We start from the raw sequence: 57,671 nt of genomic DNA on the forward strand, positions 1-57,671 counted from the left end.
TGACCGCAGTTCTCAATCAGCAGTCGGAGCGTCCCGGAGGACCGGGCGGCCATTCCTTCCGAGCCACAAGCGGCAGACCACCATCAGCCACACCCGGTCCTCCCGGACCGCCTCACATTCTTAGGGAACACCATGACCCGAGGTGGAGCGGGAAACATGCTGGGCGTCGGCGGTACGCGGCGGAACCTCGGCCGCACGGCCCTGCGGGGCGGCGGCCGGGCGGCAGGGTCGGCGGGGGCACGGACCCCACGGCCCAGAAGCGGGAGCTGCTGCGCAGGCTTCAGGAGCGGCGCGAGGCGGAGGAGGCGGGGGGACAGGGCTGACTGTCGCCGGTCAAGCCGGCCACGCCGGTCACTCCGGGGGCCAGGCGTCCCCCCAGTCGGCGTCACGGGCCGCCTTGTAGAGGGGCCCGTGGCGCTTGGTGACGGTGGTCCGGCGCAGGGCGGGCCCGGTCTCCGCCCCGGGGCCGGTCCCGGTCTCCTTCTCGCACAGGTCGAGCAGGACCTGGCCCTTGCGGATCTGCGGCTTGCGGACGACGCGGAAGGAGGCCGGGGCGGCGGGCGGGAAGCGGGTGGCGGCGACGTAGGCGAACTTCTCGTCCTCGTAGGCGAGGGAGCCGCCCTTGACCTGGCGGTGCAGGGAGGAGCGGCTGACCCGGGCCGCGAAGTGGCACCAGTCGGTGCCGGGGACGATGGGGCAGGCGGCGCTGTGCGGGCAGGGCGCGGCGATGTGGAAACCGGCGCCGACGAGGCGGTCACGGGCCTCGATCAGGCGGGTGTAGCCGTCGGGGGTGCCCGGTTCGACGATGACGACGGCCCGCGCCGCCGTGGCCGCGGCGTCGACCAGGGCGGCGCGGTCGGGGGCGGTCAGTTCGTTGAGTACGTAGGAGACGGTGACGAGATCAGTGCTCTCGACGGTGAGCGCCGCTCCGATCCGAGAGCGCTGCCATCGGACGTCCCGTAGCTCCGGGTGGGCGGCGGCGATCTCCCGGCCGAGGGCGAGCGCGGGCTCGGCCCAGTCGAGCACCGTCACCGGCCGCGTCCCCGGCCAGACGGCACCGGCAGCCCAGACCGCGGCGCCGGTCCCGCCGCCGACGTCCACATGAGCGCCCGGTACCCACTCGGGCACGGCCGCGGCGAACTCCTCCAGCGCCGACCGCACCGCCGCGAAGGTCGCGGGCATCCGGTACGCCGCGTACGCCACGGCGTCCGCGCGGTCCCGCAGGATCGGCGCGTCGGTCGGGGTCCGCCCCCGGTAACTGGCGATCAGCCGCTCCACGGCCGCCCGGCCCAGCGGCGCCCAGCCCCGCCCCCCTCAGCCTCCGGCACGGCAGGCCCCACTCACTCAAGCCCCGGTGCCCGGACCCGCCTCACTCGCGCCCCAGCCCCGCCCGCACCAGCCCGCGGCCCCGTCTCACCGCGGTCGCCGAAAGGCGGCAACAGCCCCCGGTCAAACCCCCCGCACCTCCCCCGCCGCCCGCACCGCCCGTGCCACCCTCGTGCCCGCCGCGGCCCTGGGCCCGCTGTTCGGGGGGCGGCGGCGGGGGTGGACGGTGTTGGCGAGGAGGATGAGGTAGGTGTCCGTCGCCGGGTCGAGGACCAGGGACGTGCCGGTGAAGCCGGTGTGGCCCGCGGCGCCCCGGCCCGCCAGTTCGCCCATGAACCAGGGCTGGTCGAGGGAGAAGCCGAGGCCCGGCGGGGTGAGCAGCAGTTCGACGAAGTCGGGGCCGAGGATGCGCGCGGGCCCGTACCCGCCGCCCGCCAGCAGGGCCCGGCAGAAGACGGCGAGGTCCCGCCCCGTGGAGAACAGCCCCGCGTGCCCGGCGACACCGCCGAGCGCCCAGGCGTTCTCGTCGTGGACGACACCCCGCAGCATCCCCCGGTCCGCCTTGGCCCAGGGGCGCCGCTGGTCCTCGGTGGCGGCGGCGCCGGGGCAGGGGCCGAAGGCGGTGGCCGTCATGCCGAGGGGGCGGGTGATGCCGTCGTGGAACAGGACGTCCAGGGACCGGCCGGTGACGCGTTCGAGGACGTACTGGAGGAGGAGCAGGTTCAGGTCGGAGTAGCACCGGTACGCGCCGGGCTCGGTGACCGGCGCCTCGGCGCGCAGCAGGGCGAGCCGCGCGGCCTGGTCGGGGCAGTCGTACAGGGGCAGTTCGGGGCGCAGCCCGGAGGTGTGGGTGAGGAGCTGCCGTACGGTGACGCCGTGCCGGGCGGCGGCGCCGAACTCGGGCAGGTAGGCGCCGACGCGCGCGTCGATGCCGAGCGTGCCCCGTTCGATCTGCTGCACCGCGGCGACGGCCGTGAACAGCTTGGTGAGGGAGGCGAGGTCGAAGGGGGTGTCGACGGTCATCGGCACCCGCTCCCCCGGCGGCAGTTCGACGCCCCGGTCGGTCACCGGGTCGTGGGCGGCGTAGCGCACGGCGTAGCCCGCGGCCTCCTGGAGGGCGAGTACGGGGCCGCGTCCGGCGACCACCACGGCGCCCGCGGCCCAGGGGTCGTCGCCGGTGGTGAGGTCCTGGACCTCGCGGGTCAGCTCGCGCAGTTCGGCGGGGTCGAGTCCGGCCCGCTCCGGAGTGCCGGTGCGCAGTCTCGGCGCGCTCAGCTGTCCCCTCCCTCCAGGCTCGGCCGGGCCTGCCGCGGACGGCACATGCCGACGAAGCAGACCACTGCCACCAGTGTGGCGGTCAACTGGACGACGGCCATGGGTACGGCGGTGTGTTCCCCGGCGATCCCGACGAGCGGGGAGGCGACGGCGCCGATGAGGAACCCGGACGTGCCGAGCAGCGCGGACGCCGATCCGGCGGCGTGCCGCACCCGCAGCAGGGCGAGGGTCTGGGCGTTGGGCAGGGTGATGCCCATCGCGGACATCAGCACGAACAGCGCCGCGGCGACCGGCACCAGACCGGCCTCGCCGAAGACGCCGAGGGTCATCAGCAGCAGCGCGGTGGCGGCGAGGACGATGATGCCGAGGCCGGTGGCGAGCACCCGGTCCAGGCTGACCCGGCCGACCAGTACCCGCCCGTTGAGCTGCCCGGCGGCGACGAGGCCGATGGAGTTGAGGCCGAACAGCAGGCTGAAGGTCTGCGGGGAGGCGCCGTAGATCTCCTGGACGACGAAGGGGGAGGCGGAGACGTAGGCGAAGAGGGCGGCGAAGGTGAAGCCGCCGCAGAGCATGTAGCCGGTGAAGGGCAGGTCGGCGAGGAGTCCGCGGACGGCGCGCACGGTCGCGCCGAAGCCCCCGGCGTGGCGTTCGGCGGGCGGCAGGGTCTCCGGCAGCCGGAACCAGACGACGGCGCCCAGCAGCGCCCCGACGACGGTGAGGACGACGAAGACGCCCCGCCAGTCGGTCACCCGCAGCACCTGTCCGCCGATGAGCGGGGCGATGATCGGTGCGACCCCGGAGATCAGCATGAGGGTGGAGAAGAAGCGGGCCATGGCCAGCCCGTCGTAGAGGTCGCGGGCTACGGCGCGGGCGATGACGATCCCGGCGGCGCCCGCGAGGCCCTGCACCAGCCGGAAGGCGACGAGGGTCTCGACGGTGGGGGCGAAGGCGCACAGGGCGGTGGCGACGACGTACCCGGCGAGGCCGGCGAGCAGCGGGCGGCGGCGCCCCCACCGGTCGCTCAGCGGGCCGACGACGAGCTGGCCGAGCGCCATTCCGGCGAGGCAGGCGGTGAGGGTGAGCTGGACGGTGGCGGCGGGGGCGTGCAGGGAGCTGGTGACCTCCGGCAGGGCCGGGAGGTACATGTCCATCGCGAGCGGGGGAGTGGCGGTGAGTCCGCCGAGGACGAGGGTGACCAGCAGGGAGGTGCGGCGGGTGGCGCGGGCGGCCGGTTCCGGTCCGGTGCCGCCGCGCGGTGCCTTCGCCGGTGTGGCCGCCGGTGCGCTTGTTCCGGCCCCCTGTGATGTTACTGACACGTCCGGTATCGATGCCCCTGGCTCGGGCATGTGCCCCTCCCTCTGCGGTTGATCCGCGACCTATGCTCTCAGCTCGTACAGGTGCTCGGAGCCGGGTCGACGGTGCGAACAGGGTCGGCGGCCGGACGGACAGGAACGGACAGGTGCGGTCGGTGACGACGGACACGGTGGGCAAGGTGCGGTGGGGAGTTCTGGCGACGGGCGGGATCGCGGCCACGTTCACGGCGGATCTGGTGGATCTGCCGGACGCCGAGGTGGTGGCGGTGGCGTCGCGGTCGCAGGCGTCGGCGGAGGCGTTCGCGGAGCGGTTCGGGATCGCCCGGGCGTACGGCGACTGGGCGGCGCTGGCGGCCGACGCGGAGGTGGACGTGGTGTACGTCGCCACTCCGCACTCGGCGCACCGGGCGGCGGCCGGGATGCTGCTGGAGGCCGGGCGCGGGGTGCTGTGCGAGAAGCCGTTCACGCTGAACGTGCGGGAGGCGGAGGAACTGGTCGCGCTGGCGCGGGGGCGCGGGGTCTTCCTGATGGAGGCCATGTGGATGTACTGCAATCCGCACGTGCGGCGACTGAAGGCGCTGGTGGACGACGGGGCGATCGGTGAGGTGCGCACGGTGCAGGCGGACTTCGGGCTGGCGGGCCCGTTCCCGCCCGCGCACCGGCTGCGCGACCCCGCGCAGGGCGGGGGCGCGCTGCTGGACCTGGGCGTGTACCCGGTGTCGTTCGCGCAGTTGCTGCTGGGTGAGCCGTCGGACATCGCGGCGCGAGCAGTGCTCTCGGACGAGGGCGTCGATCTCCAGACGGGTGCCCTGCTCTCGTGGGAGAGCGGTGCTCTCGCTTCGGTGCACTGCTCCATCGTGGGCGGTACGGCCACGGTCGCCTCGGTCACCGGTTCACACGGCCGGATCGACATCCCCGACGGCTTCTTCCACCCCGAGCGTTTCGTCCTGCACCGGGACGGCCGCGACCCGGAGGTCTTCACGGCCGACCCGGCGGACGGGCCCCGCACCAGCTACAAGCACCAGGCACGCGAGGTGATGCGGGCCCTGCGCGCGGGCCGGACGGAGTCCGAACTGGTCCCCCTGGACGGCACCCTGGCGGTGATGCGCACACTGGACGCGATCCGGGACCGGGTGGGCGTCCGCTACCCCGGCGAGGGCGCCGGGGGCGGCGAGCCCGTACCGGTCGCCACCCCGGTCTGAGTCATCAGGCGGGCTTGAGCCCCTGGTCGCCGACCTCGGTGACGAAGGAGGCGGCGGTGGTCAGCGGCGCGTCCGGCGTGGTGACGTACGGCACCGTCCTGAAGTCGGCACGCGCCGCCTGACCGCCGAGGGTGACCGTGACGTACCCGCGCTGCCCGTTGTAGAAGCGCAGGTGCGGGTTGGCGGCCAGGTAGGTGGCCCAGTTGGCGGGCTGGGCCGAGCCGTTGCCGCCGCTGCTGATCGAGCTGGTGACGATCTCCGTGCCCAGCGTCTTCGAACCCTGGTCGGCGAAGTCCCGCTTGACGTCGAACCCGTAGTGCACGTGGACGTCGCCGGTGAGGACCATCAGGTTCTCGATTCCGGCGGCCTCCGCCCCGGCCAGCACCCGCTCGCGGGAGGCCGGGTAGCCGTCCCAGGAGTCCATGGAGACCTTGGAGGGCAGAGTGGTGGAGTTGTACCGCTGGGAGAAGGTGACCTGCTGCGGTACGACGTTCCACAACGCCCGCGACCGCCGCCAGCCGTCGAGCAGCCACCGCTCCTGGGTGGCGCCGGTGAGGGTGCGCGAGGGGTCCTCGGACTCGGGGCCGGGGAACTGCCAGCCGTCGCCGTAGGCCTGGTCGGAGCGGTACTGGCGGGTGTCGAGGACGTCGAACTGGGCGAGCCGTCCCCAGTGCAGGCGCCGGTAGAGCTGCAGGTCGGGGCCGTCGGGGAGCTGGGGGCGGCGCAGCGGCATGTTCTCCCAGTAGGCCCGGTAGGCGGCGGCGCGGCGGAGCAGGAACTCCTCCGGCGGGACGCTGTTCTCGGGGGTGCCGTCGGCGTAGTTGTTCTCGGTTTCGTGGTCGTCCCAGGTGACGACGAACGGGTGCGCGGCGTGCGCGGCGGCGAGGTCGGCGTCCGTCTTGTAGAGGGCGTACCGCAGCCGGTAGTCCTCCAGCGTCACGGTCTCGTGGCCGAAGTGGCCGGGCAGCGTGCCGGTGGCGTAATTACGGGCACCGGCCGATGAGTTGACGGCGTACTCGTACAGGTAGTCGCCGAGGTGGAAGACGACGTCCACGTCCTCCTGGGCGAGGTGCCGGTACGCCGTCCAGTACCCCTGGTCGTAGCGCTGGCAGGAGACCACGCCGAAGGTGAGGGCGGAGACCTCGGCGCCGGTGCCGGGTGCGGTGCGGGTGCGTCCGGCCGGGCTGATCCAGCGGCCGGTGCGGAAGCGGTAGTGGTAGGCGCGGTTCTCGGCGAGGCCGTCGACCTGGACGTGGACGGTGTGGTGGTACTCGGGGTGCGCGGTGGTGGTGCCGCGTCTGACGACCCGGCGGAAGCCCTCGTCGAGGGCCACCTCCCAGGCCACCGGGACCCGCCGGGCGGGCAGTCCGCCGTCGGGCTGGAAGGGGGCGGGGGCGAGCCGGGTCCACAGCAGGACCGATCCGGGCCGCGGGTCGCCGGAGGCGACGCCGAGGGTGAACGGGTCGTCGGCGATCCGCGCGGGGTCCAGTTCGGCGGCGGCCGCGGTGCCCGCGGTGGGCAGGTTCACGGCGAAGGCCAGCGCCGCGGCGGCGCCGGTGAGGGTGAGGAAGCGGCGGCGGCCCAGGTGGCGGGCGGCGGCGCGGAGTTCGGGGGCGTGCTGGGCCGGTGTCTGGCGGGGCGTCATGGGGTCCTCCCTGCGAACATGGGTGCAGGGGGCATTCGAGTGGCCGGGAACGACCTCCACTTGCCACGGACATGACCATCCCGTTGCGGCTCGATGATGAGTTCCGCGGCGCTGCTCCACGCCCCCGTACGCTGCGGCCCCATGAACCCCATGCCAAGCACCCCCAGCGCACCGCGTGTCGCCGTCGTCACCGGCGCCGGATCCGGCATCGGCCGAGCGGTCGCCGTCGAACTGCTGCGCACCGGCTGGGCGGTGGCCCTCGCCGGGCGCCGCCCGGACACCCTCGACGAGACGGCCGCGCTGGTCCCCGGCGGCGACTCGCTCTCCGTACGCTGCGACGTCTCGAGCCCGCCGGACGTCGACGCGCTCTTCACTGCCGTACGCGAGCGCTACGGCCGTCTCGACCTGCTCTTCAACAACGCGGGCACGTTCGGTCCCGGCGGGGTGCCCGTCGAGGACCTCCCCTACGAGGCCTGGCGGCACGTGGTGGACACCAACCTGAACGGGGCGTTCCTGTGCGCCCGGTCGGCCTACCGGCAGATGAAGGAGCAGGACCCCCAGGGCGGCCGGATCATCAACAACGGCTCCATCTCCGCCCACGCCCCACGCCCGCACTCGGTGGCCTACACGGCGACCAAGCACGCCCTGACCGGGCTGACCAAGTCGCTGTCGCTGGACGGGCGGCCGTACCGGATCGCCGTCGGCCAGATCGACATCGGCAACGCGGCGACCGACATGACGGCGAGCATGCGGACGGGGGCGCTCCAGGCCAACGGGGAGGTCACCCCGGAACCGGTGATGGACGTGACCGACGTGGCGCGCACGGTGCGGCACATGGCGGAGCTGCCGCTGGAGGCCAACGTGCAGTTCGCGACGGTGCTGGCGACGGCGATGCCGTACGTCGGGCGGGGCTGAGCCCGGCGCGGACCGTCACATTTTCAACCTGCACAAACGGAAATTGACCGTCCGCTCCATTGCGGCCGGTCATGACCTTATGCTCAACTCTCCTACACAGGAAATTCACACTTGGGGCAAGCCGCCTCCACAGCCACACCGAGGGGGGAGGCGGCAGCCGTTCCACGGCACCGGGTGGGGGTGGACCTCGCGCGGGACCGCGGGGTACGCACCGGCACCGCGGAACGGCTGCCGCACCATCCGCGGCGTCGAAGGCCCTAGGCCTGGCCGGTCTCGAAGCGGGAGATACGGCCGTCGTCCGCGACGGTGAAGCTCCACCGGGTGCGCATCTCACCCCAGGTGTCGTTGCTGTAGCGGGCGATGAGGGCACGGCCGCCGTTCGACTCGTTGTCGACCTCCATATGGCCGTGCGAGGAGAAGATCTCCCGGTCGACCCAGTCCTCCAGGTCACGGTCGGTGCCGTCGTCGGCCATCGTCGCGTCGGGCGTCAGCAGCGCGCGGAAGCCGTCGAGGTCGTGGGAGTTGACGGCGGCGACGAAGGCACGGACGGCCGGGTCGCTGAGCTTCGCGGTCTGAATCGTCATGCGGGCAGCGTCACACCGGGGGCGACGGCTCGCCACCGGAGGCAGCGGCCGGGCGGGACCGGGTGCCCTGACGCACATGCACCCGAACGGCCCCCTCCGAGGCGCCCGGCGGATGTCGGGACGTACGGCCGGTGCGACGGTGGAGACGCGGCACGTCCATCCCCCTCCCGCCGACACCTGGAGTGACTGACCATGATCTCTTGCACCCGCGTCGACCTGGGCCTGCTGCTGCTCCGGCTCGGCACCGGCGGCGTCCTGGCCGCGCACGGCGCGCAGAAGCTGTTCGGCTGGTTCGGCGGCCACGGTATCGAGGGCACGGGCCAGTTCATGGAGTCCGTCGGCTACCGGCCCGGCAAGGCGAGCGCCACCGCGTCGGGCCTGGCCGAGGCGGGCGGCGGCACCCTGCTGGCGCTGGGCCTGGCGACCCCCGCGGCGGGCGCGGCGGCGGCCGGTGCCATGTCGGGGGCGGCCGCGGTGCACACCCCGAACGGTTTCTTCAACGCGAGCGGCGGCTACGAGTACGCCGCGTCCCTCGCCCTGGCCGCCACCGGCATCGCGATCGCGGGCCCCGGCCGCCTCTCCCTCGACCACGCGCTCGGCCACGCCGTCAACCGCGGCTGGATGCTCCCGATCACCTTCGGAGTGACGGCGGCGGTCACGGCGGCGGTGATCGGGGCGCGGGTCAGGCAGCTCCAGAAGGACGCGGAGAGCGAGCAGGAGCCACTGTTCGAGGAGTGAGGGGGCGGGCCGCTGCCCGAACGGGGGCGGCGCGGGCCACCGTCCGGCGGGGGCGCGGGCCACCGCTCCGAGGGGCACGGGCCACTGCCCGACGGGGCGGCGCGAGCCACCGCCCGAAGAGGGACGTCACGGGCCGCTACCCGACGAAGACGCCACGGGCCACCGCCCGAAGAGAGGAAGGCGCGGCTCTAGCGCCGCATGGCAGGCTGCGGGGCATGACCAACCAGGACGCGGCCCCCGCCCCCGCCACCACCTCCTCCGCCTCCCCCTCCGACCTGTGGACGGACATCGACGCCCTGTGGGCGTGGGTGGAGGCCAACCGGCCGTGCGACAGCCGTGAGAGCCTGCTGCTGCGCATGCTCAAACTCCAGGAGGAGGTCGGCGAGGTCGCCCAGGCCGTGATCGGCGCGACCGGCCAGAACCCGCGCAAGGGCACCTCGCACACCTGGGACGACGTACGGGGCGAACTGTGCGACGTGGTGATCACGGCGCTGATCGCGCTGCGGACGCTGACACCGGAGCCGCGGGAGCTGTTCGACCGGCACCGGGCGAAGGTCATGACGCGGTCGCTGGGCGGGCCGGTGGAGCCTGCCTAGGCCGTCGCCCGCTTAAGCGACCCTTAAACACCGGTTAAGCGCCACCGAGAGCCGTCGGACTCTTCACAACTCCGCCCGCAATGGCGGTATTCGGCGTCCCGCGGGAACGGTTGGCCCCTCCAGGCACCCTGCGTAGCATCGGGCTCCGGCTGAGAGCGCTCTCACCCGCGCTCTCAGCACCTCATGTCCCGACCGGCGACTCCCAGCAAGCGATCCCTGGAGCCCCCCACATGACTCCCCGTCACCAGCGCCCCCTCGCCCGCCGCAAGCTGCTCTTCGCCCTCGGCGGAGCGGCGGTGGCGATCCCGGCCGCGGCCACCCTCGCCCCGTACGCCCTGGCGGACGACCCGGACACCGGCGCCACCGCCGCCCCCCTCCCCCTCACGGTCGTCAACGACACCGGCACCTTCGGCAACGCCGAGATCCACCTCTACATCGTCGGCAACCAGGACGGCCGCCAGGTCAGGGTCACCCCCGACGGCACCCTGGCCCCCATCGCCCTCTCGGACAACGGCGCCGACGGCTTCACCGACTACGCCATCAGCCTGGCCGCGGGCGGCGAGACCCGGCTGGACCTCCCCCACATGTCCGGCCGGATCTACGTGGCGCTCGGCGGGAAACTGAAGTTCAAGGCGGTCACGGACGGCGCCGGGAACGCCGCGCTCCAGTACCCGGCGGGCTGGGTGAAGTCCGACCCCAACTACGGGGTGCTGCACGACTGCGCCGAGTTCACGTACAACTCCGCCGGGATGTTCTGCAACACCACCATGGTCGACATGTTCAGCGTGCCGCTGGCCATCCGGCTGACCGGCGCCCAGGACCAGACGACGGGCACGGTACGCCCCGGCGGCCGGGCGGCGGTGTTCGACGCGATCCGCGGGGTCGAGGAGTTCGCCCCGCTGATCGTCGACGACACCCGCGTGATCGCCCCCGGCCACGGCCTGGACGCGGGCCTCTTCCCCGAGGACTACCTGGCCCCGTACATCGACGAGGTCTGGAGCACGTACACCGGCAAGGACCTCACGGTCACCACCAACGCCGGAACCTTCACGGGCCGCGTCCGCGGCGAGCGCCTCGTCTTCGACGGCCCCGCCCAGGTCTCCTTCGCCAAGCCGTCCACCCGGGACGTGCTGTTCTGCGACGGCAACCTGGCCGCCCCGAACGACGGTACGACGGGCCCGGTGGCGGCGATCCTCGGCGCGGCCCTCAACCGCTCGACCGCCCTCTCCTCCCCCACCCAGCCGACGACGGACCCGGCGACCTTCTACACCACCCCCCTCACCAACCACTACGCGAAGGCGGTCCACGCGGCCACGGAGGACGGCCGGGCGTACGGCTTCGCCTTCGACGACGTGGCCGACTTCGCCTCGTACATCCAGGACACGGCACCGACGGGCATCCGCCTGACGCTCACGTCGTTCTGACACCAGTCCGGTCAATCACCCACAGGGGCGGTCATGGCCGTCCCCGGCCCACGAACCCCCGCCACCGTGCCAGCGTGGTGAGCGGAAGATCAACGGGGGCGCGCGATGGGCTGTGATGGTGAGGGCGACACGATTCCGGCGGGTACGCCTGCTGCGCCGGGCCGGTCTCGCGGTGGCGTGCGGCGCGCTGGTGGCACTGGCCGTCGTACTCGTACGCGACGGCGGTGCCGCCGGTGACACGGACACCGTCTCGATGTGGGTGTCGGTGGTGTCCGCCGTACTGTCGGTGTGCGCCTTCGCCGTGGACCTGCTGCGCGGCCAGAACCCCGGCGAGGCGGCTGCGGCCGACGGACGGCAGCAGGCCGCCGACGCCCTCGCCGGGGCGGTCCGGGCGCAGTGGTCCGCGGAGGCCCGCAGACGCCGCCTGCACGACCCCGAACCACTGGACGTCCAGTGGACCCGGGAGGGCCCGCCCCTGGCCGACCACGCCCCGGTGCCACCCCCACGGCAGGCGGACGACGCTTCCCCCGGCCTCGTCGGGCTGTTCACGACGCTCCCCTCCCGACGGCTGGTGGTGCTGGGCGAGGCGGGCGCGGGAAAGTCGGTCCTGGCGGTGCGTTTCGTGCTCGGCACGCTGGAGCGGCGGGAGCCGGGCGAGCCGGTGCCGGTGCTGTTCCCGCTGGCGGCCTGGAACCCGCTCACGACCCCGCTGCGGGACTGGCTGGCCGACCGCCTGGCGACGGACTACGACTCCCTCTCCACCCTCGTGGACGACGGCCGCACCCTCGCGACCGCCCTGCTCGACGACGGCCTGGTCCTGCCCGTGCTGGACGGCTTCGACGAGATCCCGCGGGCCGCGCACGAAGCGGCCCTCCGCCACCTGAACACCGACCTCGACGACCGCCTGCCCGCCCTGCTCACCAGCCGCACCGGTGCCTGGGCGGACGCGGTGCGGAGCGGCGGACCGCTGACGGCCGCGGAGGTGGTGGGCCTACGCCCCCTGGACGTCACCGCGGCCCGGAGCTACCTCACCCGCACGGCCCGCCCGGCCACGACGGTGGCCTGGACACGAGTCCTGACGAACCCTCCACCACCCCTCGTGGAGGCGCTGCGCTCCCCCCTGATGGTGACCCTGGCCCGCACGGTCTACGAGAACCCGGCGAACGACCCGGCCGAACTGACCGACCCGGAACGCTTCCCCACCCGGCGCCACATCGAGGAACGTCTGCTGGACGCCTTCGTCCCCACGGCCTTCGCTGCACAGCGGACCTGGCCCCCGGAAGCGGCCCACCGCTGGCTGACCCACCTGGCCCGCACCCACGGCCCGGACTCCCCCGGCTCCCCCCGGGCCCTGGCCTGGTGGGACCTCCAGGCCACGCTCCCCCGCCCCCTGCGCACCCTGGGCCCGGCCCTCCTGGCCCTCCTGGCCACGGCCGCCCTCCTCGTCCCGATCGCACGGTACGGCGGCGGAGTGATCGCCGACTGGGACAGCTGGGAGTCGAGGGTCCTGAACCTCGCGGGCATCGGCACGGGCCTGGCCTTCGGCCTGGCGTACCTCCTCCCCGCGACCCAGGACACCCCCCAGGGCCCACGCTGGCTGATCCGCACGGCCCTGCGCACGACAGCCGCGGCTTCCGCGGTGGCCCTGCTGCTCGGGTGGCTGGTCCCCCCGCTGGTCAGCTCCCGCCTCGGCGCGGTCCTCACCCCCCGCCCCACCTGGTACCTCAACGGCTGCTGCTTCGGCCTGATCCTGTCCATGATGTTCGCCGTCGCGGGCCTGCCCCGCCGCCCGGCTCCCCTGAGCCTCCCCTGGGCGGGCAGCCCGAGCGGCCCGCAGGCAGCCCGCGTCCTGGGCGCGCTCCTCGCCTTCACGGGCCTGGCGCTCTACGGCTACACCGGCACGGAACTCCCGGCGGCGACCTGCGTCGTGACGGGCCTGGTCCTCCTCCTGGCGGGCACCCGCCGCACGGACCGCGCCCCCGGAACCTACGTCGCCCCCGCCACCGCCCTGCGCGCCTTCGCCCGCGGCCTGCTGCGCGGCTTCGCCGCCTGCACCCTCATCGGCGTCTGCGCGGGAGCGGTGGTCGGCACGGTCAGCGGCACGTTCGCCGCGGTGAAGATCCACCGGGCCACCGACTGGAGCCCCGGCACGGAGATCGAGGGCTGGCGCCTGGGGTACGGCCCGAACGGCAGCCGCACGGCCCGCTCCACGACCCCGCAGCAGACGGTCCTGGTCGAACGGGCCGCCCTCAGCTCCCCCTTCGCCGTGGCCAGGGGCGCCCGAATCCACCGCGACACGGAACTGGCCATGTACACGGGCCCCCTGACGCTACGCCACTCCCCGTCCACGGGCTCCTGGGTAACGAACTGGCCGGGCAGGCACCCCGAGGCCTGGCGGGGCAGACAGGTGGACGCCCACAACATCGTCCTGGCACTGCCGCCCGAGGTCAGGCTCTGGCTGGTCCGCCGGGACGCGGCATCGGTCATCCGGGACGCGGTCGCCCCCCTGCTGGCCTTCGGCGTCCTGGTCGGCACCATCGGCGGCTGCGCGTCGGGCGTCTACCGGGCCCTGAACACCCCCTCGGACACCATCCGCGCCACCAGCCCCCGCACCACCCTGCGCACCGACCGCACCGCCACCCTCATCCGCAGCGCCGTCGCCGCCCTCCTCGCGGGCGCGGTCTGCCTCCTCCTGATCGCCGCGACCGGTCGCGACAGCACCCTGGGCACGATGCACACGGAACTCTGGGTCCCGGTCGGCACCTCGGCCCTCGCCCTGAGCGCCTGGGGCCGCACCGCCACGGCCCGCGTGTGGCTGGCCCTGACGGGCCGGGCCCCCTGGCGCCTGATGACCTTCCTCGACGACGCCCACCGGCACGGCGTGCTCCGCCAGTCGGGCGCGCACTACGAGTTCCGCCACGAACACCTGCGCCACCGCCTGGCGGCGACCTCACCCGAATCGCCCCCGACCGGGCCCCGAGCGGCCCTGAGGCAGAATGCATGACGACAACAGCACCGGTGGGGGGCATGGCTTTGTCGGGCATCACTGTGCCGTTACGGCGGCTGAGATTACGGCGCGGCGCATCGGGAGTGGGATCGGGGCTGGAACGGGCCCGGTCCTTCATGATCCTCGCGACACTGCTCTACCGGATGAGTCATCTCCTCGTCGGCGTCCTGGCCGTCGCCCAGGTCAGGCGCGGCCACCCCGTGCAGTACGCCGGGGTCGCCCTGGCCGTGGGGCTGAGCGCCCTCACCTTCGGCGCCGCGCTGCGACGCGGCTGGTTCGACCGGTGGCACATCGGGGCCGACGTCCTGCTCGCCGGATGTGTGCTGCCGTTCGTCCTGTGGGGGTGGGGCGGTTCACACAGCCCCGACTCGCTCGGCTGGTCGATGCTGCTCGCCACCTCGGGGATGGCCGTGGCGGCGATCGCCCTGGACCGGCTCCAGGCCGTGGCCGCCCTCGTGGTCCTCGCGCTGACCCACCTCATCGTCTACCTCCTGGTCGACGCACGGGCCGGAGTGGTGGTCGGTCACCTCAGCTCGCTGGTGTCGTCCGCCGCGATGGCCGGGATCTTCTGGTGGTACCTGAGGCGTCAGGGGCACCTCCTCGACGAGGCCAACGCCCGTGCGGTGGAAGCGGAGGTGCACCGGGCGCGCTACGCCGAGCGGCTGGCGCACCACCGGGCGCTGCACGACACCGTGCTCGCCACGCTGACCGCCCTCGCGGCCGGCGGGATCGACGGCAACAGTCCGCGGGTGCGGGAGCGGTGCGCGCGTGAGGCCGCCTATCTGCGCAGGCTGATCCAGCGCACCTCCGACGAGTTGCCCCACCACACGGTGGGCGCCGCTCTCGAGGAGGCCGTCGGTTCGGTGGAGAGCCTGGGCCTGCGGGTCACCGCCCAGTACCACGCGCTGCCCGAGGTGCCGCCGGGGGTGGCCGCCGCCCTCGCCGACGCCACCCGCGAGGCGCTCAACAACGTGCGGCGGCACGCGGGCACCGGGCACGCCTTCCTCACCGCGGCCGGGAGCGACGACGGCGGCATCGTCGTCACCGTCGTCGACCGGGGCGCCGGTTTCGACCTGGGGAACCACGTACCGGGCCTCGGGCTGCGCGGCTCGGTGCACGCCCGGATGACGGAGGCCGGTGGCCGGGCCTCGGTGGACTCCGCGCCCGGCGAGGGCGTACGGGTGGAGCTGAGATGGCCGGCGTGACCACGGTCGGCCTCATCGACGACGACCGGATGCTCGTCGACGGCATGCGTTCCTGGCTGCGCGGGGCACCGGAGCTGTGCCTTGAGACATGTGCGGCCACGGTGGCCGAGTACCTCGCCGCGCGCCCGGCGGGAGAGGCCCCCGTCGACGTCGTCCTGCTCGACCTCGTACTGCGCGACGGGTCCGCTCCCGCCGACAACATCCGCCGGCTGCGGGAGACGGGCAGCCGCGTGCTGGTGATCAGCACGGTCCCGGACCGGGCCCGGATCATCGACTCGCTCAGGGCCGGGGCGGACGGCTACCTCACCAAGGACAACGACCTGCGCACCCTGTCCGCCGCCGTCCTGGACATCGCCGCGGGCCACTGCGCGCACTCCCCCGAACTCGCCTTCGCCTGGGCGTACGACAGTGACCCGGGCCGGCCCCGGCTCTCGCCCCGGGAGCGTCAGATCCTGCTCGACTACGCGTCCGGGATGACGCTCAAGTCGGCCGCGCGGCGCGCGGGCATCACCGTCCACACCGCCAAGGACTACCTGGACCGGGTCAAGGCCAAGTACCGGGAGGCGGGCCGCCCGGCCTACACGAAGATCGACCTGGCGCGACGGGTGAGCGAGGACGGCCTCGGCCCGGTCTGACGTCCGGCCCGCCGTGCCGACGGGCGACCCGGCCGCCAGGGCGCCCCCTCCCGATCCGCCCGCCGCAAGCCCCCCAAACTGGCGGCTACGTGGCCCGTCACGGCGTTCGTATTCTCCTGCCCGCGTAGCCCGCCAGGGTGCACCACGGAACTCCACGCAATCCATACCGGCAGACCCCCCATTGGACGCGTCAGGAGACAGGGATGACACAGCGGCACACCGGCCCCTCCTCGGGACGGCTCATCGGCAGGGACACGGAGTTGGCGGAGATCCGGGCAGCGCTGAGCGCCGCGCGCGCGGGCCGGGGCGCGGCCGTGTTCGTCACCGGTGAACCCGGCGTCGGCCGGACCCGGCTGGCCGCCGAGGCCGTCGCGGACGCCCGCGCGGCCGACATGGTCACCGTGCAGGGCCGGGTCGGTACGGCGGGCGCGGGGCTGCCGTACCGGCCGCTGGTCGAGGTGGTCCTCTCGCTGGCCCGCGCGGGACTCGTACCGGACGCCGCGGGGAACGAACCGGTCCTCGCCCGGCTCCTCTCCGATCCGACGGGCCCGGGGGGCGGTGGTCCGCCGCACCTCGCCGTCGCGGAGGCGGTGCTGCGCCTCATCGCCGCGGCGGGCCGCTCCCACGGCTGTCTGGTCGTCCTGGAGGATCTGCACGACGCGGACGCCGGGACCACGACGGCCGTCGAATACCTGCTGGACAACATCGGGCAGCAGCCCGCCACGCTCCTGCTCACGGCCGCGCAGGTCCCCTGCCTCGCGACCGACCTGGCCGCGCGGGCCCGCCAGAACGGATCGGCCGTCACCATCGGTCTGGGCGCCCTGGACCGGACCGGCGTCCGTCACCTCCTGGCGGCCGAGCTGGCCGGCGACCCGGCCGACATCGACCCCGGGCTGGTGGAGCGGGTGCTGGCCGACAGCGCCGGGATCCCGTTCGTCATCAAGGAGTGCCTGGCACAGCGCCGTGACGCGGCCGGTCAGGCCCCCGTCCCACCGGCCATAGCCCGCAGCGTGCGCCGTCGGGCCACCGCCCTCGGCCCCGTCGGAGTGGCCTTCCTGAGCACGGCCGCCCTGCTGGGGGAGCGTCTGGCCCCTGACGTGGCGCGGCGCGCCGTCGGGTGTGACGGCGCGGAGTCCTCCCGGATCCTGCGGGCGGCGACCGCGTCGTACCTCATCGTTCCGGACGGGGACGGTCACGTCTTCCGGCACCGGTTGGTGGGCCGCGCCCTGTGCGCCGAGCTGGACGCGGGGGTGCGCGCCGAGTACGCGCGCCGGGCGGCGCTCGCGGTGGCCGAGCTGTACCCGGGGCTGCCCGGGGAGTGGTGCTTACGCCTCGCCGAGTTGCACGCGCTCGTGGGCGATACGGAGGAGGCGGCGCGCCTGTACGGTCTGGCGGCGGAACGGGCCGCGGGCCCCGAATCGGCACGGCGGGCGGTCGCCCTGCTGGAGCGCGCCAGGGAACTCCTCGCGGCGGGCGGCGGGCCGGAGTCGGAGTTACGGATCGACATCCTGGAACGTCTGCTGGACGCCGTGGTCCCTGCGGCCCGCCTCGATCTGCTCCCCGGGCTGGCCGCCGCCGTAGCCGCCCTCGGGGAGTCGGGTCTCCCCCCGGTGCGGCGGGCCGGGCTGCACGCACGGCTGGCCCTCGCGTTCGGCCTCGCCGGCCGGCCGACGGCGGCTCTGGAGCACCTCGACCTCTCCCGGACGTTGTGCGACACCGGCCAGGACCATCCCGACGGGGCCCTCGTGGACCTGGCCGCGGCCCATGTCGAACCGCTCCGGCTGGCGCCCGGACGGCTGCGCACCGCCACCGAGTCGGCCCGTCGCGCACTGGACGCGGCACAGCGCCGCGAGCAGCCCGCTCTGGCCTGCCGGGCCATGCTGGCGCTCAGCCGCCTCACCGCGGACGGGGACGAGCCGGCCGCGGTGAGCCATCTCCATGACGTCCGCTCGACGGCGCACGCGCACCAGTGGCCCGTCCTGCGGGTCTCCGCCGACGTCGCGCTGGCCGCGCTCGCCGCGCGTCGTGACGGCCGGACCGAGCATCTGGAGATCGCCCGCCGGGAGGCGTCGCGCCTCGGGGTGCGGCCGCTCGCGCACGAGGCCGGGTTCCTGCTCGCCGTGGAGGAGATCAGGCGGGGCGAGTTCACCGCGGCCGGGGCCCGCATCCACACGGCCATCGCCGACGCGACCCGGCACGGGCTCGGCCGGGACCTGGCCCGGCTGTGGCTCGCCGAGGCGATCCGGCACGCCCACCGCGGTCGGCGCGCGCGGATGCGCGAGGCGCTGGAGCGGCTCGCACCCCTGACCGGCGGGGCACCGGAGACCCGGGCCGCGGCCCATGGACTGGCGCGCGCGTTCTGCTCCCTGCTGGAGGAACAGCCGGAGGACGCCGAGCGGGAGTTGGCGCGGGCGCTCGCCCATGACGCTGAGAACCCGGCGACCGGTGACTTCGGACGCCACGGCCTCGGCCTGCTGCTGGGCACCCTGGCGGGCCGCGCCGGGCGTGGGCACCACACGGACGCGATGGCCGCGAGTGTGGCGGGCACCCGCTGGAACCGGGTGTTCGTCGCCCTGGCCGACGCCGTGCTCCTCGGCCGTGAAGGGCACCCGGCCGAGGCGATCGCCGCCACGCACGCGGCGCTCCAGGCCGCCCGGCCCTATCCCGTGGCGCGTCACCTCGGGCTGCGTCTGGTCGCGCGCGAGGCCTACGACGAGGGCTGGGGCGCGCCGGTGGACTGGCTGCGCGGGGCGGAGGCGTACTTCCACGACGCCGACGTTCCGGCCGTCGCCGCTGCCTGCCGCGCGCTGCTGCGCCGCATGGGGGTGTCGGTCCGGCAGCGGCGCCAGGGGTTCGAGCGGGTACCGCACGACCTGCGCCGGCACGGCGTGACCGTACGCGAGTTCGAGGTCGCGCGGTTGCTGGCCGAGCGCATCAGCAACAAGGAGATCGCGGCCCGGCTGCACATCTCGCCGCGCACCGTCGAGAAGCACGTGTCGAGCCTCCTCCAGAAGACGGGCCACCCCAATCGCGCGGTGTTCGCCAGGGCCACCGATCTGGCGAACACCGTTCTCTAGGGCCTGTCGTCATGCCTTCAGGACGGCAGCGCCGCGGGCGCCAGGTCCACCACCCGGTCGAAGCCCCGGTCCAGGTCCTCGTCCCCGTGGTGCACGACCAGCAGCGCGCGTCCGTCGGCGCGGGACCGCAGCGCCCGCAGCACCAGGGCCCGGCCCCGGTCGTCGAGGTTCGCGAACGGCTCGTCGGCCAGGTAGACGTCCGCGTCCTGCGACAGCAGCGCGGCGACGCCGACCCGCTGGCGCTGCCCGGAGGACAGTTCCGAGGGCAGTTGGTCGGCCAGGTCGTCCAGCCCGAACGACGTACGCAGCCCGGCGTCGGCGACCAGTTCGCGCACCGGCAGCGGAGGCAGTTGCACGGGGGCGGTCAGGCTCGCCACCCGGGGCGGCAGGGTGACGGTGCCGGCGTCGGGCGCGAGGGTTCCGGAGAGGATGTGCAGGAGCGTGGTCTTCCCGCAGCCGTTGGGGCCGCGCAGGATGACGTGCTCGCCAGGACGCAGTTCGAAGTCGTCGAACACGATGTCCCTGCCCTCCTCCCTGCCCTCGTCCCCGCCTCCGCCGCCGTACCGGACGCGGACGTCGTGTACGCGGACCAGGGGGCCCTCCTGGTGGTACGGCGCCCGCTCGACGGCCCGCAGGGACTCGATGCGCTTGAGGACGGCCCTGTTCCGGCGGACCTGCGGGATCATGTTGACCAGTTCGAAGATGCCGGTGATGGCCCGCCACAGCGAGTTCACGAAGGCGAGGAAGCTGCCGAACGACATCCTCCCGGTGAACACGAAGAACGCGCCGATCACCATCGACGCGGTGTCGGAGAGGTTCATCACCAGGTCGCTCAGCGTGTGCTGCTTCTGCGTCAGCCGGTAGTTGTCGAACTTGATGCCGAGGAACCCGTCGAGTGCCCGCCGGTTCGCCGCCCGGGTGCCGGGCAGCAGCATCGGCAGACCGCGCAGCGCCTGGAACGACTCCAGCGTCCGGGTCAACCGGCCTATGTAGCGTGCCTCGGCCTCCCGCTCGGGCTCCGTGTTCCTCTCGATGCGCCCCGCCAGCCGGTTGCTCACCAGGACCAGCGGCGGCACGATCACCAGCAGGACCAGGCTCGCCTGCCACGACAGCCACAGCAGCACGCCGAGGAACACCACCGAGGAGACGGTCTGCCGGGCGACCCGGATGCAGACGTCGACGGCAGGCAGCACGCCCTCGGAGACGTCGTTGTGGATGCGGCTGACGTAGGAGGTGTTGCCGGCCTCCGACATCTGCCGGCCGTCCAGCCCGAGCGTGTTGTCGAGCAGTTCCATCTCCAGCACCAGCGTGAACCGGTTCTCGTACCGCTTGCGCCACCAGGCGATCCAGTAGCCCCCCAGGTTGAGTCCCAGCCCGAGCACCAGATAGCCGGTGCCCAGCACCAGGAAACGGCTGAAGTCGGTGGTGAGGATCGCCTGGTCGAACAGGGCCTTGAGGAGCAGCGGGTGCAGCAGTGCCTCGGTCCCGCCCTTCACCGCCTCGGCGAGGGCGATGACGACGAACCCGGTCCGGTGGCCGCGCAGGGTGAGCCACAACTGCCTCATCGCGCGGCCTCGTCCAGCAGGAAGTCGGGCGTACCACCGTGGTTGACCCGGTGCAGCACCCTGAGCACCCCCGCGGACCCGGTGAGGTAGTCGGTGGAGCAGCGCAGCAGTCCCTCACCTGGAAGGGCGAGCGGCACCACGCCGTCCTGGCGTGCGATGCCGAAGCGCTGAGCGGGCTCGAAGAGGAACGCCCGGCGTACGAAGTCCAGTTGCCGCAACGCCAGGTCCCGGTAGGAGCGCTCGCCGGTGAACTCGGCGGCGTCCAGGAGCGCGTCGGCGATCCCGGCCATGCCGAAGCCGTACCCCGGGAGGATGGAGTGCCGGACGTCGAGGCCCTCCAGTACCGTGCGTGCGTTCTCCAGGTCGCCGTAGCGCAGCAGCACCTGCGCCACACCGGCGGAGCCCACTTCGACGTACGGCTCCAGGGTTCCCTCGTGCTCGAACATGACCGGCCCGCCGTCGTCGACCGGTCTGGCGTGGTCCATCTCCCAGGCGAGCGCGCCCCACCCGAGCCGTAAATAGGACTCCTCCCCCGTGACCTGGTACATCCGCAGCAGGAACAGGGCCACGCCCGCCTGCCCGAACCCCAGCCCGGTCAGCGGCCCGTTCTTCGAGAAGTCGTTCAGCCAGTACACGTGTCGGCCGTCGCGCCGCGCACGCTCGCCCAGCGCCCGTGCGCACGCCTCGGCGGCCGTGAGGTCCCGTGGATCACCACCGCGCAGGTAGAAGCGCAGATCGGTCATGCCGAGGCCCGCGAGACCGTAGTAGAAGGTGTGGTCCCCGTGGTCGAAGGCCCGTTGGTTGGCCCGGGTCAGCAGCTTCCGGGCGGCCGACGGCAGTCCGAGTGAGTCGGCCGCCCAGGCGAGTCCCGCCAGACCGCACATCAGACCGTCCGGGTACTCGTCCACGTCGATGTCGTCGAGGCGTGCGCGCAGCCAGTCCAGCCAGGCCGGTCGCAGCGGCACACCGGAGGCGTGGAGCGCCCACAGGACTCCGCTCGCGCCGAAGCCGAGGCTGAGCGAGTTGGTGACATGGGCGAACGGGTCGACGGGGAAGAGCGTTTCCCGTTCCGGGTCGGCGACGGCCCGGACGAACGCGGCCACACCCGCCTCCGTGACCGCCAGGCCGGGCTTCTCCTCCACCACCGGCACGGGCGGAGCCGTCACACCGCCGAGGAGTTCCTCCTCGTTCTCCAGGAGGTCCAGCACCTCGCCCAGCCCGATCCTCGCGTGTGCCAGGTCCGTGACGAGGCCGTGGACCCGCTCCGGCCATCCGAGGCCGTCGAAGAAGATCCGGAAGGTGTCGAAGATGTCCTCACGCAGATGGGACATCGCCGCGATCGGGAAGACGAAGTAGGCCATGGTGGTGGCCAACCCGTAGAGGTCGCCCTCCGTCCCGCGCGCCTCGAAACCGTTCCGGGAGAGGCTGAACCCCGGGGTGAACAGCTCGACCGGCCTCTCCAGCGACGTCTCACCGTCCTCGCCGTCGCCGTCGCCGTCGGCACCGGCCAGCCGGCAGGCCTCCAGGTCGATGACGGTCACCTCATGGGTGCCGGGATCGATGAGCAGGTTGGCGGCGGTCAGGTCACCGAGGATCACCCCACGCTCGTGGGCGGTGCGCACGGCACGGACGAGGCTGCGGAAGACGGCGAGGTAGATCCGCAGGAAGTCCCGCGAGCGTTCCACGTCGAAGCCGGGGCGGGCCAGCGGATTGCGTTCCAGGAGCACGCCGCGGATGTCGGAGCCCTCGATGAACTCCTCGGCGATGTAGTGGTGCTCCCAGTGCCGGAACTCGGCGATCGGCTCGGGGAAGCGGCCGGTCCCGGCGAGCCGGTTGAGGAAGCGCCACTCCCGGCGCAGGACGTCCACGGCGTCGTACCCCTGGCGCGGGTTGACGTTGGTGTGCGGGCGTGCCTCCTTGAGCACCACCTTGCGGTCACCGTCCGCGGTGTCCTGTGCCGTGTACACCCCACCGCCGTTGGAGAACTGGATCGCCCCGGTCACCCGGAACCGGCCGCCCAGCAGTGTGCCGTCCTGTTCGGGCTCCTCGGCCGGCTTCCAGTCCTCGAACGGCCACGGCACCCACCAGGGCTGCGCGTAGCCGAGGGCACGGTTGTCGGGTACGGGCCCGTCCGGGCCGTTGATCTGCGGCCGCCGCCGTCCGAGGACATCGACGACATGGGTGTCGAGGAACTGGCCGTAGCGGAAGTACAGCGCCTTGCTGTCCCGGTACCTCAGGTCGGACAGCACATAGGCGCCCTCGGCACCCTCCAGGAGGCGGGCCAGATCCGCCAGGCACGCCCGGAACTCCGCGTCGTCGCGCGGATACACGGTGACCAGCTTGCCGCTGTTGCCGCGGGACATGGCCTTCGAGTTGAGCATCTCGAACACGTTGAGGTCCAGGGCGATCTTGAAGTCGGCGCCGCGCCCGGTGAGGTACCCGACGACGGTCGCGGCGACCTCGTGCACGCGGTCCAGCCCCGCCGACACATGGATCTTCCATCCCTGGGCCGGGAGGTCGGGGTTGTGCCGGTGGCTCCACCAGATGCCGCTGCGCACGAACCGCTCACGGGTCCGCTCGTCGAGCCCGGCGATGAAGTGGTCGGCCCGCGGCTCGTAGTAGTCGGCGAGCGGGTCGAAGAACAGCGTGTCGTTCCAGGCGAAGAGGAAACGATGGACCCAGCGTTCGTTGCGCATGCCTGCCTCTGTGTTCTCGGCCTCTGTTGCTTCGTCTGCCTTGGTCGCTCGTCCGCGCCCGCGTTCCGTCCGAGGGGCCGCCGACGGCGAAGGCGACAGCGACGGCCGCGAACGTGAGGGACCCGGGCGGGAGCGACGGCACGCTCCCACCCGGATCACGCGGTGCCTAGTCGTCAGCCTTCTTGCAGCAGTGCATCGCGCTGGAGGTCAGGCTGCTGACGCGGACACCGGCGGTGACGGCCACGGGCTCCATGAGCTGGAGCTTCAGCACGCTCACGCCGAGCGGCCTCAGTTCGGCTGCTTCTTGCAGCAGTCGCTGCTGCTGGAGGTCAGGCTGACGGCGGCCGCGTTGGTGGCCGAGATCTCCGGCTCAAGGGTCTGGAGCTTCAGGACGCTCATGGAAAACCTCCACGGTGGTCGGGTCCGTGACACGCACGGAACGTTGATCGCTCGCCGACGGATCGGCAGCCGTAAGTCAACGTGAGCGCCCCGGCGCGCACATGGGGGTCCGGCCCCCGCATTCTTCGCCGTACCACCCAGGAAGACGGGGGGGTTCCCGCCGCGAAATGGTGGTGCGTGGTGCCGCCGGGCCCGGGCCCCCGGCTCATCGGGTACGAGGCCCGGAGCCGGGGGCCGTCAGGTGCCCTGTCGGGATCAGCAGCATCGGCTCGGGGACTCGCACTCGCGCCGCTGGGTGCGCAGCCGCTGGTACTCCCGGCGCGTGGGCGGCGGGGCGTCGGGGTGGTGGCTGCGGTGGCGTGCGCAGTAGCGCTCGTACTCCGTCTCGCCGGTCACTTCCCGCGCGTACCAGAGCACGGTGGCCAGCGCCTTCCGTACGACGCTCATGAGCCCGTCCCCACCAGGGACTCGCTGCCGCGCTGCTCCGGCACGTCGATGCGGGACTCGACGTACGGCACCTCGGTCGTCGGCAGGGGCTCCGGGGACCGGACGGCGCGGACGCACACCACCGCGCAGTTGGCCAGGACGATGAGGACCAGCAGCAGGAAGACCGCCATGATCACGCCGTCCACGGTGTTGTTGAGGACGATGGTGTGCATGTCGTCCATGTCCGTGGCGCCCGGCAGCAGCTTGCCCGCGTCGATGGCGTCCGCGTAGACGTCACGCTGGGCGAAGAAGCCGATCTTGGGGTCGTCGGAGAAGATCTTCTGCCAGCCCGCGGTGTAGGTGACGACCACGTCCCAGGCCAGCGGGATGCCCGTGACCCACGCCCAGCGCAGCTTGCCCGCCTTGATGAGCATGGTCGTGGTGACGGCCAGGGCGACCGCGGCCAGCAGCTGGTTGGCGATGCCGAACAGCGGGAACAGCTGCTTGATGCCGCCGAGCGGGTCGGTGACACCGGCGTAGAGGAAGTAGCCCCACGCGCCCACGACCAGGGCGCTGGTGATCCAGATGCCCGGCTTCCAGGTGACCCGGCCGATGGGCTTCCACACGTTGCCGAGCATGTCCTGGAGCATGAAGCGGCCGACGCGGGTGCCGGCGTCCACCGTGGTCAGGATGAACAGCGCCTCGAACATGATCGCGAAGTGGTACCAGAAGGCCTTCATGCCCGCGCCGCCGAGCACGCTGGCGAAGATCTCCGACATGCCCACGGCCAGGGTCGGGGCGCCACCGGAACGGCCGACCAGCGTCTCCTCCTCGACGGCCGCGGCAGCCGCGGTGAGCTGGTCCGGGGTGATCGTGAAGCCGAGGCCGCGGACCGCCTCGGCGGCGCTGTCCACGGTCGGGCCGAGCAGCGCGGCCGGGGAGTTCATGGCGTAGAACAGGCCCGGCTCCAGGACACAGGCGGCGATCAGCGCCATGACGGCGACGAAGGACTCCGTGAGCATGGAGCCGTAGCCGATCAGCCGGACCTGGGACTCCTTCTGGATCAGCTTGGGGGTGGTTCCGGAGGAGACCAGCGCGTGGAAGCCGGACAGGGCGCCGCAGGCGATGGTGATGAACAGGAAGGGGAACAGCGATCCGGCGAAGACCGGTCCGGCGCCCGTCGAGGCGAACTCGGTGACCGGCTCGGCCTTGAGGGTCGGGGCGGCGATCACGACGCCGACGGCCATCAGGGCGATGGTGCCGACCTTCATGAAGGTCGACAGGTAGTCGCGCGGGGCCAGGAGCATCCACACGGGCAGCACGGAGGCGACGAAGCCGTAGCCGACCAGGCACAGGACCAGGGTCTCGGGGCTCCAGACGAAGTACTCCGCCAGGGAGGAGTCCTGGACCCAGCCGCCGCCGAGGATGGCGAGCAGCAGCAGCGCCACACCGATCACGCTGGTCTCGACGACCTGGCCCGGCCGCAGGTAGCGCAGGTAGAAGCCCATGAAGAGGGCGATGGGGATGGTCATGGAGACCGAGAAGGTGCCCCACGCGGACTCCGCCAGCGCGTTGACGACGACCATCGCGAGAACCGCCAGCAGGATGATCATGATGGCGAAGACACCGATCAGCGCGGCGGCACCGCCCACCTTGCCGATCTCGTCCCGGGCCATCTGACCGAGGCTCTTGCCGTCCCGGCGCATGGAGAGGAACAGCACGATCATGTCCTGGACCGCACCGGCGAAGATCACGCCGACGATGATCCAGAGCGTCCCCGGCAGATAGCCCATCTGGGCGGCCAGGACGGGGCCGACCAGCGGGCCCGCGCCGGCGATGGCGGCGAAGTGGTGGCCGAACAGCACCCGCTTGTCGGTGGGGTGGTAGTCGACACCGTCCTCCAGCCGTTCGGCCGGGGTGGCGCGGGTGTCGTCGACCTCCAGGACCCGGCGCGCGATGAACCGGGAGTAGAACCGGTAGCCGATGGCGTACGACCCGAGGGCGGCCATCACCAGCCAGACGGCCGAGATCTCCTCGCCCCGGGACAGGGCGACCACGGCCCAGCCGACCGCCCCCACCAGGGCGACGGCGGTCCACACGAGGATCGACTTGGGGGTCATCCGGGACCGCCGGGAGGGCGGGCCCTCCGGCGCCGGGTGGGCGGATTCGGGCATGGTTGACGCGGGCATGGCGGCTCCTCGCCGGGGCGGGGTGGGATGGGGATGTGCGCAGGGGTGGTACGTGTGCGGCGGCGACGGATCAGGGATCGTCGCTGCCGTGCCTGGTCAGCGCGTACGCGGCGAGCAGGCAGAGGCCGCACCCCGGTACCCAGGCGAGCTGGTACCAGTAGAAGAACGGCGTCCCCGCCAGCCGCGGGCTGGCGTCGGCGTACCAGGGGACCCACAGCAGGCCTGCGGCGGGCGCGAGGAGCAGTACGGCGATCGCGGCGCGCCGCAGCCGGTGATGGGCCGTCTGTGCCATCGCTCACGCTCCTCTCCCGCTCTCTGTCGGTCTGTGCAAGAGTTGCCGACCCGGCGGAGACGGTTGACAGCGGATTTCCAGAAGATTTCCCGCCGATTCCCTGTCCTCCGAACCGGCCCGCCGCGCAACTCTCCCGCGGGGGCACAGGCACACCAGGGCACAGGCACACCAGAGCACAGGCACACCAGGGCTCGGGACACCAGGGCTCAGGACACCAAGGACGGTGACCCATGGCCGACGGCGCCATGACCGCGACGTTCCTCGCCGTGATCGGCGGAGCGTCGCTGCTCGCCGTGACCGCGCGCCGTCTGCGCCCCAGCGACCGGCTGCCGTCCCTGGAGGGCTGGGCGCTGGCCGACCGCAGCCTCGGCCCGGTGTGGACCTGGTTCCTGCTGGGCGGCACGATCTTCACCGCGTACACCTTCGCCGCGATACCGGGACTCGCCTACGGCAACGGCGCGCCCGCCTTCTTCGCGGTGCCGTACACGGTGATCGTCTGCCCGCTCGCGTTCGTGCTGCTGACCCGGCTGTGGAGCGTGGCCCGTCGGCACGGCTACATCACGGTCGCCGACTTCGTACGCGGCCGGTACGGGTCACCGCCGCTGGCCCTGGTCGTCGCGCTGACCGGCATCCTCGCGACGATGCCGTACCTGGCGCTGCAACTGCTCGGCATAAGGGCGGTGCTCACCGCCGGGGGCGTCTACCCGCGGGGCGCGACCGAGGACCTGGTGATGGTGGCCCTGTTCGCGGGGCTGGCGGTGGCCACCTACCGGCACGGGCTGCGCGCGCCCACCGTCATCTCCGCGCTGAAGGCGGTCGCCGTCTTCGTCTCGCTCACGGCCGTCACCTGGCTGGTCCTGGCCCGCCTCGGCGGCCCGGGCGAGGTGTTCGAGGGGGCGGCGGAGCGGCTGGGCGGACCCGCGCTCCTGCTGACCCCCGAGCAGCAGCCCGCGTACGCCAGCCTCGCCCTCGGCTCCGCGCTCGCCCTGCTGATGTACCCCCACGTCCTGACCGCCGGTTTCGCCGCCGACAGCCCGCGCACCCTGCGCAAGGTCGCCGTCGCCCTGCCCGCCTGGACTGGCCTTCTCGCCCTCTTCGGCTTCCTCGGCATCGCGGCGCTCGCCACCGGGGTACGGGCACCGGAGGGCGGCGCCGAGGCGGCCGTACCGATGCTGGTCGACCGGCTGATGCCGGGGCCGCTGGCGGGACTGGTGTTCGGCGCGATCACCGTGGGCGCGCTGGTACCGGCGGCGGTGATGTCGATCGCCGCCGCCACCAGCTTCGTACGCAATGTCTACGTCGAGTACGTGCACCCGACGGCCACGCCCAAGCGGCAGGTACGCATCGCCAAGGCGGTGTCGCTGACGGCGAAGCTGGGCGCGGTCGCGTTCGTGTTCGGGCTGCGCGACCAGGCCGCCATCAACCTCCAGCTCCTCGGCGGCGTCTGGATCCTCCAGATCTTCCCGGCGGTGGCGGTCGGTCTCTTCACCGGACGCCTGCACCCGCGGGCGCTGCTCGCCGGGTGGGGCGCGGGCATGCTGGCCGGCACGTTCCTGGTCGTACGGGAGGGCTTCTCGTCGGTCGTGTCACTGGGCACCGGCCCGTTCGAGATCTACGCCGGACTCGCCGCCCTCCTGCTGAACCTCGCCGTGGCCGTCGTAGGCACGGCGATCCTCGAACGCCTCGGCGTCCCGCGCGGCGCCGACCTCACCGACCTGCCGTCGCGCCTGACCGTCAGCCGGCGTCCCGAGACGGGAGCGAACAACCCGTGAGACAGCACGTGAGACCCAGCACCCCGGTGGCCCCGGTGCCGCTCGCCCCGGCGGTGACCGACCCGGCCGAGCTGGAGCGCGAGACGGGCGTGGCCCGGCTCTTCGAGCTGCACTACACCTCGATGCTCCGCCTCGCCGTACTGCTCGGCGCCGACGACCCGGAGAACGTCGTGGCCGAGGCCTACTACCAGATCTACCGCAAGTGGCGGCGGCTGCGGGACGTGGAGGCGGCGGAGGCGTACCTGCGCTCCACCGTCTGCAACCTGACCCGGATGCGGATACGGCACCTCCAGGTCGCCCGCAAACACGTGGAGAACCCGCCGGAGCCCCCGGACGAAACCGTCGCCTCGGCCGAGAGCACCGCGCTGCTCCGCGACGACCAGCGGGTACTGATCGACGCCCTCCAGCAACTGCCCGCCCGGCAACGGGAGGCACTGGTCCTCCGTCACTGGCTCGGCCTGAAGGAGAGCGAGATCGCCGCCACGATGGGCATCTCCTGCGGCTCCGTCAAGACCCACACCTCGCGCGGCCTCGCCGCCCTGACCCAGGCGATGGAGACCCGGCGATGACGCACCGAGACACGACGCCGTCGCACGGCACCAGCCCCGACCGCACGGAACAGGAACTCCAGGAGTCCCTCGCCGCCCTCGCGGACGCCGTCCACGCCCCACCCGACGCCTACCGCACGGCCCGCGGCGAGTGGCTACGCCGCGAACGCCGCCGCCGGGTCATCCTGACGGTCCTGGTCGCTGTGGTGTTCGCGGTGGCGGTGCTGATTGGGTTGTGGGTGCTGAACCGGGCTCCTTCGGAACCGGGGGTGATCTTCTCGGGGACGGGGACGGGGACGGGGATCGCGCTGTCCGCGCGGCCTCCCGGCTGACGAGGTTCCTGAGAAGCAGACCCACCGCGGAGCCGTACTCGCAGCCGAGTCGGGCTGCACGTCGGGGACAGCCCTCGCGACGCCCTGACCTGTCGCTCTGACCTGTCCAGACGTGCAGGGGGGTGCTTCCGTGGCCAGCTTGGTTGCCCGGCAAGGCTGCGCTCTGCACACAAGCGCTCCGGCTCGGGGGCTGTGTCGCCCTCCCAGTTAAGAGGGTTCTCGATACGCTCGAAAGTCATGTCGCGCTCCACCGCCGCCTTGACGGCTGCCGCGGGACGCCCCAGGGCGGCAAGGGCGCGTCCGCAGCCCTCACCTTGCACCTCTGCCGTCCGGTGATCCGAGAATCACGGCGCACGTGGGTCACTTCTGCTCGATTGCCGGCGTCAGGCTCCCTCCCAACGTGCTCCGTGCCGCAGCACAGCAGTACGCGAGACCGATCTCAACTCCGGCCTCAAGGCGCGGGTCCCGGGACAACAGAAGCGGTTCTCCTCCGTACGGCCCACGCCGCCACCGGGGCGGCCCGGGCCTTCGGTGCAACCCTCTGCCGCGTGCCCAGCCGGGCGACGCCGTCCACCGCTACCGCGGAACACATTTCCTCCCCAATGTGCGCAACCTTTTCCACATCGGGAGGGTCAGCGTCTACATGCACATGCACGTCCTGGTCACGCAAGCCCAGCCAGGCCCACTTATGTCGCAGCCCGCCCCACTCGGCGCGGCCGATGCCTCACGGGCTACAGGAACCGCACAAGGACCGACTCGGGCGCGAAACCGTGCACGACGGCCCGCCGCAAGCCGGGCACCGTCGCTTCACCGGCAGTTCGGTCTTGCACGCCGCCCTCTCCGCTCACAATGCGAACCGGGCGAGCAGGTTGACAACGTCAACGCAGCTCAATCTATCCAAGCTGAGTCGATTCGTGTACGGTAACGGCTGCCTCACTGTCCGTTCTGACACGATGGGCCGTGCGGCAGCAGATCAGGGGGCGCGTTCCGGTTCGGAACCCCGAGAACGCGAGCAGTAGGCAGAGGAGCGGCAGTGAGCCACAAGCTCGTCGACGGCAGATTCCGCATCGGGCGCGTCATCGGCAGGGGCAACATGGGGGAGGTCCACCAGGCCGAGGACCTGCGCGCTCCCGAGGGCTCGCCGGAGCGCACCGTCGCCGTGAAGACGATCCTCCGCCGCCGCGGCGGAGGCCGGATCGATACCGGCGGCGCCTCCAAGGCCGTGGAGCGCTTTGCCCGCGAAGTGGGCATCATGCGGCACCTGGACCGCCACCCCAACCTCGCCCGACTCATCGAGGGCGGCATCGCCGCGGACTGCGACGACCTGCCCTACCTCGCGATGGAGTTCCTGGACGGCGAGTCGCTGCGCGACCTCATCGAGGAGGAACCGCAGCTCCCGATCACGTGGGCCGCCGCCATCGGCGCGCAGATCGCCGCCGGCCTCGCCGCAGCGCACGGGAAGGGCGTGGTCCACCGGGACCTGAAGCCCGCCAACGTCATGCTCACGCGGGGCGGCACCGTCAAGGTGCTCGACTTCGGCATGGGCAGCATCGTCGACGACCCGGACCAGGCCCGTCTGACCAGTACCGGCGTCAGCGTGGGCACGGCCCGCTACATGGCGCCGGAGCAGTGCCAGGCCAAACAGGTGACCCAGGCCGCCGACCTGTACGCCCTGGGCTGTGTGCTGTACGAGATGCTGGTCGGCGTCCCCCCGTTCACGAGCGAGTCGGCGTACGAACTCGCCGAGCGGCACGTCCACCAGGAGCCCAGCCCCGTCCGCGCGATCCGCAGCGAGACCCCCGCCGAACTCGCCCGTCTCGTCGACCGCCTGCTGGCCAAGGACCCGGCGAACCGCCCGGCCGACGCCGTGACCGTACGGGACGCCCTGCTCCCCCTCGCCGTACCGTCGGACGCCACCAGCCTCGTCCCCACCTGGAGCGGGCAGGATCCGACGCTCCCCCTGCGCGAGGCCACCCCGGCCCCGGCGCCCGTCGCCCCGCAGCAGCCCGCCCTGGTGACCGGCTCCGGCGCCGGCATGGATGTCTTCGGCGTCCACCAGGCGCTGATCCGCGACTACCGCTCCTTCACGGAGGGCGGCACCGTCATCCGCGACGAGCGCATCAAGGCTTACGTCGAGAAGGACCTCGACGACAAGTCCCAGTGGCCGAACCCCTGGCTGTCGCTCAACCCGTTCTTCCAGGGCGGCGGCACCGTGGTCGAGCTCGCCCAGCAGAAGGTGCTGCACCCAGAGTGCGCCCGTATCTTCCAGGCGAAGAAGACCGAGGGCGGCACCGTCTGCGACGGCCGGCCGCTGCTCCTGCACCGGCACCAGCGCGACGCCATCGACGCCGCCGCGTCCGGGGCGTCGTACGTCCTGACGACCGGCACCGGCTCCGGCAAGTCGCTCTCGTACATCGTCCCGATCGTGGACAAGGTGCTGCGCCAGCGCGACGAGGAGGGCCCGAACGCAGCTAAGCGAGTGCGGGCGATCATCGTGTATCCGATGAACGCCCTCGCCAACAGCCAGCTGCGCGAACTGGAGAAGTACCTGCGCGACGGCTACGGCGCGGGCCGTGAGCCGGTCACCTTCGCCCGCTACACGGGCCAGGAGGACGACGCGAAGCGTAAGGAGATCCGCGACAACCCGCCGGACATCCTGCTCACCAACTACGTGATGCTGGAGCTGATGCTGACCCGCCCGGCCGACCGGGCGAGCCTCATCAAGATGGCGCGGGGCCTGGAGTTCCTCGTCTTCGACGAACTGCACACCTACCGCGGCCGTCAGGGCGCCGACGTCGCCCTGCTGATCCGCCGGGTCCGCGAGGCCTGCCAGGCGGAGGACCTCCAGTGCATCGGCACGTCGGCCACCATGTCCACAGAGGGCACGCTGGAGGACCAGCGGCAGGTGGTCGCCGGTGTGGCGAGCACGCTGTTCGGTACGACGGTCCGGCCCGAGCACGTCATCGGCGAGACCCTGGTCCGGGCGACCGGCGAGGCGCCCGCCACCGTACCCGCCGAACGCCTCACCTCACCCGCCCCGCGCGCCTACGACGACCTGGCGCAGGACCCCCTGGCCCGCTGGATCGAGAACCGCTTCGGCCTCGTCGAGGACGACGCCACGGGCCGCCTCGTACGCCGGCCGCCGACGCAGATCGAGGTCGCGGCGCGCGAGTTGCACGAGACGTCGGGCGTCGCGGAGGAGCTGTGCGCGGAGGCGATCCGCGCCACCCTGGAAGCCGGCTCCCAGGCACTCAACCCGCGCAACGAACGGCCGCTCTTCGCGTTTCGCCTGCACCAATTCCTCTCCAAGGGCGACACGGTCTACGTCACGCTGGAGAACAAGTCCTCCCGCCACCTCACCCGTTCCTACCAGCTCGAACAGCCGGGCAGTGGCGGCAAGTTGCTGATGCCGCTCGCCTTCTGCCGGGAGTGCGGCCAGGAGTACCTGACGGTGTGGCGCACCGAGAAGGACGGTGAGGTGCGCTACGAGGCCCGCCGCGACACCTCGGCGACCGGCGGCAGGCAGGGCGACGGCTATCTGTATGTGGACCATGAGCGCGAGTGGCCGTCCAACGTCCAGTACGCCGTCGACGACCGCCGACTGCCCGAGTCCTGGCTGGAGTTGGACGACAAGGGACAGGAGGTCGTCAAGCGCGCGTACCGCGACCGCGTCCCGAAGTCCGTCACCGTCGACCCGTTCGGCCGAGAAGGCCGGGGCGACCAGGGTGGCGAGGGCGGCGAGCTGAAGGCCGCGTTCATCCCCTCTCCCTTCCTCTTCTGTCTGCACTGCGGTGTGGCCTACGAGCAGACGCGCGGCCGGGACTTCGCCAAGCTGGCCACGCTGGACCAGGAGGGCCGTTCGTCGGCGACCTCCCTGGTCTCGGCGTCGATCGTGCGCTCGCTGAAGTCGGTGCCGGAGGAGGCCCTGGACAAGGAGGCGCGCAAGCTCCTCACCTTCGTCGACAACCGGCAGGACGCCTCCCTCCAGGCTGGCCACTTCAACGACTTCGTGCAGATCACCCAGCTGCGCGGCGCCCTGTACCGGGCGGCCCTGGACGTCGGCGAGGGCGGCCTGCACCACGAGGAGCTGGCCTCCGCGGTGACCAACGCGCTCGCCGTATCCCCCGTCGACTACACCGGCGAGTCCGACCTGCCCCCGTCCCTGGCCCGCAACGCCGCCCGCACCCTGCGGGACGTGGTCGCCTTCCGGCTCTACCTCGACCTGGAGCGCGGCTGGCGTATCACCATGCCCAACCTGGAGCAGACCGGCCTGCTGGAGATCGACTACGAGGACCTGGACTGGATCGCGGCCAAGCAGGACCGCTGGGAGGGCACGCACCAGGCGCTGCGGGACGCCGACCCGGCACTGCGGGCCGAGGTGATGAGGGCGCTGCTGGACGAGATGCGCCGCTCGCTGGCCATCGACGTGTCGTACTTCCGCGACGACACCTTCGAATCCCTGCAGCGGGCGAGCGAGGAACGGCTCGTGGACCCGTGGATCCTGTCCGCCGCCGACAAGCCCCGCGTCGGCACCGCCTACCCGCACCCCTCCCGGCCGGGCATGGACCGCGCCGGCCTGTTCCTGTCCGCACGCGGCAAGTACGGCAAGTACCTCAGGCGCGCCGACCGCACCTTCCGTGACCTCGACCAGGACGACCTCCAGCTGATCATCACGGAGCTGCTGAAGGTGCTGACCAAGGCGGGCCTGGTGAAGGAGGTGGAGGCGGCGCCGCAGCGGGCCGGCCGCTTCCGCCGGACGTCGTCCGCCACCACGACCGGGTACCGGGTGGCCGCCCAGTCGCTGGTGTGGCGCGCCGGCAAGGGCGAGTCGGGCGCGCACGACCCGCTGACCCGCACCTACCAGAGCGGCGACGGCCCGCGCATCAACACGTTCTTCCTCAAGCTGTACCGGGAGACCGCCGACGCCCTGTCCGGCCTGTACGCTCGCGAACACACCGCGCAAGTGTCCCCGGAGGACCGCGAGGCGCGTGAAGAAGCCTTCCGCAAGGCGGAGTTGAAGCTGTTGTACTGCTCCCCCACCATGGAGCTGGGCGTCGACATCTCCTCGCTCAACGCGGTGATGATGCGCAACGTGCCGCCCACGCCCGCCAATTACGCCCAGCGTTCGGGCCGCGCGGGCCGCAGCGGCCAGCCCGCCCTGGTGACGACGTACTGCGCGACCGGCAACAGCCACGACCAGTACTACTTCCGCCGCTCCGAGCGCATGGTGGCGGGCGCGGTCGCCCCGCCCCGCCTGGACCTCGCCAACGAGGACCTGGTTCTCTCCCACCTCCAGGGCATCTGGATCGCCGAGGCCGGCCTGCGCCTGGGCCGCTCCCTGCCCGAGGTGCTCGACGTGTCGTACCCGGACACGGGCGACCGCCCGAACCCCGCCCTGCACCTGCTGCCCGACATCAGGGACGCGGCCCACGACGACGGCGCCCAGCGGCGCACGGTCGCCGCGGCCCTGCGGGTCCTCGGCCCGCTGTTCAGGGACTTCACCGAGACCACGTGGTGGCACGACGACTGGATCGACGACAAGGTCCGCACCGTCGCCGAGCGCTTCGACCGCGCCTTCGACCGCTGGCGCAGCCTGTTCCGCGCCGCGCTCGACGACCAGTACGTCCAGAACAAGCGGCGCCTGGACTACAGCCTCACCGAGGGCGACCGCAACCGGGCCAACGCGCGCCGCCGCGAGGCGGAGACCCAGCTCAACCTGCTGATGAACGAGAGCGTCGACAGCAAGTCGGTCCTCTCCGACTTCAACCCGTACCGCTACCTGGCCTCCGAGGGCTTCCTGCCCGGCTACAGCTTCCCGCGCCTGCCGCTGGCCGCGTACATCCCGACGATCGGCCGCCGCCGCGGAGACGGCGACTACCTCCAGCGCCCCCGTTTCCTCGCCATCCGCGAGTTCGGCCCCGGTTCGCTGATCTACCACGAGGGCGCCCGCTACCAGGTGACCCGCATCCAGCTGCCCCCGGACTCGTCCGGCGAGCTGACCACGGGCGAGGCGCGCCGCTGCGCGAACTGCGGCTACCACCACGAGCCCAAGGAGCGCGAGGACCGCTGCGGTTTCTGCGACGAGACGCTGGGCGCGGCGACGTATGGCCTCCTCCACCTGCACACCGTGTACACCACGCGCCGGGAGCGGATCTCCTCGGACGAGGAGGAGCGGCGCCGGGCCGGTTTCCGGCTGGAGACGTCGTACCGCTTCCACGACCACGGTGTCCGCAAGGGCCGCCTGAACGCCACGGTCGCCGACGCGGCGGGACAGCTCGCGCAGATCGCGTACGGCGACTCCGCGACCGTCCGCATCACCAACACCGGCCGGGTACGCGCCCGTACGGACGAGCCGCCGGGCTACTGGCTGGACCTGGCCGACGGCCGCTGGATGAACGACAAGGACGCGTCCGAGGCGTCCGGCGACTCCAGCGAGCTGCCGATCGTGGACGCGGACGGTAACGAGCGGCGCCGCAAGAAGCGGGTCATCCCGTTCGTGGAGGACCGCCGCAACATCCTCGTCGTCACCCTCGACGAGGCGCTGCCCGAGCCGGTCGCGCTCACGCTGATGTACGCCCTGGAGCGGGGCATCGAGGCGGAGTTCGAGCTGGAGGACGCCGAACTGTCCAGCGAGCTGCTGCCGCCGGACGAGGGCCCGAGGCGCCGCATCCTGTTCATGGAGGCCGCGGAGGGCGGCGCCGGCGTACTGCGCCGCCTCCAGGCGGAGGACGACGCCCTCGCCAAGGCGGCCCGCCGCGCCCTGGAGATCTGCCACTTCTCCGCGGACGGCAAGGACGAGGGCGGCGAGGCACACCGCCCGGGACGCGCCTGCGCGCTCGGCTGCTACGACTGCCTCCTCACGTACGGCAACCAGCTCGACCACGCCCAGATCAACCGGCACACGGTGGCGGGCCTACTGGTGCGGTTCGCGTCGGCGGCGGCGAGCCGTGAGGCGCGGGGCGAATCCCGCTCGGAGCAGTTCCGGCGACTGGTGGCCGAAACCCCCGCCGATCCCACGCCGGTTGAGGCGACGGCGTCCGAACTCGCCGCGCAGGGCGACTTCCTGAGCTGGGTGAAGGCATGCGGGCTGCGCCTCCCGGACGAGAAGGACGTCTTCCTGACGGAGGCGAACGCGGCACCGGACTTCGTGTACCGGCTGCCGGGCGCCAACGTCGCCGTGTTCGTCGACGGCCCCTCCGGCGCGGAGGAGAACGCGCTGCGTGACGCCGACGCGGAGGAGCGGCTGTTCGACGCCACCTGGGACGTGGTCCGCTTCCCGCACGGCGCCGACTGGGCTGCCATCGCCGCCGCCCATTCCCGCTACTTCGGCTCTCCCGCCAAGACCAACTGACACACCAGCTGGACCAGACGGATCAAGAGGATTTGACGATCGATATGGCATTCACGTTCTCCGCCGGATCCCTGGTGAAGGCCCGTGGCCGCGAGTGGGTGGTGCTCCCCGAGAGCGAGCCCGACCTGCTCGTCCTGCGCCCGCTGGGCGGTTCGGACGACGACATCGCGGCGGTGTTCCCGTTCGAGCCGGTGGAGGAGGCCCGTTTCGCGCCGCCGGAGCCGACCGACCTCGGCGACCAGCGGGCGGCCGGGCTGTTGCGTACGGCGCTGCGGGTCGGCTTCCGCTCCGGTGCGGGCCCGTTCCGCTCTCTTGCCGGGATCGCGGTGGAGCCGCGCGCGTACCAGCTCGTACCGCTCCTGATGGCCCTGCGCCAGAGGACGGTCCGCATGTTGATCTCGGACGATGTCGGTATCGGCAAGACGATCGAGGCGGGCCTGATCGCGAGCGAGATGCTGGCGCAGGGCGAGGCGAGTGGCCTGGCGGTGCTCTGCTCCCCGGCCCTGGCCGAACAGTGGCAGCAGGAGCTGCGCAGCAAGTTCGGCATCGACGCGGAGCTGGTGCTGGCGTCGACGGTGTCGCGTCTGGAGCGCGGCCTGGACCTCGGCCAGTCCCTCTTCGACAAGTACCCGAACGTGATCGTCTCGACGGACTTCATCAAGTCCCCGCGCCACCGCGACGACTTCGTACGCCACTGCCCCGACCTGGTGATCGTCGACGAGGCACACACGTGCGTGGCGGCCGACGACACGTCGACGAGCGCGCAGAGCCAGCTGCGGTACGAGCTGTTGCGCCGGGTGGCGGAGGACGCGGAACGGCACCTGCTGCTGGTCACGGCGACCCCGCACAGCGGCAAGGAGTCGGCGTTCCGGAACCTGCTCGGGCTGGTCAAGCCGGAGCTGGCGCACGTGAACCTGGAGTCGGAGGCGGGCAGGAAGCTGCTCGCCCAGCACTTCGTGGCCCGCAAGCGGGCGGACGTACGCCAGTACCTGACGAAGGAGGACGGCCTGGCGGACGACTCCCTCGCCGAGCGCACAGCCTTCCCCTCGGACCGCTTCTTCAAGGACGAGACGTACAAGCTGTCCCCCGAGTACCGGGCCCTGCTGGACGACGCGATCGCGTACGCGAGTGAGCGGGTGGAGGAGGCGGGCGGTCAGGGCAAGCGGGAGGCCCGTATCGCCTGGTGGTCGGCGATCGCGCTGCTGCGCTCTCTGGTGTCGTCGCCGAGGGCGGCAGCGCAGACCCTGACGACGCGCTCGGCGGCGGCCATCGCGGCTTCGGCGGAGGAGGCCGACAAGCTGGGCGCCCCGCTGAACAGCGACGCGGCGGACAGCGACGCCATGGAGGGCATGGACGTGGCGCCGGGAGCGGAGACGACGGCGGGCTCCCCGCTGGCCGAACTCGCGGAGCTGGCAGCCCAGTTGGAGGGCCCGGAGAAGGACCTCAAGCTGAAGGCGCTGATCAAGCACCTCAAGGCGCTGCTGGCCGACGGCTACAACCCGATCGTCTTCTGCCGCTACATCCCGACGGCGAAGTACCTGGCCGAGCATCTGGCGAACGACCCGGAGACGAAGAAGCGCGGCCCGCTGGGCGCGAAGACGGTGGTGAAGGCGGTGACGGGTGAGCTGTCCCCGCAGCAACGCATCGAGCGCATCGAGGAGTTGGCCACGGAGGCCGGCGAGGACGCGGCGGCCCGCCGGGTCCTGATCGCGACGGACTGCCTGTCGGAGGGCGTCAACCTCCAGCACTACTTCGACGCGGTCGTCCACTACGACCTCGCCTGGAACCCCACCCGCCACGACCAGCGCGAGGGCCGCGTCGACCGCTACGGCCAGCGCCGCGACGAGGTCCGCGTCATCACCCTCTACGGCGACGACAACGGCATCGACGGCAAGGTCCTGGAGGTGCTGATCAAGAAGCACCGCCAGATCAAGAAGGACCTCGGCATCTCGGTCTCCGTCCCCGACGAACTGTCGACGGGCGTGACGGACGCCATCGTGGAGTGGCTGCTGATGCGCGGCCGGGAGAACGAGGACGCCCTGTTCAGCGCGGACGCGTTCAAGGTGAGCACCGAGAAGCTGGACAGCGACTGGAACTCGGCGGCGGAGCGCGAGCGGGCGTCCCGTTCCCGTTTCGCGCAGCGCTCGATCCACCCGGAGGAGGTGGCCCGGGAGGTCACCTCGATCCGGGAGGCGCTGGGCGGAGCGGGCGAGATCAGGACGTTCGTACGGGAGTCGCTGGGCGCCCTGAACGCGGTGCTGCGCGGCGCCGACGGCGAGTCCGGGGACTTCACGGCCCAGGTGGGCGGCACACCGGCGGGCCTGCGGGACGCGCTCGCGCCGGTGGTGGGCGCGGAGGTCGTCGAGAAGGACCGGGAGATCCCGTTCCGCAGCGATCCGGCGGTGGCGCGGGGCGAGGCAGCCCTGGTCCGTACGGACCCGGTGGTGGGCGCGCTGGCGTCCCATGTGCTCAACGCCGCGCTGGATACGCAGGCGGAGGGTGCGCGCCCGGCGCGTCGCTGCGGTGTCATTACGACGGACGCGGTGACTACGAGGACGACGTTGCTGTTGGTCCGGTACCGCTTCCACCTCACGCTGCCGTCGCGGAGTGGTGAGCGGCAGTTGGTGGCGGAGGACGCGCGGCTGCTGGCCTTCGAGGGGGCGCCGCGGAGTGCGGTGTGGCTGCCGCCGGAGCGGGCGGTGGGCCTGCTGGACGCGACGGCGTCGGGGAACACTGACCCGCACTTCGGGGAGCGGACGATGACGCGAATCCTGGACCAGCTTCCGGATGTGAACGACCACTTGGAGACGTACGGCGACGAGCTGGCGGCCGAGCTGGACGCGGCCCACCGCCGGGTGCGGGCCGCGTCCGGCGAGATCGTCCGCGGTCTGTCGGTGACGGCCCAGAAGCCGGCCGACATCCTGGGCGCCTACGTCTACCTGCCCGCTACCGCTTCCGTCCCTGCCGGAGTGTCCGCCTGATGTCCGCCACCACTCGCAACCAGGTGTTCACCGCCGTCCACACGGTGGGGGGGCTGCTGCCGGCCGACATGCTGGTACGGATCTCCGAGGGCAAGGTCACCAAGGACCTCAAGGGCCTCGCCCCCGCCGACTACCGCATCCCCGGTTCCCGTTCCGTGCGGGACGAGGCAGAGCGGCACTGGGACAACCTCAAGTCGCTCTGGCGCGAGCTGCGCGAGAAACTGCCCGCCGCCCCTGAGGCGTCCGTGCCGCCCGACAGCACCGGCTACGCCCAGGCCAACTGGGTGGAGCCGCTGTTCGAGGCGCTCGGCTTCGGTCACCTCACCGCGGTCGGCGCGGCGGGCATCGCGGCGGACGACGGCACGAAGACGTTCCCCGTCAGCCACCGCCGCGACGACACCCTCGTCCACGTCACCGCGTGGAACGCCTCGCTCAACAAGCACCAGGGCGCCGGCTCCCCCGCCCCGCAGTCCCTGCTTCAGGAGGCCCTCAACCGCACCGACGCCCACCTGTGGGCCCTGCTCACCAACGGCCGCCAGCTGCGGCTGCTGCGCGACTCCAACGCGCTGGCCACGGCCTCGTACGTCGAGTTCGATCTGGAAGCGATCTTCGACGGTGAGCTGTTCAGCGAGTTCGTGATCATGTACCGGCTGCTGCACGCCTCTCGGTTCGAGGCCCGTGACGGCGGCACCCAGTGGACGTGCTGGCTGGAGGTGTGGCGGGACGCCGCGCTGCGCCTGGGCGCCCGCTTCCTCGACGACATCGGGGAGGGCGTACGCCTCGCGATCAGGGAGCTGGGCACGGGCTTCCTCCGGCACCCCGCCAACACGGCCCTCCGCGAGAACTTCGACCGCCACACCTACCACGCGGCGCTGCTCCGCCTGGTCTACCGCCTGCTGTTCGTCTTCGTCGCCGAGGACCGCGACGCCCTCCACCCGCCGACCGCGACCCCGGAGGCACGCGACCGATACGCCAAGTACTTCTCGACGGCCCGGCTCCGCGAACAGTCCCGCCGCCGCCGAGGCACCTCGCACGCGGACCGCTGGGAGGCCCTCCGCCTGGTCCTGTCCGCCCTGGGCGACGAGGCCGGCCGGCCGGAGCTGGGCCTGCCCGGACTCGGCGGCCTCTTCGACGCCACGGAGGCCGACGAGCCACTGCGCGGCCTCACCCTCTCGAACGAGCACCTCATGGCCGCCATACGGCACCTCGCGGTCGTCCGCGACACCGAGGCCAAGCGCTGGCGGACCGTCGACTACCGCACCCTGGACGCCGAGGAACTCGGTGCCATCTACGAGTCGCTGCTCGCCCTCGTCCCCGAGTACAGCGCGACGGACCGCACCTTCGAGCTCGCGATCCGCGCGGGCAACGAACGCAAGAAGACCGGTTCGTACTACACCCCGAGCTCCCTGGTCGACGTGCTGCTCGATTCCACGCTCGACCCGGTGATCGACGAGGCGCAGCGGCGCGGTGAGCGGGCGGCTGCCGAGGCGGGACGGTCCGACGCCCGGGAAGACATCGTCTCCGAGCTGCTGTCGCTGACCGTGTGCGACCCGGCCTGCGGTTCCGGCCACTTCCTGGTGGCCGCCGCACGTCGTATCGCCAAGCGGGTGGCCGCGGTACGGGAGCGCACACCTGAGCCCCCGCCGGAGAAGGTCCGGCACGCGCTGCACGAGGTCATCGCCCGCTGCGTGTACGGGGTGGACCTGAACCCGATGGCTGTCGAGCTGGCCAAGGTGTCGCTGTGGATGGAGGCGCTGGAGCCGGGGAAGGCACTGGGCTTCCTGGACGCCCATGTGAAGCTGGGCAACGGTCTAATCGGGGCCACGCCCGCACTGCTTCGGGGCGGAATTCCGGAGCAGGCGTTCAAGGTCGTCGAGGGTGACGACAAGTCGGTGGCCAACGACTGGCTCAAGCGCAACAAGCTGGAGCACGAGGGCGTCTACACGCTGGACGCGGCCCTCGACGACCAGGTGAGCGTCACCAACGACACGTTCGCGGCCGAGTTGCGTGACGTCGTGGAGAAGGACGAGGACCCCACGGCGAAGCTGGGCCGGGTGCGGGCGCTCGCCGAGCGGTACAGGACGTGGCAGGAGTCCCCCGCGTACCTCAACGCCCTGCACATCGCGGATGCGTGGTGTGCCGCGTTCATGTGGGAGAAAACGGAGGACGCGCCCGCGCCGGTGACACAGCGCGTCTTCCTGTCGCTGCAGAGTGCCGAAAGCGAGGGGGCGCTGCAGGAGACCCACCAGGAGATCGTGCGGCTCAGCCGGGAGTACCGGTTCTTCCACTGGCATCTGGAGTTTCCGGATGTGTTCAGCGTGCCTGACCATCCGTCGGCGGCGGTGGGGGTTGATCCGGTTACCGGGTGGGCCGGGGGGTTCGATTGTGTGTTGGGGAATCCGCCATGGGACAAGGTCGACTTCGAGGACAAGAAGTACTTCAGTGTGGTCGAGCCGTCGCTGGCGGAGATCTCGGGCACGGCTCGGCGTACGGCAATCGCGAAGTGGGCTTCCGAGCATCCCGAGGACGGGGCACGGTATCAGGCGGCTCGGCGGAGGGTGAAGTCGTCGTTCCTGTTCCTGGGGTCTTCGGGAGCTTATCCGCACCTGCGTAAGGGACTGTCCATCAAGGGCGTCAACTCCCTCCAAACCGACCAACTGTTCACCGAGCGGTTCGTGTCCATCACGGCGCCAGAGGGGCGATGCGGCACGGTCGTACCGACGCAGATCGCCACGGGTGCGGGAGCACAGTTCCTGTTCCAGGACCTGACACAGCGCGGCGCGGTGAAGCACCTGTACGACTTCGAGAACGGCAGGCGGGAGAAGCTGTTCCCGGCAGTGGACTCCCGCTACTCGTTCTCGCTGATCTCCCTCGTTGGGCGCGACCTGACGGAGCCCGCCGCACAGTTTGCGTTCTTCCTCGGTCATCCCGATGAACTCGCCGACGGGCAGGCCGTGTTCGCGCTGTCCCCCGAGGAGATCGCACTGATCAACCCGAATACGGGGACGCTGCCGGTGTTCCGGAGGCGGAAGGATGCCGACCTTACGGTTGCCATTCAGCGGCGGGTCCCGGTCCTTGTCACAGAGGGACGCGTGGGTGGTGATCCGTGGAACATCACCTTCAAGAACTTCTTCAACGTGACTGATGACTCCGACCTGTTCCATGACCACGGAAGGCTGGAAGCCGCAGGATGGGAGCTTGAGGGGAACGTCTTCGTACGGGACGGGGAGCGGATGCTGCCGCTCTACGAAGGCAAGATGGCTCACATCTTCGACCACCGATGGAACCGCTACTACGACCTCGGCAACGACGACTACGAGCGCGTTCCGCTGGAAGACAAGAAGGACGCTCACGGCGTGACGCTGCCGCGCCAGTGGATCAAGGAGAGCGGCCGCATTCCGACGGTACGCAAGGGCAAGGAGGTCGCGATCGCGGGCGTCGACCTCCGCCTGCAGGAGCTGGAATGGGAGAGAGACTGGCTGCTGGGTTGGCGTGATGTCGCCCGCACGACGGATGAGCGGACCGCGATCCCTGCGTTTCTACCGAAGGTCGCCGTGGGCCACACCTTCCCGCTCATGTTCCCAGAAGTCCCCGTCGAGCTGGCCGCCGCCTTGGTCGCCGCACAAAGCTCCCTGGTCTTCGACTTCGTCGCCCGCCAAAAGGTTGGGGGCATCCACATGGCCCTCATGACCTGGAAGCAACTCCCTGTCCCCCACCCGGACAACCTCGCCCACCACACACCATTCCTCATCCCCCGCACTCTGGAACTCGTCTACTCCGCCTGGGACATGGAGCCCCTCGCCAAAGACCTCGGCGACACCGGCGCCCCCTTCACCTGGAACGAGGACCGCCGCGCCCGGCTCCGCGCCGAACTGGACGCGTACTTCCTCCACCTCTACGGGGTGAACCGCGAGGACGCCGACTACATCCTGGAGTCCTTCCAGACCGAGAACGGCGGCCTCAAGAACAACGAGATCGCCAAGTACGGCGAGTACCGCACCAAGCGCCTGGTCCTCGCCGAGTACGACCGCATGGCCTCGGCCGGACTCACCATGGAGAACCCCCTCGTGGACGGCGAGACCTACACGTCCACGCTCACCCCACCCCCAGGCCACGGCCCCCGACACCCCGCCTGACCGAGCGCGTATCCCAGGGTGACGATGTCGCACTTCGACGAAGTCACCGGCAAGGTCCCGACGGCGGTCACTGGCCGGCCCGGTGACCGCCGCGCGCATCCCGACTACTTCCAACTGCGATAAACACGTCAGGAGCAGGCGTTGAACAACGAGATCCAGCTGATCAGTGACGGCGAAGGACTGGCGGTCATCGGGAACGCGACGGACGTCGAACGCTTCCTCGCCTCGGAGGGATTGCCGTCGAAGGACCTCGGAGTGCATCGACTCAAGTCCGTCTTCGGTACCGGGGCCGCAGTCGCGCAGGCCGGTTCGGAGATTGCCGCCAACTCCAGTCGCTGGGTGAAATTGACCCAGGAGTCCGCGGAGCGTGTCAAGAAGTTCGGGCTGATGGAAAGCAAGACGCCAGGCATCAGCCACGCGATGATAGGGAAACCCGGTTCGATCAAGAATTGGCTCCAGATCGACAAGGGCGCCGGCTCGTTCCTGGCCAACCCGGCACGTCTGGCCGGTGTTGCGGGGATCATGGCGCAGTCCTCGATGCAGCAGACCATGGACGAGATCACCGACTACCTCGCCACGATCGACGAGAAGGTCGACGACATACTCCGCGCCCAGAAGGACACCATGCTGTCTCGCATGATCGGAATCGACCTCGTGATCGAGGAGACCATGACTATCCGAGAACAGGTGGGCCGGGTCTCCGACGTTACGTGGTCGAAGGTGCAGACCGCACCGACGACGATCGCGGAGACCCAGGCGTACGCCTTGCGTCAACTCGACGCCGTCGCGGAGAAGTTGGAAAACAAACCCAAGATCGGCGATCTCGCCACGAAGATCAGGGAAGTCGAGCCCAAGGTTCGGGAGTGGCTCGCCGTTCTGGCACGCTGCTTCCAACTGCAGGACGCGATCGCCGTGCTCGAACTCGACCGGGTGCTGGACGCGCATCCGGATCAGTTGGATCAGCACCGTCTCGGGCTTCGGGCGGCCCGACAGAACCGGCTGGATCTCATCTCACGGAGCACCGAGCGTCTGGTGGCCCGGATGAACGCGGCTGCCGACGCGGCCAACTCGAAGGTGCTGCTGCACCCGACCAAATCCCCGGTCGTGGTCCAGTCGAGCAACCATGTGGTGACCGGCGTCCATGACTTTCACGCGCGGCTCGGGATCGAGTCCGGTCGCCAGTCATCGGAGACGAGACGATGGGTGGAAGCGGCGACAGAGGTGAAGGACAAGGCGCTGGAGACTGGGGCGAAGGGCGTCAGTGCCGCCAGAATCCTCGGCAACGAGACCCTCGACCGGGCCAACTCGGTCAAGGGCAGACTCTCCAGCGAGATCACCGAACGAGCCCGCCGCCTGCGCCGGGACGAAAAAGATGGTGCCGACGAAGGCTGAGTGAGCGTCGACGGCCCGCACCGTGGGGCGATCCATCAACCGCGCGCCCCACGGCCGACCTCTGTCAGTCCCGTGCCGCCGCGAACCCCACGAACCGCTCCCACTCCACACGCCCGACTGCGAAGTGAGGACGCGTCACATCCTTGGAGTCCCGTACGCAGACGGCCTGTTCGGTGACGGCGACCTCGACGCAGCTGTCACCCTGGCTGCCGCTGTAGCTGGACTTGAACCACGCCAGTTCCGTCGTGCTCATAGTTCTCCTCGGAGTCGCTCCAACAGACCCCGCGAGTCCTTGGCGTTCAGGGCCTGCGAGCGCAGTGTGTCATAGCGCTGGTAGAGCAGGCTCACCTCTTTCGGATCGGAGATCAGGCGGCCGTTCTGCTGCCCCTCGGAGTACGCCAGGCGCTGCCCCTTCGGGGTCTCCAGAAGCTGCAATGGACCATCCAGGCAGGCGTGCAACCCAGCCTCCAGCGGCACGATCTGCAGCGTCACATTGCGCGGCGCGCTCAGCTCCAGTACATGGTCGAACAGCTCCCGCATCAGCTCCGCGTCCCCGAATCGCCGCCGAAAGACGTGCTCTTCCACGATGAAGCTGAACGGCGTCGTCGGCCGCTCGAACAGCATCCGTTGCCGCTCCATCCGCCGAGCCATGAACTCGTCCAGCTGGTCGTCCGGTGCCACCGGAACGGTCCCTTCGAACACCGCCCGCGCATACCCCTCCGACTGCAACAACCCCGGCACCAGCCTGCACTCATACGTACACAGACTCACCGCCACCCGCTCCAACCGAGCCCACTGCCGAAACCAAGCCGCCAGCCCCACATCCCCCCGCCCCCGCGTCACGTACTTCGACGACTTCCGCAACGCCCCGGTGTTCCCGAGGAGTTCCTCCGACCGCACCACGTACGACTCGTCGGGCATCCGCCGCCCCAGCTCCACCGACTCCACGGTGTGCTTGGAGAAGCGCACCAGGCCCGCGAACTCGGCTCTGCTGTACCCCGCGTGCTCGCGCAGCGCCTGCTGGACGGCTCCCCAGGTCCGCAGACTGTCCGAGGGATCGGGCTCACGATCCGGCTCACCGCCGGCCGCCTCCCCGTCGCCGCAGCCCTCGGCCATGATGTCGATGCCGCCCGTCATACGCGGCCACCTCCCCGTTCCGTACACGTGACACGCACTGTCCGTCGCTCCACACCCGACAGCACCCAGCGTGACGGAAAACCTTGCGTACCGTCCACAGAATGTGTCCGTACGCTGACGCACCGTACGGGCGTCACTCCTGGAACGCGCCCCCGTACGCCCGCCACATTGGCCCCATGAGCGCAACCACCCTCGAAGACGGCAAGGAGCTGTCCGACATCGACTCCGCGAAGGTCGCCTGGGTCGAGCGCATGGCCCTCGCCAACTGACCCGTGCCGCCCGGGATCGGCTCCTCTCAGGTGGCGATGGCCTGATGGGCCAGCAGCAGCGCGAGCGGTCCCCCCTGAAGCAGGAAGCGTCCCTCGGTGGCGGCGCGGATCGCTTCAGGCATGGGCCACCACATGAGCTTGAAGCCCTCTTCGCTGGGGGTGAGCTGCTGCGGGCCGCAGGTGAGACCTTCGGCCAGGAAAGGGTGGATGCGGGCGGTGGAGTTCAGGGTGATGGCGTACGAGCCGAGTGGCCGCCAGGTCCGGGCGATGACGCCGGCTTCCTCACGCAGCTCGCGCCGCGCGCACTCTTCCGGTGTCTCGCCGTCCTCCCGGCGTCCTCCGGGCAGAAACACGTACTCACCGCCATGCCGGGGAAATGCGGCGGTCAGGACGGCAACCATGCCTTCCGCGTCTCGGGCCACGATGACGGAGGCGTCGTGCTCTGTCCCTCGCCGGGATGTGTCGCTCATGGCCGGGGAGCGTAGCCGCCTACTCCGACAGCCAGACCGCGAACGGCACGTTCAGCACGGTCGGGTGGGCGATGCCACGGCCGCGGTAGCCGTCCTCGCCGAAGGCGTCGCCGTGGTCGGCGCACATGATGATCAGCCATCTCTCCTTGTCCGTGAGCCCGTCGACCAGGCGGCCGAGGTGTTCGTCGGTGTACGCGAGTGCTGCGGCCTGGGACTGCCAGGAGTCGCCGCTGTCGCCGACGTAGTGGCCGTGGGGAACGTGGGTGGCAGAGACGTTGACACGCACTGTCCGTCGCTCCACACCCGACAGCACCCAGCGTGACGGAGGACCCCGCGCACCGTCCACAGAATGTGTCCGTACGCTGACGCACCGTACGGGCGTCACTCCTGGAACGCACCCCCGCACGCCCGCCACATTGGCCCCATGAGCGCAACCCTCCCCCAACCCCCCAGCACCGTGGCCACGTTCGCCCAGCTCCTGTCCTCCACCCGCCGAGGAGCCCGCCTCGCGCGCCTCCTCGCCACCACCCAGCTCCGCGCCTGGGACCTGTCACCAGAAGTGACCGAGCGAGCCGAGCAGATCGTCGCCGAACTCGCCGCCAACGCGGCCCTGCACGGCCGCGTCCAGGGCCGCGACTTCCGGCTCGCCCTCACCTTCGACACCCCGACCGGCCTCCTCCGCATCGCGGTCACCGACGCCAAGGGCGGCCAACCCCCCGTCGTACCCACCGATTCGACGACGTACGGCGAGTCCGGCCGCGGTCTACTCCTGGTCGGCGCCCTGGCCGACCGCTGGGGCACCGAACCGCATCCGCCGGGCGGCAAGACTGTTTGGGCCGAGGTGAGCCCCGTTGCCAGACCTACCAGTGGCTTGCACGAGTTGCCACCAGCCGGCCCGTGACGGGCCATCTGGGGGTTTCTGCACGGCCGGGGTCAGCTCAGGGCGTCGATGGCCTTCACGATCAGGGCCCGCGCATCAGCCCCGTAGACGGCCAGTTCTGTGAGCCGGGCGAACGCCCGCAGGTACAGGTCGAGTTCGCTCGGCGCCGTGACGGTCACCTTCGCGGCGAGCAACTCCACATGGATCCGAGAGTCATCGAACACCGTGAACTGCTCCAGTGGCCACATGACCGCCTCTCGCGAGGCCGCGGCCGGGATGATGCCGAGCGACATGGAGGGCAGAGACATCGCGGCCAGCAGGTTGCCGAGTTGGCCGGCCATCACGTCCTGATCGCCGACCCGGTGATGGAGGACGTTCTCTTCGATCAGGGTCGCGAACCGGTGGTCTCCTTCGTGGATGACGTGCGCGCGTCGCATGCGGACCTCGACCGCGGCGGCCACGTCGTCCGGGGTGCCTCGGAAGTCCGCGATAGTGCGCATGAGCGCCGTCGCGTAAGCGGGTGTCTGCAGATAGCCGGGCACGACGTGGGAGGCGTACACGCGAAACTGGCGGGTGCGCTCGTACAGCTTGGCCGAGGTCTCCGCCAACTGCTTCATGCCCGTCCGCTGGAGCCGCTTCCACTGGAGGTACATGGAGTCGGCTTGCCGGTTGGCCGCGATGAGGTCGTCCGCCTGGTCGGTCGCGCCGCAGGCCGCACACCAGACGCGGATGTCGGCGTCGGCCGGCGCGGTGACAGCGTTCTCGATCCTCGACGACTTGGCGACGGACCAGCCTGCGAGCCGGGCGAGTTCCTTGCCGGTGATGCCCGCGTCCAGGCGCAGCTCCCGCAGCCTGGCCGCGAGGGCTGCGCGTGCTTCCTGCACGCTGGACGTGGGGAATGTGGACATGGACGGCTACTTGACCTCGTACTGGTCGTGAGGAGTGGCCCGTTCCCAGATTCGTTCGTATGCGGCCGCGTGCTGGGAGACCGTGCTGCGCTCGTCGCAGAGTTCCTTGCTGACCCATTCGCCGTCGCCGGAGAAGTGGTGCACGCGTATCAGCCGCCGGTCGAAGATCCAAAGGTCGGTGCCCGGGACTAGCAGGTCCCACGCGCGGTGCCGTGGGAGCCAGCGCACCTCCTCGCCGGCTTCCACGTTGGCGCGGGTCTGGTAGTGCTCCCACGCGATGTACTCGGTGACCGGCTCGGACACGATCCTGACGCGCCGCACGTGCACGCCGCGGGCGACAGCGTCCGCGATGTTCTGGTGGTAGGGACGCCACCAGGAACCCCGGTCGTCCCAGTCGACGCGATGGCCGTCCTGCCAGGATTCGAAGCGGGGGTTGGTGAAGTAGGCGTCCCTCATCTCCAGATGGGCGGCCGACTGCCGGGTGTCGGCGAGGAGTTCAGCGAACTCCGGGATCGAGCTCATCGCACGCCTTCCTGATGATCGGGATCATACGGGCCGGGATCCTGATGACTGTCTCGCCGGATGGGATCGGCGCCCTCGCCGGGGACAAGGCGTCGCATGTCGCGGTCGTCTCGTCGTCGGCCTGGTAGCTCTGGATCAGCAGATCGTCCGTGCTGGTGTCCACCCAGACTGTGGGGCATCCGTCCTCGTCTGTCTCGGGGTCGATCCCGACGAACTGAATGTTCATGGTGACTGGTCTCCCGCACTGGTCGGTTGCAGCGATTTACACCACCATCGTGCGCACGCATCACGTGGTCAAGAGCACATGCCAGCCATGACCTGCACCCTCGAACTGACATGTAATTCGGTGCAATTCTATGGCCTGGCCGATGGAGGGTCTTTTACGGTCGGGGAGACGATGGAATCCGGCGGCCTCGCGAAGGACCCCGGGCATGGCCGACTGTGAAGGAGTCGACGTGCCGAACCGTACTGCCCGCCAACCCGCTGCGGCGGACCGCGGCGACCCGCCAGACATCCCCACCATGCGCTCGACCGCCGACCGGATCCTCGCCCTCGACGCGAAGCCCATCAGCCCCGAAGATCTGGAGACGCTCCGGATCAACATGCACGGCCAGCTCGAACTACTCATCCACGCCGTACAGGGTCTCGCAGCCGGGTTCCCGAAAGGGGACATCCCGCGCGAGTGCGCCCTGGCCGGTGTGCGTGAAGCAGGCATGCGGCTCCGGCTGGGTGTCGGCGGCAGCGGCCCTGTGCGCATGTCCGTATCGATGAAACTGGCCCGCTCAGTGGTCGCCCTGTGCGACCACTACGAGGACCTCGGCGGGCGGTGACCGTCCCGGCCTCGCGCCACCTCTTAACTCCCGCCCCCGCTCCCCCAACCCTGGACAGGTCGAGCAACCGGGGCGGGCTGCACCACACAACACGGCAACGACACCCCAGAAGGGCAGGTCCATGACCGTCACACTCGAACCGCCCGCCAGGACGCTCACGCGGGATCCGAGGGAACTCCTCAACGCGGTCGCTCCCCACATCACCGAGTTGACCGTCAACGTGTTCGACTCCGGCATGAGCCTGTGGGACCGCGAGGTCTCCCTGCTCCTGCGAGACCACACCATGGTCCGGGACATGGCCGAACGGATCCTCGGCAACGCCGTTATGTACGTCATGGGCTCCATCGAGAACCCCGACCAGCATCTCGGCGTGGGCAAGCTCGTCGACATCGGCGTCCACCAGCTCATCCTCGACACGCCCGTGTGGTGGGGCATCTGCCGGCTCTACAACGGCGGCCGGTTCAAGCACCACGCCCCGTTCATCGAGCGCCGCCGCGACGGCCTGTGCCTGCGCACCGGTGACTTCCTGCGCTCCCAGGGCTGGGCGATCGACGAGGAGCTGTGGGCCATCGACGGCGCGGACTGCTCACCGTGCGACGACAAGGTCCCCGACAGCCATTGAGCCCCGCTACAGTCGCCCCCCTCCTCACGGCTCCCCGAGGGCGGGGGCTCCCGCTGCCGACGACACGAGGAACCGCTGTGCCCGTACCACACGACATCGCCGCCGAGACCGAACTGTGGGACGCCTACGCCGAATCCGCGTTCAAGGACGACGCCGAGCCGTCGTTCTGCTGGACCCAGTACGCCGGCCACGGCCCCGGACCCGAACTCCTCGGCAGCCCGGAGAGCGTGCTGGAGATCGGATGCGGCACCGGCCGCGCCCTCGCCCACCTCGCGCAACAAGGCGTCAAGGTCACCGGGGTCGATTTGTCGCCGCGCATGGTGGCGCTTGCGAGCGCGAAGTGGGCACCGCTCGGGGTGCGGATCGAGCGGGCAGAGATCCTCGACTGGCTGGCCGCCGACGAGGGCCGGTACGACGCCGTGTACTCCATCTTCGGAGCGGCCTGGTTCACCGCCCCGTCCAGCCTCTTCCCCCGCGTCCGCAAGCGCCTCGTCCCGGGCGGCGTCTTCGTGTTCTCCCAGCCGCCTGCCATTCCGGGTGCCTACGGGCCGCAGGGCATGTACAAGGGCGGGTTCGCAGGGAAGGCCATGTTCACGTACCGATACAGCTACAAGCCCGCAGTGTGGGAGCGGCACCTGCTCCGAGCTGGTTTCACGTCCGCTGAGGCGACGGTGGTGGATGCCCCGAAAGCCGGGCACATCGGCACGCTCATCGTCCAGGCCCGCGCCTGACAGACTCGTCACGGCCCCGGCCGCATCCTTCGTAGCCGACCGGGGCCACTTCCGCCCAGCTCCTGTCCTCAACCCGCCGATGAGCCCGCCTCGCACACCTCCTGGCACGTCTGGGACCTGTCACCCGAAGTGACCGAGCGAGCCGAGCAGATCGTCGCCGAACTCGCCGCCAACGCCACCCTGTACGGCCGGATACAGGGCCGCGGCTTCCGGATCGCCCTCCGTCTCGACCCCAGAGCCGGAATCCTCCGCATCGCGGTCAGCGACTCCCGGGGCGACCGGATCCCGGCGTTCCCCACAGCACATCTCCCCCACGAGGAGGCCGAGTCGGGTCGTGGCCTCCTCCTCGTCACCGCTGGGGCGTCGATCTCGCACCGGGCGACTGAAGACAGTCAGGTCTGAGCCGAAAACACGTTGACGACGTTAACATAGGTAAGTCACCCTTTAGGCCGTCCACAGTATCCCTTGTGGGGAGACCAGCCATGTACCTTGAGCGCCTCCACCTGCGCGGCTTCCGATCGGCGGCGGACACCGCCGTGACTTTCCGGCCGGGCGTCACCGTCGTGGTCGGCGAGAACAACGCGGGCAAGTCCAATGTGATGGACGCGATTCGGCTGCTCACGCAGGCACTCGACGGCAAGGGAGGCGGACCGTATCCGGACCGGGACGACCTGCACCGCGACGGCTGCGCGGACGGCGACCACATCGAGGGCTGCCAAACCTCCATCGAGCTGTCGGCCCGCTACCGGTCCACCGTCCCGGGAGATCTGGACAGGTTGAGCCAGGCGTTCGACGAGGCCGGGGAAACGGCGAGCTACCACCTCACCATCACCCCGCCGCCCACCGGTTTCCGGCGGCCCACCCTTTCCTGGCAGGCCGGGGACGGCGCCACCACCGACCTCGACCCCGAACCAGGCGCCCGCGAAGGGATCCGGCACCTCTACCTCCCGCCGCTGCGCGACGCACAGCGGGACCTCGCCTCCAGCAGCGGCGGGCGCGTCCAACTCGTCGTGGAGCGCCTGCTGCAGGACGAGACGGCACGTGAGACGTTCCTCGGCGAGGTCCGCACTCAGTTCCGGTCCGTCGAGGCGATCGACCCTCTCCCCAAGGCGATCGAGGCCGTACAGGAGCGGCTCACCCAGCTCACCCAGGGCGCGCATCCGCAGACGGCCGGTCTCGGATTCGCCGACGCATCCGTGGGCTCCATCGCGCGCGGACTGCGGCTGCGCATGGAGCAGGCCGGCCTCGACCCGCGTGACCTCGCCGAATCCGGCCTCGGCTACGCGAACCTGCTCTACATGGCCACCGTCCTCACCCAGCTCCAGGACGCGGCCGAGGCCGATCTCACACTGCTGCTGGTGGAGGAGCCGGAGGCTCATCTGCATCCGCAGCTGCAGACCATCCTGCTCCATCACCTCGCGGACGAGGCGCGCGAGAGTCAGCGGCGGCAGCCACAGCCGGGGAACGCCTGGCTCGGCAGGATCCAGGTGATCGTCACCACCCACTCCCCCCATGTGGCCACCTCCGTCGATCCCCGGGACCTGGTCGTGCTGCAGCGGCGGCAGCGGCGGACACCCCGGCCGTCGTACGACACCACGGCGGTCGCCGTGGACCGTCTCGGCCTGGACCGACGCGACCACTACAAGATCCGCAGCTATCTCGACGCGACACGCAACACGCTGCTGTTCGGGCAACGGGTACTCCTGGTGGAGGGCATCGCGGAGGCGATCCTCCTGCCCGAGTTCGCCCGGCTCACGCTCACCGGCGAGCGTCTGCAGCGGTTCCACGGGACGGCGCTGGTTCCGATCGGCGGGGTCGACTTCGAGCCCTATCTGCGCGTTCTGCTGTATCGGGACCGCGAGAGTGGGCACCGGATCGCCCGCCGCGTGGCCGTGATCACGGACGGGGACGCGGGCTCCGGCGAGACAACTGGGGAGAAGGCGGCGGAGACCCGGATCCGCGACCTGCAAGCACTCATCACCTCGACCGGCGCGCAGGATCTGGCCAGGGTGTTCCGCAACGAGTTCACGCTGGAGCCCGAGATCGTTCGCGCCGGCGGACCCAACCGCGACCTCCTCATGGCGGCCTGGAAGGAACAGCGTCCGCAGGTATGGGCCGACGACTGGGCGAGCGTCGGAGACGGCTCCCCCGACGCACAGGCACGGGCGCTGAGCGATCTGTTGGCGAAAAAGAAGAGCAAGATCCGTAAGGGTGATCTCGCGCAGGCGCTGCTCGCCGAGGCCGCCGCACGACCGGACGACGCTCCACCCCTAGTGGTTCCCGGCTACCTTCGCGACGCCCTGCAATGGATCACCGAGGAGCCCGCCCGATGAGCCCGGCCGGGGGCAGCGCCCCGGACATCGACACGCTACGGGCCGAGGCCGACGCCGCCCAGCGAGCCCTCGTCGCGTTGGACACCAGCGCGGGGCACCTGATCAGTACCCACGCGTGCCCGGGCGCCGGCAAGACGCGTACCGTCGTCGAACGCCACCTCAGTCGACCGGTGCCCCCGCGGCAGGGGCGGGCCGTGCTGTCGTTCACCAAGGTGGCCGGCGCCGAGGTCAGGCAGCGGTGTGCACAGGCCGGGCACCCGGAGCTCGCGCGCTTCCCCCACTACATCGGCACCTTCGACACCTTCATCTGGCGCCACCTCGTCCGGCCGTACCTGCGACCCAGTCCGGAGAAGACCTGGCATCGGCTGGAATCCTGGGGCGACCACCCCGAAGCCCGCCGCGAGGGGGTGACCCTGGACGACTTCCGGTTCGAGTACGACCCCTTGGCTCAGGCCCGCATCGCACGGCCCCGGCTCAAACCGGGCGGCCTACCGTACCGGCTCCGCAACGACTCGCACGCCGAGGGCCGTCTGACCCACTGGGCGGGCATGGCGATACGGAAGCTCTGGCGGGCGGGGTACCTGTCGGGCGACCAGCTGCGCGACATGGCTTTGTGCCTGCTGACCGGCAGCAGGCGCGCCGACCGCATCACGAGGGTGCTGCGCACGAGGTTCGCCGAGATCGTCGTCGACGAGGCACAGGACTGCTCGCAGGAGGACCTCTGCCTGATCGACCTGATCCGTGCGGCCGATGTTCCCCTGCTGCTCGTCGGAGACCCCGACCAGAGCATCTACGGGTTCCGCGACACCCGCCCGCACCCGCGCGGCGATCAACCGCGGCCCTTCGCCACCGCGCCCGACCACCGGCTGAGCCACAACTGGCGCTCCACGCAGGTCATCTGCGATCTCGCCCACACCCTGCGTACCTCGGACGCCCCACGTGACACGGCGGTCGGCCCGCACCACGCCGAGACGACCCCCGTCGTGCTCGTTCCCACCACCGGGCGCACGGAGGCGGAATGGATTGCCGACTTCGGTCGGGAGGCAGCCCAGCTCGGCATCCCCACCCGGCAGCATCTGGTCGTGGCGCACCAGCACCGCATCCTGCCCAAGGAGATGACGGGGACCCGGCAGGTGCCGACCGCCAAGCTGGACCGTCTGGTCTGGGCGACGGCCGTGCTGCGCTCGCCGGGGGCGTCCACCCGGCAGCGGGAGCTCGCGGGCAGGACGCTGCGCGAGGCCATGCGGGAGCACTGGTTCGGATCACCGCCCGACGCACCGGAACCGGTCGGCTTCGGCGACCCTCACCTCACCGGTGTCGAACTCCGTCTGTCCCAGGCGATGGTGGAGCGAGAACTCCCCCCCCTGGACGTCCCTCCCAGGGAATGGAGTCAGCGGGCCTGCCAGGTGCTGCGCGATGCCGCCGTCCGCTTCGGCATCCAGCCGCAGACCACGCGTGCCTACCCCTGCACGCGTTCCAAGGACACGGCTTGGCAGCTTGTCGGGTTCGGTGATCCCGCCGGGTCACGCGCAGCAGTCGGGCGGTCGGGCACGGTTCACGGTGTGAAGGGCCAGGAAGCCGACGCCGTGCTGGTCGTCGTCCCGCCCACCGGCAAGGGCAAGCCCGACGACCGCTCGGACCTGTTGATCAAGACGTGGACGGCGAGTAGCCCGACCGTGGCCGATCCGGAGACCGCCGAGGCGCTGCGCGTCCTCTACGTCGCCGTCACGCGCGCCCGCCGACTCGTCGCCCTCGCGCTGAGCGACGACCACCTGAAGACGGTGCGGGATTTCCTCGCCGACCGGGAGATCGCTCATCGGGCTCTGCACTCCCACGCCGGTGAGCAGACCGTTCTGCCGCTGTGACGGCCTTGCCTCGCCGGATCTGGCGAAGCAAGGCCGTCAGCGTGTCACGTGTCCGGTGACATGCACTGCCGCAGCAGCGGCTCAAGACGCAGCTGTGCCTCGTCCGTCCGGTCGAACACCTGCAGAGCATCGAGGCAGCTGACGATCCACCGCGCCTCGTCCTCGTCCTCGATCTTGAGTGCCACGGCGGTCACCGCGCCCTCCAGGTCGAACGGGCCGTCCTTGAACCCGTCGTCCAGGGCTCGGTATCCGGTGACGAGCAGCGGTTCCGTGTACACGCCGGTCGCCTCGGCGAAGGCCTGGGCCTCGGCCCGGTCCGCGCGCAGGCCGGCCAGGCGGTACAGCACTTCGTCGGGGTCGCCGAGTTCGTCGTGCAGGCGGTGGGCACGGCCGACCAGGAGCGGCCAGCCGCCGGTCAGCTCGTGAAGACGGTCCAGGCGGTCCTCCGTGTGGAACCTGTTGACCCGCTGAGCCCAGCCGCGCAGGCTGCGGCGGTCGTGGCGACGCAGCACCACCGGGGCCGCCGAGGTGGGCTCCGTCCCCATCAGCAGGGAGCGCCAGAGGGTCAGCTGGGTGGGGTCGGTGACGAGGACCACGGCACGGGTGACGCCAGGGGTGGCGGGCAGCAATGTCTCGGCGAGGTCGACGGCCTCCCGGCAGGCCTCCGGGCGCGCCGGGTAGCGGGCGAAGTCGCTGATGACGACCCGCCGTTCACGCGGCACCCCGCCCGTGAGCTCCTGCCGGTAGACGCCGACCTTTCCGACGGGCGGCAGCTTCCAGTCGGCGATGCGCCCGGCGACCGTACGCAGGGTGTCGCCGACGTCGGTCACACCGGTGGCCGTCGTGCCGAGGACGACCCTCGTCTGGTTTGAGCGCTCACCGAGGAGATCGTCGAGCTGGGTGATGGTGAGCGGAGCGGGCCGGCCGTCGGGCAGCTCGGGCCGGCCCTCCTGCACGATGCTCTCCTGGAGTTCGCAGTCCTGTTCGGCCCTGAGCAGGCGGGCGTCAACCTCGTGTGAGGTGCCGATCATGCGCAGGGCGTTCGGGCCGCGCAGATGCCAGCCCTGGCCGTCATGGTTGGGGGCGAGGATACCGAGGCCCACCATCTCGGAGAGATAGGCGCGAAAGCCCTCGGTGTCGAGCTGCTCGAAGCCATCGCGCCAGAACGTCTCGCATTCCTCGCGCAGTTCGGCGTCGCTCAGCCGTACCTCCAGGCCGCGGTGGCGGGCCTGGTACGCCAGCACGTTGGCGATCACGTCGTAGCGGTGGTCGAGGCTCAGCGTGTCCTTGAAGGCCGCCGAGATGCCGTCCCTGAGCGCGGCATCCGACTCCACCACCTCGATGTCGGCGACCTCCACCCGGTACGGGGGGCCCTCCGGGCCGCGCCGCGCCCGCTTGCGGTGCATCAGCTCGACCAGCCGGTGCCCGAACATCTGCAGGAGGAATGGCTGGTAGGAGCAGTAGCCGAGTACCCGGTTGACGAGATCCAGGTCCTGGAACTCGAAGCCGAGCGCCCGCATCGGCTCGACCAGCAGCTCGGCGGCGTACTGGGGAGCCAGCGGGCCGATCACCTTCGGGGTCTGCGCGAGGTGGCCGAAGGGTCCGTTGCTCGCGAGTTTGGAGAAGCGCTGCACGGAGTGCAGTCCGGCGAAGACGACCTTGGCGCGATCCTTGGTGTCGGAACCGAGGCCCTTGAGCTTCTTGGTCTGGTCGAAGCGTGGGGCGTCCGCCTCGAAGAACTGGTCGCACTCGTCCAGCAGGATCAGCAGGCGGCGGCGCGAGTCCCCGTCGAGCCAGGTCCGGATACCGGCGCGCACCCGACCGGAGATCTCCTGCCGCGCCTTGCGCCCCTGCGGCCGGTCGAGTACCTGTACCTCGATCAGCTCCCGCTCCAGCACGCTCCACAGTGCCTCGGGCCCGAGCGAGCTGCCCTTGCCGATGTTCTCCTGGTCGAGGTTGACGTACACCGCGTGCTGGTAGCCGGGGCGCTGCTCCGCGAACTGTTCCCCGGCGTCGGCGAGCAGGGCCGACTTGCCCAGGCCCCTGCCGCCGAAGATGACCTGGGTGCCGCGCGGGTCGAGGA

The 57,671-nt window shown here is 71.2% G+C and carries 42 protein-coding genes and 2 pseudogenes (1 of these 44 running past the window's edge); 24 read left to right on the forward strand and 20 right to left on the reverse strand.

What is annotated here, in order from left to right:
* Positions 1 to 156: 156 nt before the first annotated feature.
* Positions 157 to 323, forward strand: a pseudogene (locus KBY47_RS36610) (DUF6243 family protein).
* 28 nt (positions 324 to 351) lie between these two features.
* Here KBY47_RS36610 and KBY47_RS19660 read toward each other — a convergent pair.
* From KBY47_RS19660 to KBY47_RS19670, 3 genes and pseudogenes are all read right to left on the reverse strand, one after another.
* Positions 352 to 1,281 (reverse strand): annotated as a pseudogene (locus tag KBY47_RS19660) (small ribosomal subunit Rsm22 family protein); the annotation flags it as partial.
* Between the two features lie 168 nt (positions 1,282 to 1,449).
* Positions 1,450 to 2,646: a serine hydrolase gene (locus KBY47_RS19665; RefSeq protein WP_210922490.1), complete on the reverse strand. Its 1,197-nt coding sequence runs from the start codon at positions 2,644 to 2,646 to the stop codon at positions 1,450 to 1,452.
* Entirely contained in the window at positions 2,598 to 3,947 is a 1,350-nt protein-coding gene (locus KBY47_RS19670) for a multidrug effflux MFS transporter (RefSeq protein WP_210922491.1), read from the reverse strand. The genes KBY47_RS19665 and KBY47_RS19670 overlap by 49 nt, the downstream gene beginning before the upstream one ends.
* 122 nt (positions 3,948 to 4,069) lie before the next feature.
* Between KBY47_RS19670 and KBY47_RS19675 the strand changes: the two genes are divergently transcribed.
* Positions 4,070 to 5,116 carry a Gfo/Idh/MocA family oxidoreductase gene (locus tag KBY47_RS19675; protein ID WP_308405208.1) on the forward strand — a complete coding sequence of 349 codons (1,047 nt, stop codon included), beginning with the start codon at positions 4,070 to 4,072 and terminating at the stop codon, positions 5,114 to 5,116.
* A 4-nt stretch (positions 5,117 to 5,120) separates the two neighbouring features.
* On the opposite strand, the gene KBY47_RS19680 is transcribed toward KBY47_RS19675, so the two are convergent.
* Positions 5,121 to 6,761, reverse strand: a complete 1,641-nt coding sequence (locus tag KBY47_RS19680; RefSeq protein ID WP_210922493.1) for an alkaline phosphatase — start codon at positions 6,759 to 6,761, stop codon at positions 5,121 to 5,123.
* A gap of 150 nt (positions 6,762 to 6,911) precedes the next feature.
* On the opposite strand from KBY47_RS19680, the gene KBY47_RS19685 reads away from it, so the two are divergent.
* Complete coding sequence (locus KBY47_RS19685) at positions 6,912 to 7,676, forward strand: SDR family oxidoreductase (protein WP_210922614.1); 765 nt, start codon at positions 6,912 to 6,914, stop codon at positions 7,674 to 7,676.
* A 257-nt stretch (positions 7,677 to 7,933) separates the two neighbouring features.
* On the opposite strand, the gene KBY47_RS19690 is transcribed toward KBY47_RS19685, so the two are convergent.
* A complete protein-coding gene (locus KBY47_RS19690; protein WP_210922494.1) occupies positions 7,934 to 8,260 on the reverse strand; it encodes a nuclear transport factor 2 family protein in 327 nt (108 codons plus the stop codon).
* Positions 8,261 to 8,452: 192 nt separating this feature from the next.
* Between KBY47_RS19690 and KBY47_RS19695 the strand changes: the two genes are divergently transcribed.
* From KBY47_RS19695 to KBY47_RS19725, 7 genes are all read left to right on the forward strand, one after another.
* Positions 8,453 to 8,998, forward strand: a complete 546-nt coding sequence (locus KBY47_RS19695; RefSeq protein WP_210922495.1) for a DoxX family protein — start codon at positions 8,453 to 8,455, stop codon at positions 8,996 to 8,998.
* A gap of 215 nt (positions 8,999 to 9,213) precedes the next feature.
* Positions 9,214 to 9,594 (forward strand): MazG-like family protein, encoded by a 381-nt coding sequence (locus tag KBY47_RS19700; RefSeq protein WP_210922496.1) that lies wholly within the window; start codon positions 9,214 to 9,216, stop codon positions 9,592 to 9,594.
* A gap of 230 nt (positions 9,595 to 9,824) precedes the next feature.
* Positions 9,825 to 11,018 carry a glycoside hydrolase family 64 protein gene (locus KBY47_RS19705; protein ID WP_210922497.1) on the forward strand — a complete coding sequence of 398 codons (1,194 nt, stop codon included), beginning with the start codon at positions 9,825 to 9,827 and terminating at the stop codon, positions 11,016 to 11,018.
* A gap of 118 nt (positions 11,019 to 11,136) precedes the next feature.
* Complete coding sequence (locus KBY47_RS19710; RefSeq protein ID WP_210922498.1) at positions 11,137 to 14,022, forward strand: NACHT domain-containing NTPase; 2,886 nt, start codon at positions 11,137 to 11,139, stop codon at positions 14,020 to 14,022.
* Positions 14,023 to 14,141: 119 nt separating this feature from the next.
* Positions 14,142 to 15,230 carry a sensor histidine kinase gene (locus tag KBY47_RS19715; protein ID WP_210922499.1) on the forward strand — a complete coding sequence of 363 codons (1,089 nt, stop codon included), beginning with the start codon at positions 14,142 to 14,144 and terminating at the stop codon, positions 15,228 to 15,230.
* The gene (locus tag KBY47_RS19720; RefSeq protein WP_210922500.1) at positions 15,218 to 15,865 is read left to right on the forward strand and encodes a response regulator; all 648 of its coding nucleotides are present in this window, start codon (positions 15,218 to 15,220) and stop codon (positions 15,863 to 15,865) included. The genes KBY47_RS19715 and KBY47_RS19720 overlap by 13 nt, the downstream gene beginning before the upstream one ends.
* A 203-nt stretch (positions 15,866 to 16,068) precedes the next feature.
* On the forward strand, positions 16,069 to 18,942 hold the full coding sequence (locus tag KBY47_RS19725; protein WP_210922501.1) for a LuxR family transcriptional regulator: 2,874 nt from the start codon (positions 16,069 to 16,071) through the stop codon (positions 18,940 to 18,942).
* Positions 18,943 to 18,959: 17 nt separating this feature from the next.
* Here the strand turns inward: KBY47_RS19725 and KBY47_RS19730 are convergent, their stop codons facing one another.
* From KBY47_RS19730 to KBY47_RS19760, 7 genes are all read right to left on the reverse strand, one after another.
* Positions 18,960 to 20,507: an ABC transporter ATP-binding protein gene (locus tag KBY47_RS19730; protein WP_210922502.1), complete on the reverse strand. Its 1,548-nt coding sequence runs from the start codon at positions 20,505 to 20,507 to the stop codon at positions 18,960 to 18,962.
* Positions 20,504 to 23,203 carry a class III lanthionine synthetase LanKC gene (lanKC, locus tag KBY47_RS19735; protein WP_210922503.1) on the reverse strand — a complete coding sequence of 900 codons (2,700 nt, stop codon included), beginning with the start codon at positions 23,201 to 23,203 and terminating at the stop codon, positions 20,504 to 20,506. Before lanKC ends, KBY47_RS19730 begins: the two co-directional genes overlap by 4 nt.
* Positions 23,204 to 23,369: 166 nt before the next feature.
* The gene (locus KBY47_RS19740) at positions 23,370 to 23,480 is read right to left on the reverse strand and encodes a class III lanthipeptide (protein ID WP_210922504.1); all 111 of its coding nucleotides are present in this window, start codon (positions 23,478 to 23,480) and stop codon (positions 23,370 to 23,372) included.
* Between the two features lie 11 nt (positions 23,481 to 23,491).
* The gene (locus KBY47_RS19745) at positions 23,492 to 23,602 is read right to left on the reverse strand and encodes a class III lanthipeptide (RefSeq protein ID WP_210922505.1); all 111 of its coding nucleotides are present in this window, start codon (positions 23,600 to 23,602) and stop codon (positions 23,492 to 23,494) included.
* A 255-nt stretch (positions 23,603 to 23,857) separates the two neighbouring features.
* Positions 23,858 to 24,049 carry a YbdD/YjiX family protein gene (locus KBY47_RS19750; RefSeq protein ID WP_210922506.1) on the reverse strand — a complete coding sequence of 64 codons (192 nt, stop codon included), beginning with the start codon at positions 24,047 to 24,049 and terminating at the stop codon, positions 23,858 to 23,860.
* A complete protein-coding gene (locus tag KBY47_RS19755; RefSeq protein ID WP_282108427.1) occupies positions 24,046 to 26,217 on the reverse strand; it encodes a carbon starvation CstA family protein in 2,172 nt (723 codons plus the stop codon). The genes KBY47_RS19750 and KBY47_RS19755 overlap by 4 nt, the downstream gene beginning before the upstream one ends.
* A 70-nt stretch (positions 26,218 to 26,287) precedes the next feature.
* Positions 26,288 to 26,509, reverse strand: coding sequence for a DUF3311 domain-containing protein (locus KBY47_RS19760; RefSeq protein WP_210922507.1), 222 nt, complete (start codon positions 26,507 to 26,509; stop codon positions 26,288 to 26,290).
* A 230-nt stretch (positions 26,510 to 26,739) separates the two neighbouring features.
* Here KBY47_RS19760 and KBY47_RS19765 point away from each other — a divergent pair, with 230 nt between their 5' ends.
* The 7 genes from KBY47_RS19765 to KBY47_RS19795 all read left to right on the forward strand — a co-directional run bounded on the left by KBY47_RS19765 (position 26,740) and on the right by KBY47_RS19795 (position 45,021).
* Positions 26,740 to 28,281, forward strand: coding sequence for a sodium:solute symporter (locus tag KBY47_RS19765; RefSeq protein ID WP_210922508.1), 1,542 nt, complete (start codon positions 26,740 to 26,742; stop codon positions 28,279 to 28,281).
* Positions 28,278 to 28,850, forward strand: coding sequence for a SigE family RNA polymerase sigma factor (locus KBY47_RS19770; RefSeq protein ID WP_210922509.1), 573 nt, complete (start codon positions 28,278 to 28,280; stop codon positions 28,848 to 28,850). The genes KBY47_RS19765 and KBY47_RS19770 overlap by 4 nt, the downstream gene beginning before the upstream one ends.
* Positions 28,847 to 29,161 (forward strand): hypothetical protein, encoded by a 315-nt coding sequence (locus KBY47_RS19775; protein ID WP_210922510.1) that lies wholly within the window; start codon positions 28,847 to 28,849, stop codon positions 29,159 to 29,161. The genes KBY47_RS19770 and KBY47_RS19775 overlap by 4 nt, the downstream gene beginning before the upstream one ends.
* 1,033 nt (positions 29,162 to 30,194) lie before the next feature.
* The gene (locus tag KBY47_RS19780; protein WP_210922511.1) at positions 30,195 to 36,512 is read left to right on the forward strand and encodes a protein kinase; all 6,318 of its coding nucleotides are present in this window, start codon (positions 30,195 to 30,197) and stop codon (positions 36,510 to 36,512) included.
* A gap of 44 nt (positions 36,513 to 36,556) precedes the next feature.
* On the forward strand, positions 36,557 to 39,493 hold the full coding sequence (locus KBY47_RS19785) for a DEAD/DEAH box helicase (protein WP_210922512.1): 2,937 nt from the start codon (positions 36,557 to 36,559) through the stop codon (positions 39,491 to 39,493).
* Positions 39,493 to 43,629: an Eco57I restriction-modification methylase domain-containing protein gene (locus KBY47_RS19790; protein WP_210922513.1), complete on the forward strand. Its 4,137-nt coding sequence runs from the start codon at positions 39,493 to 39,495 to the stop codon at positions 43,627 to 43,629. The genes KBY47_RS19785 and KBY47_RS19790 overlap by 1 nt, the downstream gene beginning before the upstream one ends.
* A 141-nt stretch (positions 43,630 to 43,770) precedes the next feature.
* Complete coding sequence (locus KBY47_RS19795) at positions 43,771 to 45,021, forward strand: hypothetical protein (protein ID WP_210922514.1); 1,251 nt, start codon at positions 43,771 to 43,773, stop codon at positions 45,019 to 45,021.
* Positions 45,022 to 45,085: 64 nt separating this feature from the next.
* Here KBY47_RS19795 and KBY47_RS19800 read toward each other — a convergent pair whose 3' ends face one another.
* The 4 genes from KBY47_RS19800 to KBY47_RS37235 form a co-directional block, all read right to left on the reverse strand.
* Positions 45,086 to 45,274 (reverse strand): DUF397 domain-containing protein, encoded by a 189-nt coding sequence (locus KBY47_RS19800; protein ID WP_210922515.1) that lies wholly within the window; start codon positions 45,272 to 45,274, stop codon positions 45,086 to 45,088.
* The gene (locus KBY47_RS19805; protein WP_210922516.1) at positions 45,271 to 46,158 is read right to left on the reverse strand and encodes a helix-turn-helix transcriptional regulator; all 888 of its coding nucleotides are present in this window, start codon (positions 46,156 to 46,158) and stop codon (positions 45,271 to 45,273) included. The genes KBY47_RS19800 and KBY47_RS19805 overlap by 4 nt, the downstream gene beginning before the upstream one ends.
* 295 nt (positions 46,159 to 46,453) lie before the next feature.
* Positions 46,454 to 46,897 (reverse strand): NUDIX hydrolase, encoded by a 444-nt coding sequence (locus tag KBY47_RS19810; RefSeq protein ID WP_210922517.1) that lies wholly within the window; start codon positions 46,895 to 46,897, stop codon positions 46,454 to 46,456.
* 19 nt (positions 46,898 to 46,916) lie between these two features.
* Positions 46,917 to 47,183, reverse strand: a complete 267-nt coding sequence (locus KBY47_RS37235; protein ID WP_308405209.1) for a sulfatase-like hydrolase/transferase — start codon at positions 47,181 to 47,183, stop codon at positions 46,917 to 46,919.
* Positions 47,184 to 47,321: 138 nt separating this feature from the next.
* Here KBY47_RS37235 and KBY47_RS19820 point away from each other — a divergent pair, with 138 nt between their 5' ends.
* Positions 47,322 to 47,798, forward strand: coding sequence for an ATP-binding protein (locus KBY47_RS19820; protein ID WP_210922518.1), 477 nt, complete (start codon positions 47,322 to 47,324; stop codon positions 47,796 to 47,798).
* 32 nt (positions 47,799 to 47,830) lie between these two features.
* On the opposite strand, the gene KBY47_RS19825 is transcribed toward KBY47_RS19820, so the two are convergent.
* The 3 genes from KBY47_RS19825 to KBY47_RS19835 are packed head-to-tail and all read right to left on the reverse strand — an operon-like array spanning position 47,831 to position 49,433.
* Positions 47,831 to 48,685 (reverse strand): DUF5753 domain-containing protein, encoded by an 855-nt coding sequence (locus tag KBY47_RS19825; RefSeq protein WP_210922519.1) that lies wholly within the window; start codon positions 48,683 to 48,685, stop codon positions 47,831 to 47,833.
* Positions 48,686 to 48,691: 6 nt separating this feature from the next.
* On the reverse strand, positions 48,692 to 49,207 hold the full coding sequence (locus KBY47_RS19830; RefSeq protein ID WP_210922520.1) for a DUF6879 family protein: 516 nt from the start codon (positions 49,205 to 49,207) through the stop codon (positions 48,692 to 48,694).
* The gene (locus KBY47_RS19835) at positions 49,182 to 49,433 is read right to left on the reverse strand and encodes a hypothetical protein (protein ID WP_210922521.1); all 252 of its coding nucleotides are present in this window, start codon (positions 49,431 to 49,433) and stop codon (positions 49,182 to 49,184) included. The genes KBY47_RS19830 and KBY47_RS19835 overlap by 26 nt, the downstream gene beginning before the upstream one ends.
* Before the next feature lie 205 nt (positions 49,434 to 49,638).
* On the opposite strand from KBY47_RS19835, the gene KBY47_RS19840 reads away from it, so the two are divergent.
* From KBY47_RS19840 to KBY47_RS19865, 6 genes are all read left to right on the forward strand, one after another.
* The gene (locus KBY47_RS19840; RefSeq protein WP_210922522.1) at positions 49,639 to 50,037 is read left to right on the forward strand and encodes a DUF6415 family natural product biosynthesis protein; all 399 of its coding nucleotides are present in this window, start codon (positions 49,639 to 49,641) and stop codon (positions 50,035 to 50,037) included.
* A gap of 121 nt (positions 50,038 to 50,158) precedes the next feature.
* Positions 50,159 to 50,659: a hypothetical protein gene (locus KBY47_RS19845; protein WP_210922523.1), complete on the forward strand. Its 501-nt coding sequence runs from the start codon at positions 50,159 to 50,161 to the stop codon at positions 50,657 to 50,659.
* Between the two features lie 77 nt (positions 50,660 to 50,736).
* Positions 50,737 to 51,390: a bifunctional 2-polyprenyl-6-hydroxyphenol methylase/3-demethylubiquinol 3-O-methyltransferase UbiG gene (locus tag KBY47_RS19850; protein WP_210922524.1), complete on the forward strand. Its 654-nt coding sequence runs from the start codon at positions 50,737 to 50,739 to the stop codon at positions 51,388 to 51,390.
* Between the two features lie 129 nt (positions 51,391 to 51,519).
* On the forward strand, positions 51,520 to 51,792 hold the full coding sequence (locus KBY47_RS19855) for an ATP-binding protein (RefSeq protein WP_308405210.1): 273 nt from the start codon (positions 51,520 to 51,522) through the stop codon (positions 51,790 to 51,792).
* 80 nt (positions 51,793 to 51,872) lie between these two features.
* Positions 51,873 to 53,723, forward strand: coding sequence for an ATP-dependent endonuclease (locus KBY47_RS19860; RefSeq protein WP_210922525.1), 1,851 nt, complete (start codon positions 51,873 to 51,875; stop codon positions 53,721 to 53,723).
* Positions 53,720 to 55,588: an ATP-dependent helicase gene (locus tag KBY47_RS19865; protein WP_210922526.1), complete on the forward strand. Its 1,869-nt coding sequence runs from the start codon at positions 53,720 to 53,722 to the stop codon at positions 55,586 to 55,588. The genes KBY47_RS19860 and KBY47_RS19865 overlap by 4 nt, the downstream gene beginning before the upstream one ends.
* Positions 55,589 to 55,632: 44 nt before the next feature.
* On the opposite strand, the gene KBY47_RS19870 is transcribed toward KBY47_RS19865, so the two are convergent.
* Positions 55,633 to 57,671: the end of a hypothetical protein gene (locus KBY47_RS19870; protein ID WP_210922527.1), read on the reverse strand. The gene runs 4,081 nt beyond the window's last position; only the last 2,039 of its 6,120 coding nucleotides appear in the window; the start codon falls outside the window, past its right edge; it ends in the stop codon at positions 55,633 to 55,635.

The organism is Streptomyces sp. B93 (assembly GCF_018070565.1).
Lineage (GTDB): Bacteria > Actinomycetota > Actinomycetes > Streptomycetales > Streptomycetaceae > Streptomyces.

Excerpts from the sequence above, each read along its gene's own strand:
- KBY47_RS19820 (WP_210922518.1), top strand. The coding sequence starts at position 47,322 with ATGAGCGCAACCCTCCCCCAACCCCCCAGCACCGTGGCCACGTTCGCC.
- KBY47_RS19765 (WP_210922508.1), top strand. The coding sequence starts at position 26,740 with ATGGCCGACGGCGCCATGACCGCGACGTTCCTCGCCGTGATCGGCGGA.
- KBY47_RS19810 (WP_210922517.1), bottom strand. The coding sequence starts at position 46,897 with ATGAGCGACACATCCCGGCGAGGGACAGAGCACGACGCCTCCGTCATC.
- KBY47_RS19730 (WP_210922502.1), bottom strand. The coding sequence starts at position 20,507 with ATGAGGCAGTTGTGGCTCACCCTGCGCGGCCACCGGACCGGGTTCGTC.
- KBY47_RS19720 (WP_210922500.1), top strand. The coding sequence starts at position 15,218 with ATGGCCGGCGTGACCACGGTCGGCCTCATCGACGACGACCGGATGCTC.
- KBY47_RS19835 (WP_210922521.1), bottom strand. The coding sequence starts at position 49,433 with ATGAACATTCAGTTCGTCGGGATCGACCCCGAGACAGACGAGGACGGA.
- KBY47_RS19700 (WP_210922496.1), top strand. The coding sequence starts at position 9,214 with ATGACCAACCAGGACGCGGCCCCCGCCCCCGCCACCACCTCCTCCGCC.
- KBY47_RS19845 (WP_210922523.1), top strand. The coding sequence starts at position 50,159 with ATGACCGTCACACTCGAACCGCCCGCCAGGACGCTCACGCGGGATCCG.
- KBY47_RS19755 (WP_282108427.1), bottom strand. The coding sequence starts at position 26,217 with ATGCCCGCGTCAACCATGCCCGAATCCGCCCACCCGGCGCCGGAGGGC.
- KBY47_RS19705 (WP_210922497.1), top strand. The coding sequence starts at position 9,825 with ATGACTCCCCGTCACCAGCGCCCCCTCGCCCGCCGCAAGCTGCTCTTC.
- KBY47_RS19860 (WP_210922525.1), top strand. The coding sequence starts at position 51,873 with ATGTACCTTGAGCGCCTCCACCTGCGCGGCTTCCGATCGGCGGCGGAC.
- KBY47_RS19680 (WP_210922493.1), bottom strand. The coding sequence starts at position 6,761 with ATGACGCCCCGCCAGACACCGGCCCAGCACGCCCCCGAACTCCGCGCC.
- KBY47_RS19690 (WP_210922494.1), bottom strand. The coding sequence starts at position 8,260 with ATGACGATTCAGACCGCGAAGCTCAGCGACCCGGCCGTCCGTGCCTTC.
- KBY47_RS19790 (WP_210922513.1), top strand. The coding sequence starts at position 39,493 with ATGTCCGCCACCACTCGCAACCAGGTGTTCACCGCCGTCCACACGGTG.
- KBY47_RS19745 (WP_210922505.1), bottom strand. The coding sequence starts at position 23,602 with ATGAGCGTCCTGAAGCTCCAGACCCTTGAGCCGGAGATCTCGGCCACC.
- KBY47_RS19865 (WP_210922526.1), top strand. The coding sequence starts at position 53,720 with ATGAGCCCGGCCGGGGGCAGCGCCCCGGACATCGACACGCTACGGGCC.
- KBY47_RS19670 (WP_210922491.1), bottom strand. The coding sequence starts at position 3,947 with ATGCCCGAGCCAGGGGCATCGATACCGGACGTGTCAGTAACATCACAG.
- KBY47_RS19840 (WP_210922522.1), top strand. The coding sequence starts at position 49,639 with ATGGCCGACTGTGAAGGAGTCGACGTGCCGAACCGTACTGCCCGCCAA.
- KBY47_RS19785 (WP_210922512.1), top strand. The coding sequence starts at position 36,557 with ATGGCATTCACGTTCTCCGCCGGATCCCTGGTGAAGGCCCGTGGCCGC.
- KBY47_RS19715 (WP_210922499.1), top strand. The coding sequence starts at position 14,142 with ATGATCCTCGCGACACTGCTCTACCGGATGAGTCATCTCCTCGTCGGC.
- KBY47_RS19830 (WP_210922520.1), bottom strand. The coding sequence starts at position 49,207 with ATGAGCTCGATCCCGGAGTTCGCTGAACTCCTCGCCGACACCCGGCAG.
- KBY47_RS19760 (WP_210922507.1), bottom strand. The coding sequence starts at position 26,509 with ATGGCACAGACGGCCCATCACCGGCTGCGGCGCGCCGCGATCGCCGTA.
- KBY47_RS19685 (WP_210922614.1), top strand. The coding sequence starts at position 6,912 with ATGCCAAGCACCCCCAGCGCACCGCGTGTCGCCGTCGTCACCGGCGCC.
- KBY47_RS19750 (WP_210922506.1), bottom strand. The coding sequence starts at position 24,049 with ATGAGCGTCGTACGGAAGGCGCTGGCCACCGTGCTCTGGTACGCGCGG.
- KBY47_RS19825 (WP_210922519.1), bottom strand. The coding sequence starts at position 48,685 with ATGTCCACATTCCCCACGTCCAGCGTGCAGGAAGCACGCGCAGCCCTC.
- KBY47_RS19695 (WP_210922495.1), top strand. The coding sequence starts at position 8,453 with ATGATCTCTTGCACCCGCGTCGACCTGGGCCTGCTGCTGCTCCGGCTC.
- KBY47_RS19800 (WP_210922515.1), bottom strand. The coding sequence starts at position 45,274 with ATGAGCACGACGGAACTGGCGTGGTTCAAGTCCAGCTACAGCGGCAGC.
- KBY47_RS19775 (WP_210922510.1), top strand. The coding sequence starts at position 28,847 with ATGACGCACCGAGACACGACGCCGTCGCACGGCACCAGCCCCGACCGC.
- lanKC (WP_210922503.1), bottom strand. The coding sequence starts at position 23,203 with ATGCGCAACGAACGCTGGGTCCATCGTTTCCTCTTCGCCTGGAACGAC.
- KBY47_RS19805 (WP_210922516.1), bottom strand. The coding sequence starts at position 46,158 with ATGACGGGCGGCATCGACATCATGGCCGAGGGCTGCGGCGACGGGGAG.
- KBY47_RS19725 (WP_210922501.1), top strand. The coding sequence starts at position 16,069 with ATGACACAGCGGCACACCGGCCCCTCCTCGGGACGGCTCATCGGCAGG.